53 protein-coding genes and 1 tRNA gene (2 of these 54 cut by a window edge) are annotated in these 56978 nt (G+C 66.4%); 19 read left to right on the forward strand and 35 right to left on the reverse strand.

What is annotated here, in order from left to right:
* Positions 1 to 149, forward strand: the final stretch of a protein-coding gene (locus EV560_RS24560) for an SDR family NAD(P)-dependent oxidoreductase (RefSeq protein WP_131858451.1). 640 nt of this gene lie to the left of the window's left edge; only the last 149 of its 789 coding nucleotides appear in the window; its start codon lies off the left edge, out of view; the stop codon is at positions 147 to 149.
* 7 nt (positions 150 to 156) lie between these two features.
* Here EV560_RS24560 and EV560_RS24565 read toward each other — a convergent pair whose 3' ends face one another.
* Positions 157 to 774 (reverse strand): hypothetical protein, encoded by a 618-nt coding sequence (locus EV560_RS24565; protein ID WP_131858452.1) that lies wholly within the window; start codon positions 772 to 774, stop codon positions 157 to 159.
* A gap of 36 nt (positions 775 to 810) precedes the next feature.
* Complete coding sequence (locus EV560_RS24570; RefSeq protein ID WP_131858453.1) at positions 811 to 2205, reverse strand: selenium-binding family protein; 1395 nt, start codon at positions 2203 to 2205, stop codon at positions 811 to 813.
* A gap of 329 nt (positions 2206 to 2534) precedes the next feature.
* On the opposite strand from EV560_RS24570, the gene EV560_RS24575 reads away from it, so the two are divergent.
* The 5 genes from EV560_RS24575 (at position 2535) to gpt (ending at position 12137) form a co-directional block, all read left to right on the forward strand.
* Complete coding sequence (locus tag EV560_RS24575; RefSeq protein ID WP_165923602.1) at positions 2535 to 7382, forward strand: autotransporter domain-containing protein; 4848 nt, start codon at positions 2535 to 2537, stop codon at positions 7380 to 7382.
* A 147-nt stretch (positions 7383 to 7529) separates the two neighbouring features.
* The gene (locus tag EV560_RS24580; protein WP_131858455.1) at positions 7530 to 8381 is read left to right on the forward strand and encodes an FkbM family methyltransferase; all 852 of its coding nucleotides are present in this window, start codon (positions 7530 to 7532) and stop codon (positions 8379 to 8381) included.
* 223 nt (positions 8382 to 8604) lie between these two features.
* On the forward strand, positions 8605 to 9369 hold the full coding sequence (locus tag EV560_RS24585; protein WP_131858456.1) for a competence/damage-inducible protein A: 765 nt from the start codon (positions 8605 to 8607) through the stop codon (positions 9367 to 9369).
* 322 nt (positions 9370 to 9691) lie between these two features.
* Positions 9692 to 11527 carry a methyl-accepting chemotaxis protein gene (locus EV560_RS24590; protein ID WP_131858457.1) on the forward strand — a complete coding sequence of 612 codons (1836 nt, stop codon included), beginning with the start codon at positions 9692 to 9694 and terminating at the stop codon, positions 11525 to 11527.
* A 100-nt stretch (positions 11528 to 11627) separates the two neighbouring features.
* On the forward strand, positions 11628 to 12137 hold the full coding sequence (gene gpt / locus EV560_RS24595) for a xanthine phosphoribosyltransferase (protein WP_131858458.1): 510 nt from the start codon (positions 11628 to 11630) through the stop codon (positions 12135 to 12137).
* 104 nt (positions 12138 to 12241) lie between these two features.
* Here gpt and EV560_RS24600 read toward each other — a convergent pair whose 3' ends face one another.
* From EV560_RS24600 to EV560_RS24615, 4 genes are all read right to left on the reverse strand, one after another.
* Positions 12242 to 13165: a DMT family transporter gene (locus tag EV560_RS24600; protein WP_165923603.1), complete on the reverse strand. Its 924-nt coding sequence runs from the start codon at positions 13163 to 13165 to the stop codon at positions 12242 to 12244.
* 297 nt (positions 13166 to 13462) lie between these two features.
* On the reverse strand, positions 13463 to 14581 hold the full coding sequence (locus EV560_RS24605) for a serine hydrolase domain-containing protein (protein ID WP_248312180.1): 1119 nt from the start codon (positions 14579 to 14581) through the stop codon (positions 13463 to 13465).
* A 355-nt stretch (positions 14582 to 14936) separates the two neighbouring features.
* Complete coding sequence (locus EV560_RS24610; RefSeq protein WP_131858461.1) at positions 14937 to 15695, reverse strand: AAA family ATPase; 759 nt, start codon at positions 15693 to 15695, stop codon at positions 14937 to 14939.
* A gap of 64 nt (positions 15696 to 15759) precedes the next feature.
* Positions 15760 to 16434, reverse strand: a complete 675-nt coding sequence (locus tag EV560_RS24615; protein ID WP_131858462.1) for an ankyrin repeat domain-containing protein — start codon at positions 16432 to 16434, stop codon at positions 15760 to 15762.
* A 177-nt stretch (positions 16435 to 16611) separates the two neighbouring features.
* On the opposite strand from EV560_RS24615, the gene EV560_RS24620 reads away from it, so the two are divergent.
* The 3 genes from EV560_RS24620 to EV560_RS24630 all read left to right on the forward strand — a co-directional run bounded on the left by EV560_RS24620 (position 16612) and on the right by EV560_RS24630 (position 21905).
* Positions 16612 to 17835, forward strand: a complete 1224-nt coding sequence (locus EV560_RS24620; protein ID WP_248312181.1) for a GGDEF domain-containing protein — start codon at positions 16612 to 16614, stop codon at positions 17833 to 17835.
* A gap of 192 nt (positions 17836 to 18027) precedes the next feature.
* A complete protein-coding gene (locus tag EV560_RS24625; protein WP_131858464.1) occupies positions 18028 to 18921 on the forward strand; it encodes a GGDEF domain-containing protein in 894 nt (297 codons plus the stop codon).
* 155 nt (positions 18922 to 19076) lie between these two features.
* Positions 19077 to 21905 (forward strand): phosphoenolpyruvate carboxylase, encoded by a 2829-nt coding sequence (locus EV560_RS24630; RefSeq protein WP_465247034.1) that lies wholly within the window; start codon positions 19077 to 19079, stop codon positions 21903 to 21905.
* Between the two features lie 116 nt (positions 21906 to 22021).
* Here EV560_RS24630 and EV560_RS24635 read toward each other — a convergent pair whose 3' ends face one another.
* A complete protein-coding gene (locus EV560_RS24635; RefSeq protein ID WP_131858465.1) occupies positions 22022 to 22312 on the reverse strand; it encodes a hypothetical protein in 291 nt (96 codons plus the stop codon).
* A gap of 233 nt (positions 22313 to 22545) precedes the next feature.
* Between EV560_RS24635 and EV560_RS24640 the strand changes: the two genes are divergently transcribed.
* On the forward strand, positions 22546 to 24111 hold the full coding sequence (locus EV560_RS24640; RefSeq protein ID WP_131858466.1) for an AMP-binding protein: 1566 nt from the start codon (positions 22546 to 22548) through the stop codon (positions 24109 to 24111).
* Positions 24112 to 24140: 29 nt separating this feature from the next.
* On the forward strand, positions 24141 to 24800 hold the full coding sequence (locus EV560_RS24645) for a DUF1190 domain-containing protein (RefSeq protein ID WP_165923604.1): 660 nt from the start codon (positions 24141 to 24143) through the stop codon (positions 24798 to 24800).
* A 33-nt stretch (positions 24801 to 24833) separates the two neighbouring features.
* On the opposite strand, the gene EV560_RS24650 is transcribed toward EV560_RS24645, so the two are convergent.
* The 15 genes from EV560_RS24650 to motA form a co-directional block, all read right to left on the reverse strand.
* A tRNA-Leu gene (locus EV560_RS24650) sits at positions 24834 to 24920 on the reverse strand.
* Positions 24921 to 25128: 208 nt separating this feature from the next.
* A complete protein-coding gene (locus EV560_RS24655; RefSeq protein ID WP_131858468.1) occupies positions 25129 to 26100 on the reverse strand; it encodes a Gfo/Idh/MocA family protein in 972 nt (323 codons plus the stop codon).
* 103 nt (positions 26101 to 26203) lie between these two features.
* A complete protein-coding gene (locus tag EV560_RS24660; RefSeq protein WP_131858469.1) occupies positions 26204 to 26785 on the reverse strand; it encodes a transglycosylase SLT domain-containing protein in 582 nt (193 codons plus the stop codon).
* The gene (locus EV560_RS24665; RefSeq protein ID WP_131858470.1) at positions 26733 to 28076 is read right to left on the reverse strand and encodes a flagellar hook-length control protein FliK; all 1344 of its coding nucleotides are present in this window, start codon (positions 28074 to 28076) and stop codon (positions 26733 to 26735) included. The genes EV560_RS24660 and EV560_RS24665 overlap by 53 nt, the downstream gene beginning before the upstream one ends.
* Positions 28073 to 29281 (reverse strand): chemotaxis protein, encoded by a 1209-nt coding sequence (locus EV560_RS24670; RefSeq protein WP_131858471.1) that lies wholly within the window; start codon positions 29279 to 29281, stop codon positions 28073 to 28075. Before EV560_RS24670 ends, EV560_RS24665 begins: the two co-directional genes overlap by 4 nt.
* Positions 29278 to 30576, reverse strand: a complete 1299-nt coding sequence (locus tag EV560_RS24675; protein ID WP_131858472.1) for a MotB family protein — start codon at positions 30574 to 30576, stop codon at positions 29278 to 29280. Before EV560_RS24675 ends, EV560_RS24670 begins: the two co-directional genes overlap by 4 nt.
* A gap of 44 nt (positions 30577 to 30620) precedes the next feature.
* Complete coding sequence (locus tag EV560_RS24680; RefSeq protein ID WP_131858473.1) at positions 30621 to 31319, reverse strand: hypothetical protein; 699 nt, start codon at positions 31317 to 31319, stop codon at positions 30621 to 30623.
* On the reverse strand, positions 31316 to 32944 hold the full coding sequence (fliF, locus tag EV560_RS24685) for a flagellar basal-body MS-ring/collar protein FliF (protein ID WP_131858474.1): 1629 nt from the start codon (positions 32942 to 32944) through the stop codon (positions 31316 to 31318). Before fliF ends, EV560_RS24680 begins: the two co-directional genes overlap by 4 nt.
* A gap of 182 nt (positions 32945 to 33126) precedes the next feature.
* On the reverse strand, positions 33127 to 34410 hold the full coding sequence (locus tag EV560_RS36725) for a flagellin N-terminal helical domain-containing protein (protein WP_165923606.1): 1284 nt from the start codon (positions 34408 to 34410) through the stop codon (positions 33127 to 33129).
* 284 nt (positions 34411 to 34694) lie between these two features.
* Positions 34695 to 35762 carry a flagellar biosynthesis protein FlhB gene (gene flhB / locus EV560_RS24695; RefSeq protein ID WP_131858476.1) on the reverse strand — a complete coding sequence of 356 codons (1068 nt, stop codon included), beginning with the start codon at positions 35760 to 35762 and terminating at the stop codon, positions 34695 to 34697.
* A gap of 14 nt (positions 35763 to 35776) precedes the next feature.
* Positions 35777 to 36832, reverse strand: a complete 1056-nt coding sequence (locus tag EV560_RS24700) for a flagellar motor switch protein FliG (RefSeq protein WP_131858477.1) — start codon at positions 36830 to 36832, stop codon at positions 35777 to 35779.
* A gap of 13 nt (positions 36833 to 36845) precedes the next feature.
* Complete coding sequence (fliN, locus tag EV560_RS24705) at positions 36846 to 37139, reverse strand: flagellar motor switch protein FliN (protein WP_248312191.1); 294 nt, start codon at positions 37137 to 37139, stop codon at positions 36846 to 36848.
* Positions 37140 to 37263: 124 nt separating this feature from the next.
* The gene (locus EV560_RS24710) at positions 37264 to 37578 is read right to left on the reverse strand and encodes a hypothetical protein (protein ID WP_131858478.1); all 315 of its coding nucleotides are present in this window, start codon (positions 37576 to 37578) and stop codon (positions 37264 to 37266) included.
* Positions 37559 to 38500, reverse strand: coding sequence for a flagellar motor switch protein FliM (locus tag EV560_RS24715; protein ID WP_131858479.1), 942 nt, complete (start codon positions 38498 to 38500; stop codon positions 37559 to 37561). Before EV560_RS24715 ends, EV560_RS24710 begins: the two co-directional genes overlap by 20 nt.
* Before the next feature lies 1 nt (position 38501).
* A complete protein-coding gene (gene motA, locus EV560_RS24720; RefSeq protein ID WP_131858480.1) occupies positions 38502 to 39401 on the reverse strand; it encodes a flagellar motor stator protein MotA in 900 nt (299 codons plus the stop codon).
* Between the two features lie 157 nt (positions 39402 to 39558).
* Between motA and EV560_RS24725 the strand changes: the two genes are divergently transcribed.
* The 3 genes from EV560_RS24725 to fliI are packed head-to-tail and all read left to right on the forward strand — an operon-like array spanning position 39559 to position 42723.
* On the forward strand, positions 39559 to 40629 hold the full coding sequence (locus EV560_RS24725) for a DUF1217 domain-containing protein (RefSeq protein WP_131858481.1): 1071 nt from the start codon (positions 39559 to 39561) through the stop codon (positions 40627 to 40629).
* Position 40630: 1 nt separating this feature from the next.
* Complete coding sequence (gene flgF / locus EV560_RS24730) at positions 40631 to 41356, forward strand: flagellar basal-body rod protein FlgF (protein ID WP_131858482.1); 726 nt, start codon at positions 40631 to 40633, stop codon at positions 41354 to 41356.
* 44 nt (positions 41357 to 41400) lie between these two features.
* Positions 41401 to 42723 (forward strand): flagellar protein export ATPase FliI, encoded by a 1323-nt coding sequence (gene fliI, locus EV560_RS24735; protein ID WP_131858483.1) that lies wholly within the window; start codon positions 41401 to 41403, stop codon positions 42721 to 42723.
* A 220-nt stretch (positions 42724 to 42943) separates the two neighbouring features.
* On the opposite strand, the gene EV560_RS24740 is transcribed toward fliI, so the two are convergent.
* The 13 genes from EV560_RS24740 to EV560_RS24800 all read right to left on the reverse strand — a co-directional run bounded on the left by EV560_RS24740 (position 42944) and on the right by EV560_RS24800 (position 53842).
* A complete protein-coding gene (locus EV560_RS24740; protein ID WP_131858484.1) occupies positions 42944 to 43402 on the reverse strand; it encodes a hypothetical protein in 459 nt (152 codons plus the stop codon).
* Positions 43399 to 43899 (reverse strand): hypothetical protein, encoded by a 501-nt coding sequence (locus EV560_RS24745; protein WP_131858485.1) that lies wholly within the window; start codon positions 43897 to 43899, stop codon positions 43399 to 43401. Before EV560_RS24745 ends, EV560_RS24740 begins: the two co-directional genes overlap by 4 nt.
* A gap of 6 nt (positions 43900 to 43905) precedes the next feature.
* Positions 43906 to 44562, reverse strand: coding sequence for a rod-binding protein (locus EV560_RS24750; protein ID WP_131858486.1), 657 nt, complete (start codon positions 44560 to 44562; stop codon positions 43906 to 43908).
* Between the two features lie 55 nt (positions 44563 to 44617).
* Entirely contained in the window at positions 44618 to 45019 is a 402-nt protein-coding gene (locus EV560_RS24755) for a hypothetical protein (protein ID WP_131858487.1), read from the reverse strand.
* 4 nt (positions 45020 to 45023) lie between these two features.
* A complete protein-coding gene (gene fliR, locus EV560_RS24760; protein WP_131858488.1) occupies positions 45024 to 45776 on the reverse strand; it encodes a flagellar biosynthesis protein FliR in 753 nt (250 codons plus the stop codon).
* 88 nt (positions 45777 to 45864) lie between these two features.
* Positions 45865 to 47958 carry a flagellar biosynthesis protein FlhA gene (gene flhA, locus EV560_RS24765; RefSeq protein ID WP_131858489.1) on the reverse strand — a complete coding sequence of 698 codons (2094 nt, stop codon included), beginning with the start codon at positions 47956 to 47958 and terminating at the stop codon, positions 45865 to 45867.
* A 420-nt stretch (positions 47959 to 48378) separates the two neighbouring features.
* Positions 48379 to 48645, reverse strand: a complete 267-nt coding sequence (fliQ, locus tag EV560_RS24770) for a flagellar biosynthesis protein FliQ (protein WP_131858490.1) — start codon at positions 48643 to 48645, stop codon at positions 48379 to 48381.
* A 13-nt stretch (positions 48646 to 48658) separates the two neighbouring features.
* Positions 48659 to 48952: a flagellar hook capping FlgD N-terminal domain-containing protein gene (locus tag EV560_RS24775; protein ID WP_131858491.1), complete on the reverse strand. Its 294-nt coding sequence runs from the start codon at positions 48950 to 48952 to the stop codon at positions 48659 to 48661.
* A gap of 11 nt (positions 48953 to 48963) precedes the next feature.
* A complete protein-coding gene (flbT, locus tag EV560_RS24780) occupies positions 48964 to 49431 on the reverse strand; it encodes a flagellar biosynthesis repressor FlbT (RefSeq protein WP_465247035.1) in 468 nt (155 codons plus the stop codon).
* On the reverse strand, positions 49428 to 49775 hold the full coding sequence (flaF, locus tag EV560_RS24785) for a flagellar biosynthesis regulator FlaF (protein ID WP_131858492.1): 348 nt from the start codon (positions 49773 to 49775) through the stop codon (positions 49428 to 49430). The genes flbT and flaF overlap by 4 nt, the downstream gene beginning before the upstream one ends.
* A 103-nt stretch (positions 49776 to 49878) precedes the next feature.
* Positions 49879 to 50946: a flagellar hook-associated family protein gene (locus tag EV560_RS24790; protein WP_131858493.1), complete on the reverse strand. Its 1068-nt coding sequence runs from the start codon at positions 50944 to 50946 to the stop codon at positions 49879 to 49881.
* Positions 50947 to 50950: 4 nt separating this feature from the next.
* Complete coding sequence (gene flgK / locus EV560_RS24795) at positions 50951 to 52438, reverse strand: flagellar hook-associated protein FlgK (protein ID WP_131858494.1); 1488 nt, start codon at positions 52436 to 52438, stop codon at positions 50951 to 50953.
* Between the two features lie 144 nt (positions 52439 to 52582).
* Positions 52583 to 53842 carry a flagellar hook protein FlgE gene (locus EV560_RS24800; protein WP_131858495.1) on the reverse strand — a complete coding sequence of 420 codons (1260 nt, stop codon included), beginning with the start codon at positions 53840 to 53842 and terminating at the stop codon, positions 52583 to 52585.
* A gap of 415 nt (positions 53843 to 54257) precedes the next feature.
* Between EV560_RS24800 and EV560_RS24805 the strand changes: the two genes are divergently transcribed.
* The 5 genes from EV560_RS24805 to flgG form a co-directional block, all read left to right on the forward strand.
* Positions 54258 to 54932, forward strand: a complete 675-nt coding sequence (locus EV560_RS24805; protein ID WP_131858496.1) for a response regulator transcription factor — start codon at positions 54258 to 54260, stop codon at positions 54930 to 54932.
* A gap of 485 nt (positions 54933 to 55417) precedes the next feature.
* Entirely contained in the window at positions 55418 to 55798 is a 381-nt protein-coding gene (gene flgB, locus EV560_RS24810) for a flagellar basal body rod protein FlgB (RefSeq protein WP_131858497.1), read from the forward strand.
* Between the two features lie 44 nt (positions 55799 to 55842).
* Positions 55843 to 56262 carry a flagellar basal body rod protein FlgC gene (gene flgC, locus EV560_RS24815; protein WP_131858498.1) on the forward strand — a complete coding sequence of 140 codons (420 nt, stop codon included), beginning with the start codon at positions 55843 to 55845 and terminating at the stop codon, positions 56260 to 56262.
* On the forward strand, positions 56262 to 56600 hold the full coding sequence (fliE, locus tag EV560_RS24820) for a flagellar hook-basal body complex protein FliE (RefSeq protein WP_131858499.1): 339 nt from the start codon (positions 56262 to 56264) through the stop codon (positions 56598 to 56600). The genes flgC and fliE overlap by 1 nt, the downstream gene beginning before the upstream one ends.
* A 10-nt stretch (positions 56601 to 56610) precedes the next feature.
* Positions 56611 to 56978, forward strand: partial view of a flagellar basal-body rod protein FlgG gene (gene flgG / locus EV560_RS24825; protein ID WP_131858500.1) — the 5' end (the start) only. It continues 421 nt past the right edge of the window; 368 of the gene's 789 nt are visible here — the first part of the coding sequence; its start codon is at positions 56611 to 56613; its stop codon lies off the right edge, out of view.

The raw sequence follows: 56978 nt of genomic DNA on the forward strand, positions 1-56978 counted from the left end.
CGCTCGTCGGCTTCGACCGGCGCGAGACCGTCACCATCCCGCCGCTGCAGGATCTCGGCCAGTGGATCGCCTTCGATCAGGCCCGGCAGGCGATGGTGCCGAATTTCCTGCAATCCGAGCCGGCCGAGCGCTATCGCAAGGCCGCCTGAGGCCGGTTCAGAGGATCAGGCTCAGCCCCGTCGCCGTCAGCGCGGCGATCCAGAGCGCGTCGAGATTGATCCAGCCGCGCCGGAGGATGCCGACGCCGAGCCATTCGAACACGGCCGCCGCGATTGCGGCCGTGACCGCCAGCATTGCCGCCATGTGCAGGCCGATGGCAGCGAGCGAGACCGGCAGCGAGCCGGCCGCGGTCAGCTCGCGCGCCGGGGTCGCCGCGAGGCAGAGCGGGATGATGACCGGCACGAGCATCAGCCCGGCGCCATGGCTCGTCGCCATCAGGAAGGACCAGAGGCCGAGGCCGGCGAGCCCGGTCTGCATGCCCACCCGCACGCGATGGCGGTGGCCATAGAGCATGTGCCAGGCGGCCCACAAGATCAGCAACGTGCCGGAGATCAGCCGGAGCAGATGCGGGTCGACCACCATGCCGAGGGCGACGACGAGCGCCACCACGACCGCGACCGAGAGGGCATGACCGAGCGCGATCGGCAGGAGCGACAGCCACATCGCGCGGCGGCTGTCGCGGTTGAGGCCAAGCGCGACGGCGAAGAGCCAGCCCATGGCCGGGTTGAGGCCATGGAAGGCGCCGAGCCCTGCGAGCACGAGCCAGGGCGACATCTCACGTGCGCCCCGCCCGGGCGCAGACGGAGCGCATCAGGGATAGCAATAGGAATCGGACGAGCAGTCGCCGCCCTCCAGCCTGACCTGATGCGGCCGATGCCCTTTCGGCCAGTCGACGAAGAACTTTTCGTCGAAGCGGATGCCGCCATTCTCACCGGCATTGAGCTTCACCATCCAGCCGTCGATCCCGTCAGGATAGAATTGCGGGTCGATCGCGCCATAGAGCGAGTTGGTGAAATAGATACGCTTGCCGTCGCGGCTGATCTCGACCATTTGCGGGCCGCCATTGAGCTTGCCGTTCTTGGAGCCGGGATGGCCGGCGCGCGAGACGATGCCGCCGATCCGCACGCGGCCGGTCTCGACCGGCTTGAACGGGTCGGAGACGTCGTACTGGATCATGTCGCCGGTGCCCCAGCAGGAGACATAGAGGAATCGGTCATCCATCGAGAGGTCGATATCGGTGACGAGCGGGGCGACGGCGCCAAAGCCCTTCAGGACCGGCGGCAGCAGCGCGGGATCGGCCGGCTCGGCCGGGATCTCGATCACCTTCTTGACCGCCCATTTGCCGTCGTCGCGATACCACGTCCAGATCGAGGCCGAGAGATCCTTCAGGCTGATGACGCAGCCGACGAAGCCATAGGCCTTGCGCGGATCGTGGGCGGGCCTGAGCTCGAAGACGAGCTGGTGCTCCTCGCCGAAATCGATCTCCTGCACATGCTTGCGCTTGTGCAGGTCCCAGAAATGCAGGCGCCTTCCGTATTTGCTGCCGAGCAGCACCTCGGGCACCAGCCCGTTCTCGAACGTGTCGGGCGTGCCCCATTCGCTGGTGATCATCGTGTCATGGCCGAGATGCCACCAGAAATCATAGGCGAGCTTCTGCGGGCCGCGCTCCATCTCCCATTGGCCCATCACGTCGAAGCTGACGGGATCGATCAGGAAGATGCCGCCCGGCTCCTTGCCCTCGGCATTCCCGAGCGCGTTGACGTAGATGCCCTCCGGCCCGCAATGGATCGTGTGCAGGCGGGAATAGCCGGCCCGCTCGGCGATCTCCTCGGGCTCGATCACCTTGACGATCTTCGGCTGACGCGGCTCGGGCCTGGTGTCGATGATGTGCAGCCGCGACGAACGCAGGCCGGGCACGATGAGATAGCGCCGTTCCATATGCGGATGCGGCGCGTTCGGGCACAGGCAGGAGGAGCAGGCGTTCCAGCCGAAATGATGCAGCTCGTCGCCAATATTCGGCATCTCGACCTGGCCGACGATGCGAGAATAGCTCGGGGAGCCCGGGTCGAGATCGACCACGGCGATGGTGTCGGGCTTTTGGCGCTCCGGATCGAACGCCGCGACATAGGCCAGGGTCTCGACCGGGGCCTTGGCCGCGAGCCGGGGCGAAGGATAGAACGAGGGATCAGGTCGCCAGCTTGCCATGATCAGTCTCCCGAGCACCCCCCAGCGCCCCGGACGAAATCTCACTCTATAGCCGCCGGGCGCGAATGTCCCGGGCCGGCGCGGGCGCGGAAGGATTAGTCGCCTGGCAGGAGAGGGGCATCGGCTGGGGCCGGACTGTCACGGTGCCGTCATATATCGCCGCCTCGCGTAACGTTCCGTTCGCGTTGTTGCGGTTCGATGATTGTCTGATTCGGCCGAATCTCGGCATGGTGCCGGCTCGATCGATTTGCATATGCCTAAGGAGACGACTTATGAATGCGCGCGCGGGCGGACGTGGTGCAGGCATAAGATATATCAGAAGGGGAGCCTTGCTCGCGAGCGTCAGCGCCGCGGCTCTCGCCTGCTGGCTGCCCTGCGCAGCGCTGGCGGCGGATTTCACGGCCGGAACCGACCAGCAGTTCCGGGACGCGATCGCGGCGGCCAATGCCAGCCCCGATGCCAGCTCGACGATACGGCTCACCGGCAGCTTCGCGATCTCGGGTGCGAGCATCACGGCGCTGACCAAGCCGATCACGATCGATACGCAGGGCTTCACCCTGTCGGGCACCGACGGCACGGGCGCCATCGGCCTCAACATCGTCGCGGCGGTCCCCGGAGGCAATCCGGTCACGTTTTTCGGCACGCTCCGGGGCGCCGACAGCGCCGCCGCAGTCGCGGCCCAGGTCGGCATGGGCAACCAACGGATCGGCCTCATCAATAACGGCACGATTGCCGGCGGTAATGGCACCAGCAACAACGTGCTCAACGGAGGCGGCGCGGGTATCCGGTTCAACAACCCGAATGCGCCGATCATCAACAACGGCACCATTCAGGGCGGCAACAGCATAGCCGGCTCGGGCGGCGCGGGTGTCGATCTTGCCGGCACCATCGTCCCTGCCACATTGGAAAACAACGGCACGATCCGCGGCGGAAATGGTCCGGCGAATGGCGCCAACAGCGCCGGGGTGGGTGTCATCTCCCGCATTGGCGTCAGTCAGATCACCAATAACGGCCCTGGCGTGATCGAAGGCGGAGCGGGTGCCTTTGCGATTACCAGCATCGGCAACACCGCCAATATCAACCTCATCAACAGCGGCATCATCCGGGCCGGGGCCGGGCAGGATACTGCGATCACGCTGGCTTCGACGGCGACGACCGGCGTGATCAATCTGGAGCTTCGGGACGGCTCGCAGATCTTCGGCAACGTGATCGGCAACGCGACCGCCCTTACCGACAGCCTGACGCTCTCGGGCACGGGCAGCAACAGCCTCGACATTTCGCAATACCGGAATTTCGACAGTTTCCAGAAGACGGGCACCGGCACCTGGACCCTGACCGGGGCCGGCGTCGGCGCGATGCCCTGGGTGGTCCAGCAGGGCACGCTCCTGGTGAACGGCACGACGACTGGTGACATTGGCGTCCTTCCGACCGGGACGATCGGCGGATCGGGAACCATCAACGGAAACGTTCAGCTCTCACCCGGTGCAGCCAGCCTGAATCCGGGCGGAGCCTTGTCGACGCCGGGTACGCTGACCATCAATGGCGCTCTGTTAATGGGTCCCGGCTCGAGCCTGAATTTCGAGGTCGGGCAAATCGGTACCGGCCCGCTCAACGACCTCCTCAACATCAACGGCGACTTGACCCCGACGCTCGGGGCAGTCGTCAACGTGGCGACGACGCCTGGTGGTACCAGCGATCCCGGCCTCTATCGGCTCATCAACTATACCGGTGCGTTCCTCGGCAGTTTGACGCTGGGTTCGGCCCCGTCGCCCGACTTCAGCCTGCAGACCGTGGTCCCGGGCCAGATCAACCTGATCAACACCGGCGGGCTGGTGCTGCGCTTCTGGGACGGCCCGGCCGGGCATGGCGACAACCTCATCGGTGGCGGTACAGGAATCTGGCAGGATTCGACCGGCAACAGCAACTGGACGCTCCCTGACGGGAGCGTGAACGCTCCCTATCCGACGGGCGCGTTTGCGGTGTTCCAGGGGACGCCGGGCACGGTCACGGTCGATACCACCGGCGGGCCGGTCGTCGCCGCCGGCATGCAGTTCCTCGTCGACAACTACATCATCCAGGGCGGCGACATCACCTTGCTCGGCCCGCAGGCAACGATCCGCGTCGGCGACGGCACCGCGGCGAGCTCGGGGTATTTCGCGAGGATCGCCTCGAACCTGACCGGCAACACCCAGCTGGTGAAGGCCGATCTTGGCTCGCTCATCCTCTCCGGCGAGAACACCTATACCGGCGGCACGCTGATCTCCGGCGGCACCTTGGTGATCGGCGATGGCGGTACGACCGGCTCGATCGTAGGCGACGTTACGAACAATAACGCGCTCGTCTTCAACCGCTCGAATGCCATGACCTTCGACGGGGTGATCTCGGGCAGCGGCTTCGTCGCACAGGCGGGCACCGGCACGACGACGCTCACCGGCGTCAACACCTATTCCGGCGGCACCGTGATCGGGCTGGGCACGTTGATCGGCTCTGCAACGAGCTTCGGCAGCGGCGGGATCGGCAATAACAGCGCGCTCGTCATCGACCAGCCCAGCGATGCCAGCTTCGCCAACGCGATCAGCGGCACCGGCTCCTTCACCAAGCGCGGCGCCGGCACGCTCGCGCTGACCGGAGCCAACACCTATGCCGGCGGCACGACGATCGAGGCCGGCACCCTGCAGCTCGGCGCTGGCGGCATGGCCGGCTCGATCACGGGCGACGTCGTGAATAACGGCACGCTCGCCTTCAACCGCTCGGATACCGTCACCTTCACCGGCGCGATCTCGGGCAGCGGCGCGCTGCGCCAGGACGGCTCCGGCACGGTGATCCTGACGGGCGCGAACAGCTATGGCGGCGGCACCACGATCGCGGCCGGCACCTTGCAGATCGGCAATGGCGGCACGGACGGCTCGATCAGCGGCGACGTGGTGAACAACGGCACGCTCGCCGTCAACCGCACGAATATCGTCTCGTTGTCCGGTGCGATCTCGGGCAGCGGCGCGTTGCAACAGATCGGCACGGGCACAACGGTGTTGACCGGTGCGAACACCTATACCGGTGGCACGACGATCGCTGCCGGCACCCTGCAGCTCGGCAATGGCGGTACCACCGGTTCGATCATCGGGGATGTGGTCAATAACGGCACGCTGGAAATCCAGCGGACGGGCGCGCTCACCCTTGCCGGTGCGATTTCCGGCACGGGCGGGGTGGCGCTGAACGGTGCCGTCACGCTGACACTCACCGGTGCCAATACCTATCGCGGCGGCACGCAGATCGTGAACGGCACGGTCATCGGCTCTGCGACGAGCTTTGGCAGCGGCTCGATCAGCAATTTTGGCAATCTGATCATCGACCAGCCGACCGACGCGACCTTGGTCAACGCGATCAATGGCAATGGCACCTTTACCAAGCGCGGCGCCGGCAATCTCAACTTCACCGGCGGCGGCGGACTCTTTGGCCCGACCACGGTCGAGGCCGGCAAGCTTTCGGTCAATAATGCGTTCACTTTCTCGCCGGTCACGGTGCTCAGCGGCGCAGCGCTTGGCGGCAACGGCACAGTCGGCACCACCACCGTCCAGTCCGGCGCGACCATCGCGCCCGGCAACTCGATCGGCACACTCAACGTCAACGGCAACCTGACGCTGGCGCCGGGCTCGACCTACGAGGTCGAGCTGGCCGGCAACGGCACCTCCGACCGGATCGCCGTGACCGGGATCGCCACGGCCAGCGGCAGTCAGGTCGGCGTCAGCGCGCTCGATCCACAGACGAGCTATATCAACGGCCAGCGCTACACGATCCTGACCGCGACCGGTGGTGTCGCCGGCAGCGCGCCCGGCGCCGTCTCGCGTTCGGCCTTCCTCGATCTCACGGTGGATAAGCAACCGAACCAGGTCGATCTCGTCATCGCGGTCAAGGGCACGCCCCCGGTGACGCCCCCCACCGATCCGGTGACGCCGACCGATCCCGGTACTCCGCCGGTCACGCCGCCGGTCACGCCGCCCGCTCCGCCGCCGCTCGTCTTCCAGACGGTGGCGCAGACCGGCAACCAGTACGCCACGGCGCTCGCCCTCAACAGCCTGCCGCAGGTTGGCGGGACGCTGGCGCTCTATAACAGCCTGCTGGTGCTGGACGCGCCGACGGCCCGCGCCGCCTTCGACGCGCTCTCGGGCGATGCGCATGCTTCTGCCAAGACGGCGCTGGTCGAGGAAAGCTGGCTGCTGCGCAACGCGATGAACGACCGGCTGCGCTCGGCCTTCGGTGGTGTCGGCGCGGCGCCGATGGCGACGATGAGCTACGGCTTCACCGCCGATCTTGCCCCCGCCGTGAAGGGGCCGATGCCGAGGCTGGCGCCGGCCGAGCGCTTCGCCGTCTGGGGCCAGGGCTATGGCGCCTGGGGCCGGACCGATACCGATCGCAACGCCGCCAAGCTCACCCGCTCGACCGGCGGCTTCCTTGTTGGTGCCGATGTCGCGGTGTTCGACACGATGCGCGTCGGCCTGCTCGCCGGCTATAGCCGCAGCGAGTTCGACGCCAAGGGCCGGCTCTCCTCGGGCGAGAGCGACAACTACCATCTCGGCCTCTATGGCGGCGGCCAGTGGGGTGCGCTCAGCCTGCGTACCGGTGCAAGCTACACCTGGCATGAGATCGACACCTCGCGCATCGTCGCCTTCCCGGGCTTCGGCAACAGCCTGAGGGCCGATTACAATGCCGGCACGGCGCAGGTCTTCGGCGAGCTCGGCTATCGCTTCGATGTCGGACAGGTCGCGCTCGAACCCTTCGCCGGCCTCGCCTATGTCAATCTGCACACCGACGGCTTCAACGAGATCGGCGGCGCCGCGGCACTCAACGGCCGCAGCGACGACACCAGCCTCGGTTACTCCACGCTCGGCCTGCGCGCCTCGACCTCCTTCGCGCTCTCGGGCATGGACCTCACCCTGCGCGGCGGCCTCGCCTGGCGTCACGCCTTCGGGCATGTCGATCCGGCCGCTACGCTCGCCTTCGCCGGCTCCGGCGCCTTCACCGTCGCCGGCCTGCCGATCGCCAGGGACGCCGCGCTCGTCGAAGCCGGGCTCGACCTTGCCATCAGCAAGAGTGCGACCTTGGGCGTCTCCTATACTGGCCAACTCGCCCAGGATGCCCAGGACCACGCGTTCAAGGCCAACCTCGCGTGGAAATTCTAGGGCGAGCCGCAGGCTGTCCAATCGCGGGGAGCGCCGAAGTCGCGCTCCGGGCCTGGCCATCATGGCGGTCCAGTCCGGATGCCAGGGCGGGGGCACACGCCATCAATGCACTGGCATCCGCGCGGTTTGACGTGTATCAGGCCGCCAATGGCAGTTAACGATCTTCAATCCGTCGAGGCGCAACCTTTCGGAAGCTTTGCTCCGCAAGGCCTCGCCGCCCGGATCATCCGCTGGACGCGCGGCGCCCCGAACAGCTTCTTCGGCCGCAGGCTTGCTTACGGCCTGCGTCGTATCGGCCTGCGCTCGCTCGACGGCAAGCCTGTCGATATCGAGGCTCTCGGCGCGCGCATGCGGCTCTTTCCCGAGGGCAATGTCTGCGAGAAGCGTGTGCTGTTCACGCCGCAATATTTCGATCCTGTCGAGCTTGGCGTGCTGGCCTCGCGGGTGCGTGACGGCTTCCGCTTCATCGATATCGGCGCGAATATCGGCGCCTATTCGCTGTTCGTCGCGGCCCAGGCCGGGCCGGGCGCGCGCATCCTCGCCGTCGAGCCGCAGCCCGACGTGTTCTCGCGCCTGACCTATAATATCGCGCAGAATCCGTTCGGCACGATCAAGGCAGTGGCCTGCGCCCTCGCCGACAAGCCGGGCGAACTCACCCTGTTCATCGACCTGGTCAATCGCGGCGAATCCAGCGTCCGCATCCTGAACTCGAGCACGAGCAGCACCATCAAGGTGCCGGCGACGACGCTGCTGGCGCTCGCCGAGGGCGAGGGCTACGACCGGCTCGACGCGATCAAGCTCGATGTCGAGGGCGCCGAGGACCTGATCCTCGAGCCCTTCCTGCGCGATGCGCCGGAATCGCTCTGGCCGAAGCTGATCCTGATCGAGGATTCGCGCCTGCGCTGGCAGAGCGACCTCACCCAGCTCCTGACCCAGCGCGGTTACGAGCTGTTGCTGCAGACCCGCATGAACCTCATCTTCGAACGCAAGACGGGCTGAGGCTTCAGGCCTCAGCACAGCTTCCGACGCATGGCGGGCGTGTCCTGCACGGCGTGCCGCCAGCTTGAGCGTTTTGCGGCAAACCCCTAGCTCTTAACCGCGGCCTTGGCAGCAGAGCTCGGGCCGTCTTTCGCCATCCCATCTATCGGCGGGCAGGGCCGGCGAGGGGAACTATCACGACGGCCGTCCGCGCAAGCTGCGGGGCGGCAACAAGGAGCCGGCCATGACCGCGACCGACGCATCCCTCAAGCATCCCACCGTCACCGCGGCCATCCTGGTGATTGGCGACGAGATTCTGTCCGGCCGGACCAAGGACAAGAATATCGGCTATATCGCCGAGTACCTGACCAATATCGGCATCGAGTTGCGCGAAGTCCGCGTCGTGCCCGACCTGATGGACGAGATCGTCTCGTCGCTGAACGCCCTGCGCGCCCGCTACACCTATGTCTTCACCACCGGCGGCATCGGCCCGACCCATGACGACATCACTGCCGATTCGGTCGCGGCCGCCTTCGGCGTCGCGATCGACCATGATCCGCGCGCGATCGAGATGCTGTCCGAGCGCTTCCCGGCCGATCAGCTCAACGAGGCGCGGCTGCGCATGGCCCGCATCCCGGCCGGGGCCGAGCTGATCGCCAATTCCGTCTCGAAGGCGCCGGGCTTCAATATCGGCAATGTCTTCGTCATGGCCGGCGTGCCGGCGATCATGCAGGCCATGCTCGATGTCGTCGGCCCGACATTGAAGACCGGCACCAAGATCCTCTCCGAGACGGTGCGCGCCGGTCTGCGCGAGGGCGATATCGGCACCCAGCTCGGTGAGATCGCCAAGGCACATCCCGCGGTCGCAATCGGCTCCTATCCATTCTGGTCGGAGACGGGGCCGGATACCAATGTCGTGGTGCGCTCGCGCAATCCCGAAAAGCTCGCTGAGGCGGTCGCCGCGGTGAAGTCGATGATCGAAGCAGAGCAGACACGTTTGCGGGGATAGAAGGCCTACGCCGCAACCTATGGGGGGTGGTTTCTTCGGTGCTATACTGCTTTTCGTGGCCGGCGGAGAGCTGCCGGTTCGCCTCTATACTGCCTTCCCCTGACACGCGGGTTTTCCTTTGCGGAAATATTTGAGCGTAGCTCGAATACATTAGAATTATTACTAATAAACGAATCATCAACCAAACGCATGCAACCTATTCTTGCGGGCGACATTGTCGCGCGTGTTCATTCCGGCATGCGCGGGGGCGCCTGTGCCGGCATGTCCGGCTGCGCCTGTCCGGGTTGCGGCCCGGCGGCGCTTCCGTTCTACAGGGGGCAGCATGGCACATCTTCTCGGCCTGTTTTCGAACAGGCATCTCGCCGCGCAGGTCGCGGCGATCAATCGCTCGCAGGCCGTGATCGAATTCGACCTCACCGGCAAGATCCTTAACGCGAACGAGAATTTCCTGGCCGTGCTGGGCTACACGCTCGATGAGATCAAGGGCCAGCATCACCGCATGTTCGTCGATCCGGCCGAGCGCGAGAGCGCGGCCTATCGCCAGTTCTGGGAAGCGCTGGGGCGCGGCGAGTACTCCTCCGGCCAGTACCTGCGCTTCGGAAAGGGCGGCAAGGAGGTCTGGATCCAGGCGAGCTACAACCCGATCCTCGGGGCGGGCGGCAGGCCGGTCGGCGTGATCAAATACGCTTTCGACATCACCGCGCAGAAGGAGCGCCTCGCCGATCTCGAGGGCCAGCAGGCCGCGATCAGCAAGGCGCAGGCGGTGATCGAGTTCGATCTCACCGGCAAGATCCTGACCGCCAACGACAATTTCCTGGCCGTGCTCGGCTATTCGCTGGACGAGATCAAGGGCCAGCACCATCGCATGTTCGTCGATCCGGCGGAGCGCGAGAGCGCGGCCTATCGCCAGTTCTGGGAACGGCTCGGTCGCGGCGAATACGATGCGGCGCAGTATCGCCGCATTGGCAAGGGCGGCAAGGAGATCTGGATCCAGGCCTCCTATAATCCGATCTTCGATTCGAAGGGGCGGCCCTACAAGGTGGTGAAATTCGCCACCGACATCACCGCGACCTTTCGTGGCAAGCAGCTCGAGGCGGCGGTCAGGGAGACCAGCGAGGTCATCGCCCGCGCCAAGGGCAAGGATCTGACCGGGCGCATTCCGCTCGGCGGCAAGAGCGGCGAGATCGCCCAGCTCTGCACCGGCGTCAACGACCTGCTCGACACGCTCGCCGAGGTCGTCGGCTCGGTGCGCGAGGTAGCGCAACAGATCGCGGCGGCATCCGGCAAGATCTCGGCCGACAGCGCCCAGCTCGCCGAGCGCACCGAAGCCAACGCGTCGAGCCTGCAGCAGACCGCGGCGACGACGGAGGAGCTCGCGGCCTCGGTCAAGCACAGCGCCGGCCATTCGCGCACGGCGGTCGAGCTCGGCCACGAGGCGCGCAGCGTCGCCGAGCGTGGCGGCGCTATTGTCGGCGAGGCGGTCGGCGCCATGGGGCGGATCGAGCAGGCCTCCTCCGGTATTTCCGAGATCATCGCGATGATCGACGAGATCGCCTTCCAGACCAATCTCCTGGCGCTCAACGCCGCGGTCGAGGCAGCACGGGCCGGCGATGCCGGGCGCGGCTTCGCCGTGGTCGCGACCGAGGTGAGGGCGCTCGCCGCCCGCTGCTCGGAATCGGCCAATGGCGTGAAGTCGTTGATCGCCAATTCGAGCGAGCAGATCCAGTCCGGCGTCACCCTGGTCAAGACTGCCGGCACGACGCTGCAGGAGATCGTCTCGGCGGCGAGCCGCGTCGCCGCCACTGTCAACGAGATCTCCGCCGCGACGACCGAGCAGGCCAACGGTATCGACGAGATGGCGCGCACCGTCGCGCATATGGACGAGATCACCCAGCAGAACTCGCTGCTGGCCGATGCCAGCGCCAAGGTGGCGCAGGAGCTCAGGCAGGATACCGAGCGGCTTTCGGCCATGGTCGCGGCCTTCAGGCTCGGCGGCGCCGGACAGGGTTCCGAGGTGCAGGTCTCGCGCCAGCTGCGCGAGACGGCGCCGCATCTCGCCGGATCCGCTGCGGTCCGTCCTCCCGTCATGGCCAGTGGCGCAGCAAGGCCGAGGCGCGTCGCCGGCAGTGGCGGCGGCGATGGCTGGGAAGAGTTCTAGCGCGTCCTTCTGGGGATGGAGCCGGCCGCGCTCTTGCCACGGCCGCGCTTATCGGCTTTGCGGAATGGTCGAGAGTTTTGACCAGCCGTGAGGGCGACTAATGGCCGAACCCAGCTCCAACAAGGCCTTCCCGGTCTCCTGGGACCAGTTTCACCGCGATGCGCGCGCGCTCGCCTGGCGGCTGGCCGAGAAGGGGCCGTTCGAGGCGATCGTCTGCATCACCCGCGGCGGGCTGGTGCCGGCCGCGATCATCTGCCGGGAGCTCGGCCTGCGCCTGATCGAGACGGTCTGCATCGCGAGCTATCACGACTACAAGAACCAGTCCGAGCTCGTCGTGCTGAAGGATGTCGCGCCCTCGATCAAGGCGATCGGCGACGGACAGGGCAAGGGCGTGCTCGTGGTCGACGACCTCACCGATACCGGCAAGACCGCCAAGGTGGTGCGCGAGATGCTTCCCAACGCGCATTTCGCGACGGTCTATGCCAAGCCCGCCGGCGTGCCGACGATCGACACTTTCGTCACCGAGGTCAGCCAGGACACCTGGATCTATTTCCCCTGGGACATGGGGCTCGCCTATGTCGAGCCGATCGCCAAGGACCATAAGGGCTAGGCGACGCTACCGTCGTTGCGAGCGCAGCGAAACAATCCAGGGGGACTGCGCGAGGCCCTGGGATTGCTTCGTCGCTTCGCTCCTCTCAATGACGGACGCTTGCTCTAAGCCACACTCTTCGACCTGAGCGCGATGACCATGCCGGTGATGGCGAGCGCCATGCCGGCGGTCTCGGTCAGGGAGGCCTTCTCGCCGAGCAGCAAGGTGCCGGAGATCGCGGTGACGACCGGCACCAGCGGCAGGAACAGCGCGGCGCGTCCGGCGCCGAGGATCGCCACCGCCTGGGTGTAGAGAAAGAGCGCGGCAGCGCCGACGATCACGCCCTGGTAGAGCGCCTGCAGCGCGATCGCCCCCCAGGCCACATGACCGAGATTGACCGGCATGGCGAGCGCCATGATCGGCAAGAGCGGCACCGAGAGCAGGCAGGTCGCCATCGTCACTTCGATCGCATCCGCGCCCCAGCGCCTGGCCAGCAGGCCGAAGATCGACCAGAGCAGCGCGATCAGGACGAAGAGCAGGTCGCCGATCCAGGCGCCTTCGCGCGTCGGGGTGTTGCCGAGCGCCTCCAGGGAGAACAGCCCGACGCCGAGCAGGATGACGCCAAGGCCCGCAAGACGGCCCGGACCCGGGCGCTCGGCGAGCACGAACCAGGCGAGCAGCGCGGTGCAGACCGGGATCAGCCCCGGCGAGATCACCGCGGAATGCAGCGCCGGCGCGAAATGTGCGCCGCCGACGAGAAGGGCGCTATAGCTCGGGCCGATCAGCGCGGTCAGGATCAGCGCCCGTTTCCAGCCGAGCCGCCCGACCGGGAAGGGTTTTAGCCGCTTCAGCGCGAAGGGCAGCAGTACCAGCGAGGCGGCGAGGAAGCGCAGGATGGTGACATCGGCGGCAGAAAGCCCATCGGCTACCGATTGCCGCGAGACCACCGACTGCACGCCCCAGATCAGCGAGGCCAGCGCCCCGCAGGCGAAGCCGAGCCAGAGGCGGCCGCCGGCGGGCTGGGGAATCGAGGGGGAGGTGGCGGTCACGGGGCGGTTCCGGCGGAAAGCCGGCTTATGCGGGCGGCGCCAGGTCCCGGCAAGGCTATGCGGGCCGTAAGGCTCCACGCTCCGCGCATGGGCGAGGACAGAGTTTCGGTACAGGCCAGACATCGATTGAAGCGGCGGGGGACGCCGCCACGCGTCATTGCGAGCGTAGCGAAGCAATCCAGGGGCAGCAGCGCTCTACGTCCCCCTGGATTGCTTCGTCGGCTCCGCCTCCTCGCAATGACGGCGGTGAGATCGCGGCCGAAGCGTCCAGCAGCCTCTACCTCACCCGTCAAAGCCTCAATCCAGCGCCGCCACCAGCCGCTCGCAGAAGCCCTGCGTCGCCTTGCCGTCGATCCAGCGGATCACGGCGAGGATGTCATGCGCCGGATCGACCCAGATCACGTTGCTGCCCGCGCCCAGCGCCGAGAAGGCCCTCGCCGGCAGCTTCGGATTGGCGGCCGGCCCGGTGTTCAGCCACCAGAGGAAGCCGTAATTCGCCAGGGTCGTCGAGGGCGTCAGCGACATCTCGACCCAGTCCGGCGAGAGCAGCTGCTTGCCGTCCCATTCGCCCCGGCGCGCCATCAGCAGGCCAAAGCGGGCATGGTCGCGCGCGCCGATGAAGAGCCCGCCGCCCCAATGCCCGCCGCCGGGCACCGATTGCATGCGCTTGCCGTCGATGTCGACGAAGGAATTCTGGTAGCCTTCCCAGCGCCAGTCCTGGCTGGCGCCGATCGGGTCCATGATGCGCTCGCGCAGCACCTCCGGCAGCGGCCGGCGGAAGAGCCTGAGCAGGGCATAACCCAACACGTTCACGCGCACGTCGTTATATTCGTAGAACGAGCCCGGCGCGTTCAGCTCGCGGCGCTGGCCCTTGCGGCTATTGTCGGCTCCGGGGCCGATCTGGCGGTTATGGTCGACCTGGTCGGACTTGCCGAAGATCTCGCCCTGCCATTCGCTCGACTGGTGCAGCAGATGGCGCCAGGTGACCTCAGCATTATGGGCGCCTTCGAAGACCGGCCCGTCGACGCTCCCCGCCACCGGCTCGTCGAGATCGCGCATCAGGCCATCCCCGAAGGCGACGCCCGCCAGCACCGAGAGATAGCTCTTGGCGATCGAGAAGGTCATGTCGGTGCGGTTGGTGTCGCCCCATTCGGCGACGATCTTGCCGCCCTTGAGCACGAGCCCGGCCGGCCCGCCGCGCTCCTTGACCGGCCCGACGACCTCGCTCCAGGGCCCGGTCTCGTTCCACTCGACATTCCCGACATAGGAACCGTCGGGATAGTAGAGGCTCCTGGGCCACGGCGACTCGCTGGCGATGGCGAAGTCGATGGCTTCCTGCAGCCGGGCGGGAGAGAAACCGGCGTCGGACGGGGCGAGGGTGGGCCAGGGCGCGGTGGCGGGGGGCGGCGTGGTCAAGATGGGAGGGTCCTTGGGCGTTGGCTGTGCAGGATGTGCTGATAGCACGGCGTTCGACTGATTGGGGAAGATTGGCCGTGTTCGAAGCCGCCGCGCGCCAGTGCGGGCGTGGGGGGCATGGCCGAGGGGCGCGACCATCCCTTCTCCCCCTGCAGGAGAAGGTGGCCGCGCAGCGGCCGGATGAGGAGGCGCGCTGTCGCTTCCGGTCAGCGGCGGTTGAGACGGAGCGCGGCAAGTGTCGCGCGACCCCTCACCCCAACCCTCTCCCGCAGGGGGAGAGGGAGCAGGTCGTGGCCTTCATCCGGTCCCGGCGATACCCGCACGCTCTTGCACACCATGGCCAAGGCGCCGCTCCTCACTCCTCCAGCATCGTCTCCACGAAGGTCCCAGGATCCACGCAGAACTCCCGGATGATGCGGAAATGCTGGGTCTGCTCGATCGTCACGGGCTCGAGTCCGTATTTGCCGAGGCCGAGCAGGCGGGCGCCGGGATAGGCCATCAGCATCGGCGCATGCGTCGCCATGATCACCTGGCATTGGCCGAGCCGGTCCATCCGGCGCAGCAGCTTGAGGAACTCGATCTGGCGGGAAGGAGAGAGCGCCGATTCCGGCTCGTCGAAGATGAAGATGCCGCGGCGCTGGCAGCGCTCCTCGAAAAAGCGCAAAAAGCCCTCGCCATGCGAATGGGAGAGGAAATCGGGCGGCCGATAGCCGAAGTCGGTCGCGGCCTCGTCGAGGTAACGAGCGACGGAGAAGAAGGATTCGGCGCGGAAAAACCAGCCGTCGGTCACCTTCGGCAGCCAGCTTGCCTTGAGCGCGCCGGATAGCTGCCCGCCCATCGTTTCGCTGGCCTGCGAATGGTCGACCGGCCGGTAGCCCTTGCCGCCGCCGGCCTCGTCATAGCCGGCGAGCGCGGCGATGCCTTCGAGCAGGGTCGATTTGCCGGTGCCGTTCTCGCCGACAATGATGGTGATGGCACGGTCGAAATCGAGCTCGAAGCCGTCGCCCAGGAAGGGCAGGCAGAACGGATAGGCCTCGGCATCCGGCACCAGCGCGGGGTCGAGCCAGATGCGCCTGAGATAGGGGGCGGGCAGGCGGGACGGTCGGCTTCGCATGGCAGGCCTTGGGCGGTGGGCGGTGCAACCTGGAGTACGAGTTACAGCCTCGTCCGTCACGCCCTTATTCGAGCAGGGCTGCGATCGCGCCATAGCCGCGCGCCTTCGCATGCTGGAGCGGCGTGACGCCCTGCCGGTCGGCGATGCGGCGATCGGCGCCGGCGGTGACCAGGGCCCGCACGGTCTCGACATGCCGTGGGCCGCCATCGCCCAGCACGACCGCCTCCATCAGCGCGGTCCAGCCGAGATTGTTGACATGGTCGAGCGGGGCGCCAGCCCTGATCAACTCGCGCACGACGCCGTCATGGCCGAGATGGGCGGCCGCGATCAGCGCGGTGCCGTCATAGCGGCTGGTCACCAGGGCTGCCGAGGCGCCCGACGCTATCAGGGCCTTGAGCATCGGCTCGTCGTCACGCACGGAAGCGATGGTGACGGCATCATAGCGCTGGTCGTCGAGGAGCCCGGGCTGCGCGCCGGCGGCGATCAATAGCCGGGCGGCCTCGGCATGGCCGCGAAAGGTTGCGACATGGAGCGGCGTGCGGCCATTGCCGTCCCGCGCATCGAGCTCTGCCCTGGCCGTCACCAGCCGGCGGATTTCGGCGCCGTCGCCGGCGGCCGCTGCGGCGTGAAGCCCGCGATAGGCCGCAATCTCGGCCGCGCCGGGCGCAGTCTGAGCCGGGGCCTGTGCGCTCGACAGGGCGAGCGCGAGCGCCGCCGCGAGCGAGAGACGTCTCGCCATCACCTTCCTCCCGCCGCCCGTTCCGGGCTTGTCCTGCGCAGGTTCGGCCAGCTCGGCGCGTTCGGCAAGAGCCGGACCGGCGTTGCCGAGGGGTGAAGGCATTAACCAGCCCTTTACCCGCGCTTGCTCAGCTGCCGCAAGACGAACGCTCTTCTCCGCGAGGCCGGGACCATGGAGATGTCCGTACCCGCAGCGCTCCATGAGCGCGACCGCCTCGATGCGCTGGCTCGCTACGATATTCTCGACACGCCGGACGAAGAGGCCTTCGACCGGATCACGCGCCTGGTGCGGCGCGTGCTGAAGGTGCCGATGTCGACGGTGACCTTCCTCGATGGTCACCGGCAATGGTTCAAGTCGCGCCAGGGCGTCGCGGCCTGCGAGAGCGAGCGCCGCATCGCGCTGTGCGACATCACCATTCGCGAGAGCGCCCCGCTGATCGTGCCCGATACGCTTGCCGATGCGCGCTTCGCGAGCAATCCGCTGGTGCTGGGCCCGCCACATCTGCGCTTCTATGCCGGCGTGCCGCTGCGCAGCTCCGAGGGGCAGAATATCGGCACGCTCTGTGCCATGGACACGGTTCCGCGCCAGCTCGATTCCGACGCGATCGCGACCCTGTCCGACCTCGCCCTGATCGTGATGAACGAGCTCGAGCTGCGGCTGCTCGCTTCGACCGACGGGCTGACGGGCGCGCTCTCGCGCCGCGCTTTCCGCGAGGAGGCTACGCGCGCGCTCGCGCTCGCGCAGCGCCACCGCCATGAGGCGAGCTGCATCGCCTTCGACCTCGATCATTTCAAGGGGATCAACGATACGCATGGCCATGCCACAGGCGATGCCGTGCTGGCTGGCAGCGCCGCGGCCTGCCGCGCGCTGCTGCGCCAGACCGATCTGTTCGGGCGGGTCGGCGGCGAGGAGTTCGTCGTGCTGCTGCCGCATACCGGCAAACAGGCGGCGCTCGCAGTCGCGGAAAAGCTGCGGGCCGGCATTGCCGCGCAACGCTTCAGCTGCGCCGAGGAGCCCTTCGCCGTCACGGCCAGTTTCGGCGTCGCGACCATCGGCCATGCCGCTGGGGATATCGACGCGGTGCTGGGTGCGGCCGATGCGGCGCTCTATGCCGCGAAGGCGGGCGGCCGCAATCGCTGCGTCACCAGCCCGGCGGGAAACATCGCCGATCCCGCATTCGGACGTCGTGTGCTGAAGGCGGGGCAGATCGTCTTCAATAGCGGTCGCTCGGTGATCGATTGCACCGTCCGGCGCCTCTCCGAGCAGGGCGCGAATATTGCGGTCATCAGCACGGCCGGCGTGCCGGAGCGCTTCAAGCTCGCCATCGAGGCCGATGCCTTCTCGCGCTTCTGCGAGGTGGCGCGCAAAGCCGGAAGCGAGATCGACGTGCGGTTCGCCTAGCTTCTTGTTTTCGCATCGGCTTTTCTAAAATCGCAAGCCAGTTTCGGGCCGACGCGCTCGTCCGCGGCCGGCGCGGCTCCGGTGACGTCGCGGCCTTTGCCGGGGCCCGATCGCTAAAATGCGCGGCAATTCCGATACCCGTCCTAAAACCGGGCCTAGGTAGGAGACGGGCCCGGAAACACGGATGAAAACATGCCTAACCTGCTGATATCCCCGCTGAATCTGCTCCGTTCATCGCTGCTGTCTCAGGCTTTTGCCTCCTGCTTCGTCGCTACACATGTTCCGATCGTCTTCTTTCTCGCCTATGTCGCTGCCGGTGGAGAGATCAGCAGCCAGGCCGTGCTGATCGTCATTCTGCTCGCCACCATTCTCGGCACCGCGATCTCCTTCCTCCTGATGCGGCACCTGCTGGCGCCGCTGAGCCATGTCGTCACCGAGCTCAGGGCCTACCGCACCGAGGCCAGGCGGCCGGAATTCGAGATCGTCCGCAATGACGAGATCGGCAAGTTGATGGCGGAGGTCGGCAGCCTGATCGGCTCGCTCGAGGACAAGCTTTCCCGGCTCAGGCGCCAGGCCCATACGGACGCGTTGACCGGGCTCGGCAATCGCCGCTGGCTCTCCGAGGTCGTCAACGCGGAAATCGCCAAGTCGCGGCGCAGCAAGCAGCCGCTTTCGGTGATCGCCTTCGATCTCGATCACTTCAAGAAGGTCAATGACGAGTTCGGCCATGATGTCGGCGACGAGGTTCTCGTGGCCGTGGCCGCGGTGGCGCGCGAGACGCTGCGCTCCTACGACCTGATCGCCCGCCTCGGCGGCGAGGAATTCTGCGCGTTCCTGCCTGGCTGTGACATCGCCAGCGCCGCCGCGACGGCCGAGCGCATGCGCGAGGCGATCGCGGCCGTGCGGCTCGACAAGATGGGTGGGCGCGGCTTCACCTCGAGCTTCGGCGTGCATGAGGCGGATCTGCAGAGGCAGCGCTTCCGCGACATGCTGAAATGCGCCGATGAACATCTCTACGCGGCCAAGAATATGGGCCGCAATCGCGTTAGCCTCCAGCCCATGCCGGAAGCAGTCGGCCCGGCCTGAGGCGCGCAGGCGGCGGCGATGGAAACAGTCCATTGCCGCCTCTGCAATTGTCGGCAGGTCCGAAACTTGCTTGCCTCTCTCCCTATTCGAAGAGAGCATGATGTCCTCCGAAAACCGCTTCGCAATTTTCGGCATCAGGCTTCGGGAGAGCGGCGATGGCGGAACTCAGCATGGTGGGGCCGGCGGTCTTGAGCGCGGCCGATCTGGCGGTGGAGCTGACGGCGTCGATCGCTCAGGCCAGGCGGGACGCGCGCGAGGATCCGTTCGGCAATCCCGTGCTGCGCGTGACGCTCTCGCTGACCCGGCGGATGGATCGCGGCGAGATCACGCTCGACAGCGCTGCCGCGCTGATCCGGCATCTTGGGCGCGAGGCGATCGCCGAGCGGGCCCAGCGCGTCGCCCGCTATGTCGGCTATGAGCCCGGCGGCGAGGCCGCTTTCGCTGATGTGGCGGAGCGATTGGCAGGTGATGTCGAGACTGCGGCCGAGCCGTTCGAGGCCTATGGGGCGAGCCTGGCAAGACCGCGTTTCGCAGCTGTGTTCACAGCCCACCCGACCTTCGGCATGAGCCGCAAGGTCGCGCATGCGCTGGCCGATCTCGCCTCTGGCGGGAAGCGGGACGAGGTGTTTTCGGCTGAGGACCTGTCGTTCCGGCCGGATGCGACGATCACCTTGCAGGATGAGTTCGAGCAGGCGCGCTTTTCCGTGCGCCATGCGCGCGATGCGATCGACCGGTTCAACGCCGCGCTGCTCGCGGAGGCACGGGCGCGCTGGCCGGAGCGCTGGCGCGAGCTGGCGCCGCGGCCGATCATCCTCGCCTCGTGGGTCGGCTGCGATACGGATGGGCGCACCGATATCGGCTGGTGGGATACGCTGCGCTACCGGCTGGAATCGAAGCGTGGCCAGTTTTTCCGCATGCTGGAGAAGCTGCCGGAGACGAGTGCGACGACGGAGGTGAGGGCGCTGGTCGGCGCCGCCCTGGCCGCGGTCGAGCGGCAGCTTGCTCTGGCGCCGCCGATCTCGTCGCAGCCGAAGCTGGAGGCGCTGCGGGCTTTCGCGCTGGCGCTGATCGGCGAGCGCGAGGCGGCGCTGCCGGAGGCCTCGAGGCTGCTCGCGGCGCTCGACAGGGCGATCGAAGCGGCCGAGGACGAAGAGACGGTGATGGCGCTCGCTCTGGCGCGGGCCGGGGTGGTGGCGCATGGCGTCTCGATCGCGCTGCCGCATTTCCGATTGAACGCCTCGCAGCTCCACAATGCGATGCGCGGCACGATCCATCTCGACGAGGAACCGAGCCTGCCGGCGCAACGGCGTGCCTTCCTGAGCGCGATCAATGCCGAGCTGGCCAAGGTGGAGCCGACGGCGGTCGATTTCGGGGCGCTCGCGGTCGAGCGTGCCTCGGCGACGCGGATGATGATGACGATCACGCAGATCGTGAAGCATGTCGACGGCACGCGGCCGGTGCGCTTCCTCGTGGCCGAGACAGAGACGGGCTACACGCTGCTTTCGGCGCTCTGGCTGGCAAAGCGCTTCGGCATCGCCGAGCGGATCGAGATCTCGCCGCTGTTCGAGACTTCGGATGCGCTGGAACAGGGGCCGCGCATCATAGACGAAGCCCTGCGCAGCCCGCATTGGCGAGCCTATCTGAAGCGGCATGGCAGGCTCTGCATCCAGTTCGGCTATTCGGATTCGGGCCGCTATATCGGCCAGGTCGCGGCGACCTTCTGGGTCGAGCGGCTGAGGAGCCGGATCGGCGAATTGCTGGCGCGCTACGGGCTCACCGATATCGAGCTCGTCATCTTCGATACCCATGGCGAGTCGCCGGGCCGTGGCGCGCATCCCGACAGCCTCGCCGACCGCTTCGCCTATCTCGACCCTGCCTGGTCGCGCCGGGCCTTTGCGAAGGCGGGCATCGCGACGGTCGAGGAGACCAGCTTCCAGGGCAGCGACGGCTATATGCTGTTCGGCACGACCCAGCTCGCAGGCGCGACGGTGGCGCGCATCGCCGAAAGCGTCTTCGGCCTGCGTGAGGAGAGCGCCGAGGACCCGGTCTATGCCGAGCCGGATTTCGCCACCGAATTCTTCCAGACCGTCCGCGACGAGATGAACCAGCTCGTCGACGATCCCGGCTATGCGGCGCTGATCGGCACGTTCGGCCCCTCGCTGCTCGACAAGACCGGCTCGCGCCCGGCGGCGCGGCAGAGCGATGCCGGTGGGCCGGCGCGGATCCGACATCCGCGCGAGCTGCGCGCCATCCCCAACAACGCGATCCTGCAGCAGCTCGGCTGGATGGCGAACAGCATCCACGGGATCGGCCAAGCCGCTTCGCGCTCGCCGGACCTGTTCGGTGCGATGCGCGAGAAGTCGGAGCGCTTCGGCCGGGCCTATCGCCTCGCGAATTACGCGATGGCGCATAGCGACCTCGACGTGCTGCGCGCCTATCTCGATACGCTCGATCCTGGCAGCTGGTTCGACCGCGCGCGGCGCACCGAGCGGGAGGGGCGGCGCGACGAATTGCTCGCGGTGGCCGAGGCCTTGGCCGGGCTCGACCTGGCGCCGGCGCTGCGGCGGCTGTTCTGGCGCTTCGCCGCAGACCGGCTGAAGCTGAAGGAAGCGGGCGGCGAGGCCCCGCACATGAAGGGCAGGCTGGTTGCGCTACATGCGTTGCGGCTGGCGCTGCTGCACAAGATCTGGCTCTCCGCGACGCATATCCCGGATTTCAGACCGCATCTCGGCGTCACCCGCGAGGGGTTGATCGAGCGCATCTTGCGGCTCGATATTCCCGGGACCATAACGCTGCTCGGCGAGATCTTCCCGCTCAATCCCGATCCGACGACCGGGCTTGATTTCGGCGAGCCGCCGGGGCCGCGCGAAGGCGGCGCCTATGAGACGCTGCATCGCGATCTGGTCGCGCCGATGCGCCGGAGCTTTGAGCTCCTGCGCGAGATCTCAGGCGTGATTCAGCATGAGATCGGCGCGTTCGGTTAAGAGCATTTTCGAGCGAAGTGGTTACCGGTTCGCGTGAAGAAAATGCGTCAAAACAAAGGGATAGAGCATTTTCGCGATTCGAGGAAACGCGGAAATTCTCTAAGAGCCCGCTGCGCTCATGCGGCCCGGTCGAGCGCGACCACGACATGGGTATATTCGGGTTCCTGCGGGACGAGATTGGTGCGGGTCTCGTCGAGCCAGCTCGCCAGCTTGACCACCTGGCCGGTGCCCGGGTTCTCGTCCGCATCCTCGGTCGGCTCGATGATGGTGAGCCCGCCGGCATCGATGAAGAAAGTGTGCTCGCCGAACATCTGGCTGAGCTGGCCGATCACGGGGTGATTCTCCGGCACCGCCTGAGCGTTCAGCTGATGCAGGGCGCTGTCGATGCGTGCTTCCGTCAACTTCATGATCCGTCCTTTCGCGAGGCGTTGTGACGTGTTGGCGGGCGAGAGAAGCGTCTGCCAACACGTCACAGACTAAGGGCAGAATTCGATGAGGAGCTGTCGCTGGTCTGGCGGTTCGGTGAAACCAATGCGACGGAAATATGGGCCGGGCGCGCGATAATGGGCGCGGCTCCATTGAAACCGATCCGCATCCCTCTAGGTTGAACCTCGAGGATGAAACAGCCGGGAGAAGCTGCATGGCGGCCACGGAATTCGACGCGCGCGGCGCACGCATCACCCTGTTCCGTGCGCTGCTGCAGACGGTGGCGCGCCACGGCAAGGACCGCATCGCGCTGGAGGATCCGCAGCGCCAACCGATCAGTTATGGCAGGCTGGTGCTCGGCGCGCTCGTGCTCGGCCGCAAGCTCGCCAGCAAGACGGCGCCGCGCGACCGCGTCGGGCTGATGCTGCCCAATGTCCAGGGCATGGCGGTGGCCCTGTTCGGGCTCTCCGCCTATGGCCGCGTGCCGGCGCTGCTCAATTTCACGGCGGGACTGAAGAACCTGAAGGCGGCGGCCGAGCTTGCCGATCTCGCGACGATCGTGACCTCGCGCCGCTTCGTCGAGCAGGCCAAGCTCGACGACGAGATCGCCGCTCTCGGCGAGGGGCGGCAGATCGTCTACCTGGAGGAAACGCGGGAAGAGATCACCAGCCTGGACAAGCTCCGGGGCGCGCTGGCGAGCCTCGCGCCCGGCCTTGCATTGCGGACCTATGAAGCGCGGCCGGACGATCCGGCGGTGGTGCTCTTCACCTCCGGCACCGAGGGCAAGCCGAAAGGCGTGGTGCTAAGCCACGCCAACCTGGTCTCGAACGCGCGCCAGGTCTTCGCCCTGGCAGACGGCATCCTGTCCGAGCGCGACATCTTCATGAATCCGCTGCCGGCCTTCCATTCCTTCGGATTGACCGCGGGCCTATTGGTGCCGCTGTTCCACGGCATGAAGGTCGTGCTCTATCCAAGCCCGCTGCATTACAAGCAGGTGCCGAAGCTGATCGGCGATACCGGCTGCACCTTCCTGCTCTCGACCGACACGTTCCTTCAGGGCTATGCGCGTGCTGCAGATCCGGGCGACCTGAAATCAGTGCGCTATGTCGTCGCCGGGGCCGAGCGGGTGAAGCCGCAGACGCGGGAGATGTGGGAGCCCTATGGCACCACGATCCTCGAAGGCTATGGCTGCACCGAATGTTCGCCGGTCATGGCCTGCAACACGCCGACGGGGACGCGCGCCGGCAGCGTCGGGCGGCTCTTGCCGGGCATCGAAGCGAAGCTCGAGCCGGTCGAAGGCATCACCGAGGGCGGCCGGCTCAGCGTCCGTGGCCCGAATGTCATGGCCGGCTATCTCAGCAGCGAGGCGGCGGGCGAGATCGTTCCGCCGGTCGGCGGCTGGCATGATACCGGCGATATCGTTGTGATCGATGACGGCTTCATCACGATCAAGGGCCGGGCGAAGCGTTTCGCCAAGCTCGGCGGCGAGATGGTGTCGCTGGCGGCGGTCGAGTCGATGATCACCGGGCTCTGGCCCGGCTTCAACCATGTCGTGGTAGGCCTGCCGGACGCGCGCAAGGGCGAGCAGCTCGTGCTCGTCACCGAGATGCCCAATGCCGACAAGCGCGCCCTGCAGGAGACGGCGAAGGCGCAGGGCTTTCCCGAGCTCTGGGTGCCGCGCGCGATCCTGGTGACGAGCGCGATCCCCGTGCTCGGCAGCGGCAAGATCGATTATGGCGGCACGCGCGAGCTCGCGCTCAACATGCGCCCGTTGTTATGACGCCACAATTCGGGAGCAATGCCCGCTCCATGATCATGACTGCTGCTTCGACCTTCGCCGCCACCTTGCGCGTCGCTGCGCTGCTGCCGGCTCTCTCCCTCACTGCGCCATCCGATCTCGCCGCGCAGGCGAGCGGCACGGTCTATGAGCGCCGCGACGAATGTATCGAGGTCGGCAAGCTCACGGCGGCGCAATGCGATTTCGCCTATCGCAACGCCCGCGCCGAATTCGAGCAGAAGGCGCCGCGCTATGTCTCGCGCGCCCTTTGCGAGCGCAGCCACAAGCGCTGCGGCGCGCAGGTGAGCTCGACCGGCGGCTGGGAATCCTTCGGCCGCGGCGGCGCGACCTATGTGCCGCGCTTCACCGGCGTGCGCGTGACGGGCGAGGGCACGGCAAGCCGGGCCTATCCCGTCGTCGAGGGCGCGACCAAGATCGCCTTCGCCGGCCGACAGGTGCTCTCGCTCGACGACAAGGTCGCGGGCCGGCGCGGCACGGTCGGCGTCGTCGCGGTCAGGGGCAATCACGGCCAGACGCTGCAGCACAATACCGGCCCCTATATGAAGCGCGGCGACCGTGACGACACGGTGCGCGTGCCGATGGAGACCAAGAGCATCGGCTCGGATGTGCCGCCGGGGCTTTATGTCGATCCCGATGGAGTCGAGTGGTACAAGCCGGCGCGGCGGCACTAAGGGCGTTTAGGCAGACGATCGATCTGCCGGGAATGGTGCGGACGGCGGGACTCGAACCCGCAAGCCTTTGAGGGCGCAAGATTTTAAGTCTCGTGCGTCTACCAGTTTCGCCACGTCCGCATTCCAGCCGGAGCCGAATGGCCGGCTCCGATCCCGGGCAGCGGCCCGCTTGTGGAAGTGGACCGAGCCTGTCCGCAGGCGTAGCGAGCGCGAGCCCTGCGCGCAACTAGAACATTTCAGCGTTTCCTCGAAACGCGAAAATGCTCTATCTACTTGTTCTGTCGCATTTTCTTCACGCGAACCGGTGCCCACTTCGCTCGAAAATGCTTTAGCTCGCGAGGATGGCCTCGACAATTTCCTGCACGTTCAGCGCCTCCTCCAGCGTCGCGAGCTGATGCGCCTGCCCGCGCGTCAGCTTCGCCACGCCGTCGAGCTGGCGCTTGAGTGCGAGCGGGCGCGCTTCGGCCTGTGGCAAGGCATCGGCAGCGCGCTGCCAGGAGCCGTCGGGCAGGCGGCGCTCGGCGAGCGACCAGTCGCAGAGGCGGACGGCGCCCTTGTCGCCCTCCAGCAGCCAGATGTTGTGGTCGTCCTTCGCCGTGGTGCCGACACTGCCCTTCAGCGTGACGGGCAGGCCGCCGGCCATCAGCGTCGCCTCGATGCGGCGTTCGGACTTGTCGGTCTCGGGATAGGCGACGCTCGCCCTCAGGTCCTGCAGCGGCCCGCCGAGGCGGCGGCTGAGGAAGAGGAAATGCGAGACGACCTCGCGGGTGAAGCCGCCCTGGGCGCGGCGGTCGAGCCAACCTGCGGCATCGGCCTGCCAGGAGCGCGGCCAATTCGCGAACGCGACCTCGATCTCGATGCGCTGCGGCGTGCCGATCTCACCCTCGGCGATCCAGCGCTTGAGCTGGTCGACGGCGAGGGAGGAGGCGAAGGGGAAGTTGACCGCGCCCTTGCCCCCGGCTTCCGTGACGAAGGCGCGGGCATCGGCGACATCGACCGCGAGCGGCTTCTCGCAGAAGATCGCCTTGCCGGCGGCGAGCGCGGCGCGGGCATGACCGAGATGCGAGGCGGGCGGGGAGGCGATGTAGACGCAGTCGCTGGCGGCCATGATGGCGGCGGCATCGGGAAGGCGCGGCACATCGGGGAAGCTCGCGGCGATGCGCTCCAGAGCGGCCGGCGCCGGGTCCCAGATCCCGGCGACGCGCCAGAGATCGGGCGTCTGCTGCAGGATAGCGCCGAGCAGGCGTTCGCCCATGATGCCTGCGCCGATGATTCCAATCGAAACTCTGCTGTCGGTCATGGCTAGGCTCACTCTTCGGCGCTTGGCTGGCCGGGGCGAGATGCCGCCGGCGGATCGGCCGGAGTGGTAGTGGAAGCAGTGACGCTACGCCAGCGAGCGGCGCTCAGAGCGCCGCGTATTTCGCGCCGCAGAAGGTTTTGGCGTTGCCGGTCCATTGGCCGAACCCGGTCGCGACCATGTTGCGGATCACGGTGCAGACATATCGCTGCTGGGCCGGGTTGTTGTTCGGGCCGGCATGATAGCGCGCGACCGCCATGGTCCAGGTGTCGTGACGCGCCTTCAGGCGCTTCAGGAACTTGGCCGAATACTCGACGTTCTGGGCAGGGTCGAACATCGCATCCAGGCTGGGGAACTGGTCGCGGTGATAGTAGTGGTTGATCTGCATGCAGCCGATATCGATCAGCTTCTGCCCGCGGGCGCGGGCCGCGTTGAACTCGGCCAGCGCTTCCTCCTTGCTCTTCCCGAAGAAGGGGCGGCCATGGATGTTCAGCGCATAGGGCTGGAGCGAATCGCGCCGGCCGCTCTCGGTCAGGCCGACCGAATAGAGCACGCCGAGCGGGATGTCATAGGCCTTGGAGGCGCGCATCATATGCGCTTCGCAGACCGTCTGCGCCGCTGCCGGCGCCGTCAGGCTAAAGATAGAGATGAGGATCGCCGCCAGGGCGGCGGGTCTCTGCGACGTCATGCGTATCGTCCTTGTTGGGCGCATCCTGGGTCCAGCTCTGGCGACGGGCCTCATGGCCTTGCTCGCCCTGCCGGAACTCGTTGAAGCCGCGGCCGCCGCCATCGCGGCCATCCGGCGTCTGCTGAGGCTGGGCGCTGTCCTGGCGGTGAGCGGCTCGTTGCCAATCGCCCGGCATGGAATCGACATGGACGGTCTCGACCGTGACGGCATCGGCCGAATAGCCGCTCGCCCGGATGACCTCGCGCAGCGCTTCCTTGTCCTGGCTGAGCATGGTCGCCGTCTCGGCGCGGCTGGCTTCGATACGCATCTCCATGCCGCCCTGCGACAGGCGCATCTTGATCGTGATCGTGCCGAGCTCGACCGGGCGCAGCTCGAGATGAAGCAGCTTGGTCGGCGAGGCGATCTCGCTCGACTTGACCGAGTCGAGCTCGGGGATCGCATCGGCGGCGCGCGAGGAGGCGACGAGCTCGGCGGCCGCCTGCCGGATTGGCTCGACGACTTGCTGGAACGGGGAGAGCCGGGTGACCGGCGGCAAATGCGTTTCCTGATGGGTGACGGCGATGGTGAGCGGGCTGCTGCCGCTTTCGCCGCCGTGCGCCGACTGAGCCTTCTCACCGTCTTCGGTTTGCGACTGCGCCGCGACGGCACCGGCTTCGGTCGTTGCCGGGGCCTTCGACGCGCCGGGGTCCTTGAGCGCGTCGGCGAACTGCGTCAGCAGCGAAAGATCGGGAGTCGGCGCCTTGTCCTGGCCGGGCATGGCGATGCCCGCTTCCGCCCGTGCATGCTGGCCGAACCTGCCGACATGGCTCGCGCCGGTGCCCTTTGGGGCGCTGCCGGTCAGAGCCTCGGCGAGCGCTGCCTCGGGCAGTGAGCCACGGAGGCCGCGGTCGGGGCGCGCTTCGCCCGGTTTGCCCGTGACGGCCGGCTTGCCGTCCGGCATCTGGAACGGACCAAGGAGCAGCCGTGCGGCGGTCGAATCCGCGGTTTGGGCCGGACCGGACGGCAAGGCGGGCTCGCTGCCTGGTGCGTCGGTCCTGAGCGTCTCCGCGAGGGCGGCGAGCGGCGCGTCGTTGGCCTTGCCCTGCTTGTCCGCCTGCTCCGCTTTTTCGGGCTTTTCCGGAGTATCAGCCTTGGCATGGGATTTCTTCGGGTCGAGGCCTTTCAGAAGGGCGCCGAAGGCGGAGCCGTGCTCGTCGCGGCCGGGGCGCTTGAGCTGGTCCTTTCCGGTTGCACCGGCGATGGTCTTGGCCGAGCGCGGATCGGGCCCGAGCGGCGTGTCGAGACGGTTCATCGCGCCTTCTCTCCCTTGATCTGGACCTTGAGGAGGTTCTCGGCCTCGCCGAGGCCGCGTTCGGCCGCGGTCACGAGCGGCTTTTGTCCTGCGTCAAAACTCGGCGGCGGCGCGTCCTCTTTCGGGGTCTGCGTGGTCGGGGCCGGCCAATCGGTGATGCGGGTCGCGACGCGCAGAGCCGTATCCAGGATCGGCTTGTCGGCAGCGGGCAGCTTGGCGGCGTCGATCGCCTTCAGGCTGCCGAGCGCGGTCTCTTCGCGATCGCTGGCGACGCGCGAGGCGGCGAGATAGAGCGCGGCGCGGCTCGCGGCCTCCTGGTCGGCGCCGGAGAGCTTTACCGCCTCCTCGGCGGCGCGGCGCGCCTGCTCGAAGCGGCCCCGGATCAGGGCGTTGCGCGCGACGATCAGGAAGACCGAGCGCTGCTGCTCGCCGTCGAAGGCGCGCATGGTCGCGACGAGCTGGGGAAACTTGGCCGGGTCGCGGCCGACATCGAAGCGCACCAGCGCGGCGGCGAAGGACTGTCGGAAGCTCTCGGCATAGACCGAGTTCTCGAAGCGGCGCAGATATTGCGAGGTCGCCCGCTCCAGCCGCTCGAGATCGCTGATCTCGCCGGCGATGAAGATGGCCCGGCGCAGCGAGGCTTCCTCGACGAGCGTGCCCGGCGCGAGCAGCCGGGCCTGATCGAGCAATTGCAGCGCGCGCTTCTGGTCGGTGCGGGCAACGAGATTGGCCTGTACGAGCGCGAGCTGGCCGCCGAGCGCATCGCTGAGACTGGCCGGATCGAGCGGCATCAGCAGGGCGCGGGCCTTGTCGCTGTCACCAAGGACATAGGCGAGCGCGCCCTGAGCCAGGCCTTGCGGCAGGCCGACGGGCTCGCCCTGTTTCAGCAGCTCGTTGAGGATACCGGGCTGGCCACCGCTGAGCACATAGAGCACGGCGGCGCGGGTATTGCGCGGGTCGTTCCAGGTGACGGGGGAGGCGCCGGCGAGCGGGGCCTCGATCTCACGCAGCAGGTTGCGCTGAGCGGCATGGGCGGCGCGGTTGCCTTGCGCCGCCTGGTTTTGCAGCGATTGCAGCGTGCGCACGAGCTGGAAGGGCTGCGGCTGCGCTGCGGCCGCAGCCGGCGCCTCGCTGGTCTCGGCCAGGGCCGGTGCCGCCGACAGGCAGAGCACGGATGCCAGCAGGACAGTGAGGCTTGGCCTCATGTCCGCTTCTCTCGGACGAGGATTTCGATGCGGCGGTTCTCTGCGGCGGCGGGATCGGCGACCCGCAGCTTGCGGCTGGCATAGCCCTCGACATGCTCGATACGGGCCTCGTCGATGCCGCCGCGGATCAGCAGATCCTGGGCGGTATGGGCGCGGGCGGTCGAGAGCCGCCAGTTGTCGCCACCGCCGGAGCGATAAGGCCGGGCGTCGGTATGGCCGCGAATGATGATCGAGCCCTCGCGCTTGTTCAGCACGGTGGCGACGCGCTGCATGATACTGACGGTCTCGCTGGCCGGTTCGGCCGAGCCGATGGCGAACATGCCGAAATTGGCATTGTCGGTCAGGCTGATCAGCACGCCCTCGTCGGTGCTGCGGACCTCGACCTGCGGCGCATCCTGGCGCTTGCCGTCGCCCTTGCCGCTGGTGATCGCGCTCGCAATGGCGGCGGCGACGGCTTCGTCGGCCTTTTGCTGGGCCAGCGTCATGGCGGAGGCGGGCAGCTTTTCGCCCGGACGCGGCGTCATCGGCTGGCCCGTCCCGGTGCGCGCCGAGGCGGCGTTCTGGGCCTCAGCCCTGCGCTCGGCGGCGGAGGGCTGTTCCGCTGCGGGCTGGGCCGGCGCGGCCGCCTCGGATGCCGGCGGCTTGGCGGCAGTGGAGGCGACGACGGGCACTGTCGGGGCGACGACGGGCTTTGCCGCATTGTCGCTCGAAGGCGCGGCGGGATCGGGCTTGCCGGGTTGCTCGCCCTGGGGCACCTGGCGCCAGAAATTCGGATCGAACGGGTCGCGCAAGGCTTCGCCACCCTGCATGCCGGGCTTGCCGGTGGTGCCCAGCGTGATGGCAGAGGCGCGCTCCGCGCCGGGATTGGGTCGCGCGGCCGAGGCTTCGGCGAGGATGGCGTAGGGGTCTTCGAAAGGCGCGGAGGCCTGGGCGCTTTCCTGCAGCCTGGCGCTGGGATGGCGCTCGGGCGCCTTGCTCGTGGTGCCGGCGGACTTGCCGTCATGGCGGCTGGCATCGTCGACATCGCCGGGGTCGGTCGGCTGGGGATCGCGCACGCCCTTGCGGTCCTGGGTCACGTCGGAGAGGCGGATCGGGTTGAAATATTGCGCGACCGTGGTGCGGGTCTCGCGCGTGGTCGAGTTCACCAGCCAAAGCACGAGGAACAGCGCCATCATCGCCGTCATGAAATCGGCATGCGCGATCTTCCAGACGCCGCCCTTGGGGATGTCCGCGGTCCGGCTGCGCGAGCGCCGGATGATGATGAGGTCGGGACCGGTCTTTTCCATCTCGGGCATCAGGTCGAACTCAATCCGGAATCAATCAGGCAGGGATGTCGGGGTTACGCGTCGTCGTCGTGCGGGCCGGCAGAGACCACGGCCGGCCGGCGGCGCCGGTCGGGGCCCTGGCCTTCGAGCCGGGCGATCCAGGCCCCGATACGGGTCTCGATCATCGTCTCGCCGACGAGGATGGTGACCTCCGCCGCGTCGTTCTCCTCGAAGCTCACCGCGCGCTCGGGCGGGAACACGCGACGCAGCGTCTCGACCAGCATTTGGGGGCCGGCGACCCGGACGAGCGCGCCGTCAGTGCCGCTGAGCAGCGGCGTGATCTGCTCGATCAGGGCGCGGCTTGCGGCGGCGCGCAGCTCCGTTGCGAGGAAGGGGCGCAGCAGCCGGCCGACCGTGTCGGCGATCCGCTCGCCGACGTCATCGAGCGCCTGCGGAACCTGGGCGGCCAGTACGGTGGCGACCTCGTCGGCCCAGGCCTGGCGAGCGCTTTCGAGCGCGGCGGCGTGCTCGGACTGCAGGCGTGCGAGCTGTTCCTCGGCCGCGAGCTGCGCCTCGACCCGCCCGGCTGCGCGGCCATTCTCGAAGATCTGCTCCAGATCCGGCGCCGGCTCGCGCGGCGGGGCCTTGGTCAGGAAGGAGGGGAGCTCGATCGGCGCGATCGCAGGAGCGGGTGCATCTGGGGTGATCTCGACAATGTCGAGCTCGGAAATATCGAAGCTCGGGATGAATTCGGCGGCGGACCGGTGTTTCATGCGGGTTCTCCCTCATGGATCCAGCGCTTGAGGATGGCGGCGGCCTGGGCCTCGTCGAAATCGATCAGCTGTTCGAGCTTCCTGGTCGGCGAGCGCTGGGCGGCGGCGGTGAGGTCCTCGATCAGGTTCAGCGGCGGGCCGGCATCGGCGAGCTGCGGCGGGGCGCTGGCGGTGATCGCCGGCGTCTCCGTCGCAGTGATCGCCGCCACATCGGTCTGCGGGCGCTTCAGGATGGCGTTGACGGCGGGGCGCAGGCCGAACCAGATGATCAGCGCGGCCAGGACGAGAATGGTGACGGCGTTGATCAAGGTGCCGGACTGGCGCATCAGCGCCTCGCCGATACCGATTGGCGGCTCGGGCTCGAGGGTGCGGCTGCCCTGCAGGAAGTCGACGGCGAGCACCTTGATGTTGTCGCCGCGGGTATTGTTGGCGCCGGCGGCCGAGCTGACGACCTGCTTGACGTCCTCGAGGCGCCGCTCGATCGCATCCGGGCTCGGATCGGGGCCGAGGGATTCGATCAGGCGCGGCCGGTTGATCAGCACCGCGATCGACAGCTTGGCGATGGCATAGCCGTCGCTGACCGTGTTCACCTTGCGCGAGGAGATCTCGTAATTGGTCAGCTCCTCGCGGCGCTGCTTCTCCTCGCTCGAGCGCTGGCCGCCATCGGCGCGCACGGCACGCTCGGGCAGGTTCTGCTCGACCGTGGTCGGCTCCTGCGTGGCGGAGTTCTGCGAGACGTCGTTCTCGCGGACGACGCGCACCGAGCGCTCGACCTTCGAATCCGGGTTGAAGATGGTCTCGCTGGTTTCCTTGCGATCGGTGTTCAGGTCGGTCGCGACGCTGATCTCGAAATTGGCGAGGCCGAGATAGGGCGTCAGCGCCTTGCGGACATTGTCCTGGATCTCCTGGTTGACCGTCTGCTGCAGGCCGTTGAGCTTGGCCGTGCCGCCGTTCTGGCCGGGCTCGCCGCCGGTGGCGAGCAGGGTGCCGTCGGTGTTGAGCACGGTGACCTTCTCGGCCGCGAGGCCGGGCACGGCGGAGGCGACGAGATGGCGGATCGCCTGGGCGATATTGCCGGCGCCCGAGGTCTCGGTGCGGACGACGACGCTGGCCGAGGCCGGCTGCTGGTCGCGGCGGAAGGAGCCCTTGTCGGCGAGGACGAGATGGACGCTCGCCGCCTTGACGCCGCGCATCAGCTGGATGGTGCGGGCGAGCTCGCCCTCCAGCGCGCGGACGCGGGTGATCTCCTGCATGAAGGAGGTCAGGCCGAGCGAGCCGAGCTTGTCGAAGAGCTCGTAGCCGGCGCTCGAGCTGCGCGGCAGGCCCTTCTCGGCGAGCAGCATGCGTGCCTGGGCCGCCTGCGACGGCTTCACCAGGATCTGGGTGCCTTCGGCATTGACGTCGAAGCGGATGCCGGATTCCTGCAACGCCGCGCCGATGCGGTTGACGTCCTCGCGCTGCAGGCCGCCGTAGAGCACCGACATCTCGGGGCGGCTGAGATAGTAGGCGCTGACGGCGATCGTCGCGAGGACGAAGAGGCCGATGCCTGCCAGCGCCGCGAGGCGCTTGTAGCCGAGCTGCTGGAGGTTGAGCCAAATCTCTTCAGCGTATTGCCGACCCGGCATGGCCATTCCTTCTGGAACTGGAAAAGCGAGAGCTTGGCGTGGCCCGAATGCCGGGAGCCGTTCTTCGACGCCACGCTATGCCCGGACTGTCGGCTGCGAGCCTTGCGCGGGTCTTGCGCTGCAAAAGAAAAGGCCACGCTCCGAAGAGCGTGGCCCGTTGTCGCGAGGCGTGGAGCCCGAGATCAGCCGCGGAAGAGCGACAGGATGCTCTGGCTGTTGCCGTTGGCGATCGAGAGCGCCTGGATGCCGAGCTGCTGCTGGACCTGCAGAGCCTGGAGGCGGGTCGATTCGGCGTTCATGTCGGCGTCGACCAGCTGGCCGATACCGCGGTCGATCGAGTCGACCATCTTCTTCACGAAGTCCTGCTGACGATCGATGCGGTTCTTGATGGCGCCGAGATTGGTGGCGGCGTCAGCAAGTTCGGCCGAAGCATCGTCGACGGCCAGGATGTAGGTCTCCAGCGCCTGCAGGTCGTCCGGGCTGTCGGTCAGGCTGGAGATGTCGATCGAGGAGATGCTGAACTCGCTCCAGGCGCCGTCGCGAAAGACGTCGTGGCTCTTGTCCAGGATACCCTTGGCGGTCTTGGCGGTGCCGGCATCGGCAGCCGTGCCGATGGCGGTGGTCTCGACCAGGCCGCCGTCGCTGGCGGTCATGGTGATCGCCGCGTCGGCGCGGTTGGCGAACACGACGGTGTCGCCGTCGACGCCGACCGTCAGCCCGTCAATGCCGAGCTTGTTGATCTGGTTGGCGATATCCTTGACCGTGCTGCCCTGGCTGATGTCGAACTTGTAGTTCGTCGCGGTGCCGCCGGTCGGGGTGACCGTCATCGTGATCGTGCTCGTCGTCGCCGGAGCCGTACCAACGGTCGTGGCGTCGAACGTGTAGACGCCGGCCGTATCGACATAGGCGGCGGCAGTATAGGTCGCGTCGTAGGTGCTGTCGTAGAGCTTGATGTCGTCGAGCTTGACGTCGACGGTGTCGATGGAGACGACGCCGCCGGCGCGGGAGAAGGACGAAACGACGCTCTTCGTCGCGTTGTAGTTGGCATCGTCAGAGTTGACCGAGAGCCAGTTCTCCGAGTTGAACACCGAGCTGTCGGCAGCGCTCTTCAGATCGTCGAGCATGTTGTCGACGTCCGACTGGATCTTGGCGCGGTCGACACCAGGAGTACGGGCCGTGGTCAGCTTGGCCTTGAGGTCGGCCATGATGTCCGTGGTCGAGGTCAGGCCGGTATACATCGTGTCGATGGTCGCAGCGCCGAGGCCGAGCGAGTCCTGCACGGCGCCGAGCGCCTTGTTGTCCGAACGCATGGTGGTGGCGATCGACCAGTAGGCAGCGTTATCCGAGGCGGTCGCAACGCGCTGACCGGTCGAGATGCGGCTCTGGGTGGTGGCAAGGTTCTTGTTGGTCGCAGACAGCGTCTGCAACGCGGTCATGGCCTGGGAGTTGGTCAGAAGGCTGGTCATTGGGATGTTCCTCATTCGGAATTGAAGGGGAACATTCCGGGTTTTCACCGGGATGGCAGGGCGGCATCATGCCTTTGACGGTGGGGCTCGCCCAACAGGTCAACCTGCCATGTGACGATCATTGCCGGACAAAGCTTGCGCGAGGCTTACCAGGTCGCGAAGGATTTTCGAGGCTCAGCGAAAAGTTCCAAAAAATCGCGCAAGTCATTGTAAAATATCTAAAAATGAAAGCGGCGCCTTCGGTCAAGGCCGGGGCGCCGCGACAGATCGAAGGGCACAGGCGCTCAGGCGACCTTGCGGGCGTAGACCATGCAGAGCAGCTCGGCCACGACCTTGTAGAATTCCGGCGGGATCATCTGGTCGATCTGAACGGCGGCGTGGAGCGAGCGGGCGAGCGCGCGATCCTCGATCACCGGGATATCGTTGGCCTCGGCGATCTCGCGGATCTTGAGCGCGATCAGGTCGGTGCCCTTGGCCAGGACCAGCGGCGCGCCGCCTTCCTCCTGCACATAGCGCAGCGCGATGGCATAGTGCGTCGGGTTGGCGACGACCATGGTGGCGCGCGGGACATTGGCCATCATGCGGTTGCGGGCGCGGTCGCGGGCAAGCGAGAGGCGGCGCGCCTTCAGGATGGGATCGCCCTCGGCCTGCTTGTGCTCGTCCTTGATCTCCTGCTTGGTCATGCGCAGCGAGCGGCGCCAGGACTGGCGCGTCCAGACCAGGTCGACCGTGACGATGACGATCGTCGCGACGCAGGCCGCCGACAGCAGGCGGATGGCGATGCTGAGGATCATCTCCGGAATTGTGCTTGGATCCTGCAACATGGCCGTCATCACCGTGTTCTTGTCTGACTTGAGGATCAACCAGGTCACCACCGCGATCGCGATGAACTTGGCCAGCGACTTGGCGAACTCCATGAAGCCCTGAAGGCCGAAGATGCGTTTCCAGCCCGCCGCGGGAGAGATCCGCGAGAACTGCGGCGTGATGCGCTCCAGCGCCAGCTGCGGCGGATGCTGCAGGAAAGAGGCGCAGAGTCCGAAAACCATGAAGAGCAGCAGCAGCGGACCGATGAAGGCGGCGGCCTGAAGCGCGGCATGAACGAGCAAGGTCGAGGTGTTCTTGCTCGTCGAGATGTCGAAGCCGGCCGGGTCGCTCAGGAAGGCCGAGAGGAACTGCGTGGCTTCCCCGGCGCTGGAGCGGACCAGGAAGACCAGGCCGATCAGCGTCGCGGCGATCGAGGCGAAGATCGGCGCTTCCTTGGAGGAGGGCGTGTTGCCACGCTCCTCCGCATCCCTGACCCTCTTCTCGGTCGGTTCTTCGGTCTTGCTTTCCTGGTCCTGTTCGTCAGACAAGCTCTGCTACCACCCTATTGGAAATAGGCGGTGTCTTCGCCGTCGGAGTTGAGCTCGACCTCGCCGCGGCTGGCCATGTCCAACGCCATGTCGGTGATGAAGCGACGCGCCTCGATGACGTCGCGCTGCAGCGCCGGCTCGCCGCCGTCGAGATCCTGCTGCACGATGCGGCGGGCGCGGGCCGCGAGCGAGGACAGGATCTGCTCCCTGAACTGCGGCTCGGTACCCTTGAGCGCCATGACGAGGCGATCCGTCGGCACCTGATCGAAGATCGCCATGCGCGAGCGGATCGGCAGCTTGACGATGTCCTCGAAGGTGAAAAGCAGGCCCTTGAGCATCTCGGCGGATTCGGGACGGACCCGCTGCAGGCTGTCGAGCGCCTCCTCCATGTCCTGGCTCTCCATCTTGTTGAGGATGTCGGCCATGCGGGCATGCGTGTCGGCGCCCTTGTTGCGAGCGAGGTTGAGGGTGAAATCCTCGTGCAGCGCCTTCTCGACGATGGCGTTCGACTGCTCCGCGACCGATTTGAGGTTGAGCATGCGGCGCATCAGGTTGTGGCGCATCTCGGCCGGCCATTGCGTCATGACCCTGGAGGCGCAGGCCGGCTTCAGCTTCGACAGCACGAAGGCCGCGGTCTGCGGATGCTCCTTGGCGAGATAGGTCGCGAGCGCGCTTTCCGACATGGCGGAGACGCGGTCCCAGACCGAGCGATAGGTCGCCTCGGCCGACTCGCCGATGATCTCGGTGATCTCCTCGGCCGGGATCATGCCGGTCAGCAGCTTCTCCACCTCCTCCGGCGAGCCGAACAGGTGCATGCCCTTCGAGAAATTATCGCTGAACTCGTCGACGAGGGCGGCGACCTCCTCGACCGGGACCGAGCCGAGCTCGGAGGCGCGCCGCATCAGCACCCGGACCTCGGCGGCGTCGAAATGCTTGATCATCCGGCCGGCGAGCGGCTTGCCCATGGCCAGGATCAGCGCCGCCGCCTTTTCGGGGCCGCGCAATTGCAGCGGCTTGGCGGGGACGGCTGGCGCCGTGGCCGCGCCGGAATGCTTCGCAATCGCGGTCATCGCGTGGTCCGCCTTACTCAACGAACTTCGACTGGAGCCCGACGATCTCGGTCAGCGAGACGCCGAAGCGGCTGTTGTCGTCCTCGACGATCACGACTTCGCCGCGCGCGACGATGCGGCCGTTGACGACGACGTCGACCGGCTCGCCGACGCGATGGTCGAGCTGCACGACCGCGCCGCGGCGCAGCTTCATCAGATTGGCGACCTGCATGCTGGCGCTGCCGAGCACGACCTGGATCGTGACCGGGATCCGCATCACCGCATCGAGATTGAGCGGCTCCGAATGGGTTTCCGTCGTGGCGGCCATGTCGGTGGCGGCCTCGCCGAGCAGGGCGGCCTCGGACATGCTCGCGCTCGCCAGGTCGGACATGGTGACGGGCTGGGGCTTCTTCATTCCTGGGTCTCCTGGACTTTATCGAATGAGCGATCGCTCAGGCGGCGTTGCTGCGCCTGGCCGCGGCGGGAGCGGGTTCGAGGCGGGCGGCCAAAGCCTTCAGATCGACGATGACGCGCCGGCCGGCATCGATGCGCAGGCCGAGCTCCTCGACGACCTCGCGGCCGCTGGCATGGAGCTCATGGATGGTGCGCTGGATGGTATCGAGGGCGGCCTCGGTCTGGCTGAAGACGCGCTCGAACTCGAGATGGTAGGCGCGCAGGCGCTTCAGCTCCCGGTGCATCCGCAGGACCTGCAGACTCGTCAGCACCAGGGCGACGAAAAGAATGGTTTCACCGAGATAGTAGGTCATCGAGAAACTCCTGCTCGTAATTGGCGCTGTCTTCGATCTTCAGGACATAGGAGCCGTCGCGCTGTCCGAGCCGGCACCAGAAGACCGTTTCGTCATTGCACTGGAGCTGGACCAGCGAGCGAGGTGAGGCCTGGAGCTCGAGCACCTGGCCGATCTTCAGCGCGCTGATCTCGCCGAGGGAGATGGGGCGCTCCTCGAGGATGGCGGAGAGCTTGACCTCGGTCCGCTGCACCTTGCTCTGGATCTGCTTGCTCCAGCGCGGATCCCGGACGGCCGAACCCGAAAGCACGCGCGACAGGTTCTGGCGGAACGGGTTCAGGGCGGTCTGCGGGATGACGATGAACATCCCGCCGCAATTATCGAGGCCCTGGATCAGGAACTGCGCCTTGACGGCGAGGTTGCTGCGGCTGCCGATCGCCGCGAAATCCATGCGGGTCTCGATGCGCTCGAAATGGAAGGAGGTGTCGCAGACCGGGGCGAAGGCGGTCTTGAGGTTCCTGGCCACGAGCTCGAACACGGCCTGCGCGACCTGCATCTCGATATTGGTGTAGGGCCGCTCGTCATCCGGGAAATCCGGCTCGTATTTATAGGCCGGCTCGCTGCCATCGGCACCGAACAGGACTTCGAGCAGGGTGAAGACGACGTCGCGGTCGAAGCCGATGAGGATGCGCGAGTCCCATTCCGGGGAATGGAAGATGCCGGCGATGGCGTTGTAGCTATGCCCGCCCAGCGCTTCGCCGATACGCTGGCTCTGCACGCCGGCGAAGGAGAAATAGGCCGGCGAGGAGGACATCTGGCGCACGGTATCGGCGCAGCTGGTCGAGAGCCGATCGAAGATCAGCTGCAGCATCGGCAGCCGGTCGATCGAGATGCCGGTCGACTCGAGGAGCTTGTCCTCGCGGATCACTTGCGTCGCGCTCATCTCAGGCGGCTTCCTTCTGGGCGCGATCATTGGCCGGAGCGCGCTGGGCCGCGCCGCCGATCGTCTTCTCCTCGACCTCGTCGATGGAGGGGCGCTCGCTCGCCGAGATGACCTTGCGGCCGTATTCGAGCGCCACCTGCGGGGCTGCGCCGTTGATGAAGGCGAGCAGCGTCTGCTTGACCACGACGTAGACGACGAGCTGCTTCTCGCGGGTCGTCTTGATCTTGTAGGCAATCGGGCCGATCACCGCGTAGGAGAAGAAGATGCCGGCGAAGGTGCCCACCAGGGCGGCGCCGATGAAGCCGCCGAGCAGGGCAGGCGACTGGTCGATAGCGCCCATGGCCTTGATGACGCCGAGCACGGCAGCGACGATGCCAAGGGCCGGCAGGCCTTCCGAGACCATGTTGAGCGCGTAATAGGGCTTGAGGCTGTCCTGGTGCATGCTGGAGATTTCCTCGTCCAGCAGCGCCTCGATCTCGTGCGCCTGCGCCTTGCCGACGATGACCAGGCGGAAATAGTCGCAAATGAAGGTCAGGAGCCTCTTGTCGGCGAGGATGCTCGGGAAATTCGCGAGCAGCGCCGAGTCCTGCGGCGCCTCGATATGCTGCTCGACCTCGGCCCGGCCCTTGCCGCGCAGCTCGCGCATCAGCCCGTAGAGCACGCCGAGCAGATCGAAATAAAGCGCCTGCTTGGGCACCGCGTTGCGCAGGGCTTCGCCGGTTGCGAAGGCGCTGTCCTTCACGACCTTCATCGGATTGGCGATGATATAGGTGCCGATCGCCGTGCCCAGGATGATGACCAGTTCCCAGGGCTGCCACAGGACCGCGATATGGCCGCCCATTGCGGCAAAGCCGCCGATCAGCGAACCAACCGCGATCAGCAATCCGACCAATACGCTCAAGGCGCAGCTCCTTTCCGCAAGTTACGGAAGAAGCAGTAGGAAGGCTGGCTTGCGCGGGGCTGAAACGGCGTGAGGGCGCCGCGAGTCAGGCCCGCACAAGCCTGGCTGCCGACGATGCCGCCCAGGCCATATGGCCTTAGCCTCTCATGGGTGCCGCATGATCTCGACGACCCTTGCTTATCAGGCGGTGACCCGAAACCTGACGCAGTCGCTGGAACGCACGGCTGAAAAGCCGGATGTCGCGACCGAGACCGCCTATTTCGAGAAGAATATCGGCAAGGTCAAAACGCTCGACGATTTCATGGCCGACGACCGGCTCTATCGCTATGCGGTCGATGCCTACGGGCTCGGCGACATGGCCTATGCCAAGGCCTTCATGCGGCGCGTACTGGAGGAGGGCGGCAACTCGCCCGACAGTTTCGCCAGCCGCCTGTCGGATCCGCGCTACCGCGTTTTCGCGGCGGCCTTCGACTTCTCCGGCACGGAGAAGCAGACGCAGCTCTTCACGGACAACATCAGGACGGTGAACACCGTCACCTTCTTCGTGCACAATGAGGGGCTGTTCAATTACGCGATGAAGGCGTTCGGGCTCGAATCCATCAAGGACAAGTCCGACGAGATCATGTCGGCGATGCATGCCGGCAAGTTGACCGGAAGCTTCGGCGACAAGGAGATCGACGCCAAGTTCCGCGATTTCCTGAAAGTCTACGATTTCGCGAAGAACGGCACGCGCACCACCTTCGATCCGAAGCTGCTGCAGGAGACGACCGACCGCTACCAGGCCGCCGTCCGGGCCGAGCAGATGCAGCCGACCGTCGACCGCTATGTCCGCCAGCAATTCGAGGAGAACGAGGGCGCCAGCAACGAGAATGTGCGCCTCGCCCTCTATTTCAGCCGCAAGGCGCCCAGCCTGAAGAACGCCTTCCAGGTGCTGGCGGACCCGGCCTTGATCCAGGTGGTGCAGACCGCGCTCGGCATCCCCAAAGAAACCTCGGGGATGGATATCGACAGGCAGGCGGACCTGATCTCGAAGAAGCTCGATTTCGCGAAGCTGCAGAATCCGGAGGAACTGCAAAAGTTCCTGACCCGCTTCACCGCCATGGCCGATGCCCAGGCCGGACCGCCCATGTCGGCCGCGCTGACCATCCTAGTCGGTCCGCCGGCATCGGCGGCGATGACGACCGACCTGCTGATGAGCATCCAATCGCTGCGCCTCGGAGGCATGTGACATGCAACCCGCCATCTATGTCGGCCTCTCGGCCCAGCTCGTGCTCGAGAAACGGCTGGAGACGGTCGCGCGCAACGTGGCCAACATGAATACGGCCGGTTATCGCGCTGAAGAGGTGAAGTTCGACACGTTCATCTCGAAGAAGGGCGCCGACCCGGTGAACTACGCCTCGACCGGCGAGACCTTCACCAGCCGCACCTCCGGCGGGCTCGACAAGACCGGCAATCCGCTCGATGTCGCGGTGGAGGGGCAGGGATTTCTCGGCATCCAGACGCCGGCCGGCACGGTCTATACCCGCGACGGACGGATGAAGATGACGCCGCAGGGGCAGTTGACCACCTTGCTGGATCATCCGGTGCTCGATGCCGGCGGTGCGCCGCTTCAGCTCGATCCCGAGGCCGGGCCGCCCACCATCGCACGCGACGGCATGATCTGGCAGGGAAACCAGCAGGTCGGCGCGATCGGCCTGTTCTCGATCGATCCCAACGCCAAGCTGCAGCGCTACGAGAATTCCGGCGTGATCCCGGACCGCCCGGCGACCGCCATCCTCGACTTCGTCACCGAAGGCGTGCGCCAGGGCTTCGTCGAGGGCTCGAACGTCAATCCGATCCGCGAGATGACCAAGCTGATCATGGTGACCCGTGCCTTCGACAGCGCCGCGACTGCGATCGACAAGGGCGAGAAGGCGGTTGACGGCGCGATTCAAGCGCTCGGCCCAACCAGTTGATCCAAGAGTCTTTTCAATCCATCCGACATGGAGGGCTGGCCGCGATGAACGCGCTGACGCAACTCGACCACGCCCTCGCCGGCGGGCCGCAGCCGCACGACCTGGTGCGCGTCAGCGGCGCCGTCTCGGAGGTCACCCCGGCTTCGCTGCGCGTTGCCGGGCTGTCGCGCTTCGTCAAGCTCGGCGAGCGCATCGCGCTCTCCGCCAACGGGCGGGAAGAATATGGCGAGGCGATCCGGATCGACCGCGAGGGCGTGTTGGTCAAGCCGTTCGCGACCAGCACCGGCGTCGGCCTCGGCGCCCGCGCCAGCCTTGCCGGAGCCATGGAGCTGCGGCCCTCGCAGGCCTGGAAGGGGCGCGTCATCAACGCCTTCGGCGAGCCGATCGACGATTGCGGTCCGATCATCGCCGGCGAGAAGGCCGTGCGCGTCGATGCGCAGCCGCCCGAGGCGATGAAGCGCGGGCGCGTCAACCGGCCGGTCAAGACCGGCGTCAAGGTCATCGACCTGTTCACCCCGCTTTGCGCCGGCCAGCGCATCGGCATCTTCGCCGGTTCCGGCGTCGGCAAGTCGACCTTGCTCTCGATGCTGGCGCGGGCCCCGGGCTTCAGCACGATCGTGATCGGTCTCGTCGGCGAGCGCGGGCGCGAGGTGAGGGAGTTCCTCGACGATACGCTGGGCGGCATGCGCGGAAATGCGGTCGCGGTCGTCTCGACCAGCGACGAGAGCGCGATGATGCGCCGGCTCGCACCCAATACCGCCATGGCCATCGCCGAATATTTTCGCGATCAGGGCGAGGACGTGCTGCTGATCATCGACTCGGTGACGCGTCTCGCCCATGCCGCGCGCGATGTCGCTCTCGCCGCCGGCGAGCCGGCGGTGGCGCGCGGCTATACGCCGAGCGTGTTCAGCACCTTGCCGAAGCTGCTCGAGCGGGCCGGGCCCGGCGTCGAAGGCTCGGGCGCGATCACCGGCGTGTTCTCGGTGCTGATCGATGGCGACGACCATAACGACCCGGTCGCCGACAGCATCCGCGGCACGCTCGACGGCCATCTCGTGCTCGACCGCGCCATTGCCGACCAAGGCCGCTATCCGGCGGTGAACGTGCTCGGCTCGGTCTCGCGCCTGGCGCACCATGTCTGGACGCCGGAGCAGCGCAACCTGGCGACGCGGATCAAGGGCCTTATCGCCCGGTTCGAGGATACGCGCGACCTGCGCCTGATGGGCGGCTACCAGGCCGGCGCCGATGCCGAGCTCGACAAGGCGATCGCGATGGTGCCGAAGATCTACGAGGCGCTGCGTCAGGATGTCGGCGCACCGCTCAGCACCGACGTGTTCCAGGATCTCGCTGCCGCGCTGCAGAGCTGAAGGCGGCGCAAAAACTCCACCGTCATCCCGGGCAAGCAAAGCGCAGACCCGGGATCCCATCGAACGAGCGACGTCCCGTCATGCTCGCCCTTGTGGGCGAGCATCCACGTCTTGAACACCGCCCGGCGTCAAGGAAGACGTGGATGGTCGGCACAAGGCCGACCATGACGGTGAGAGAGAACACGTGTAGAGAAAAGGAAGGCCGAGGGAGGGCGTGATCTCAGCTGCGCAGCTGATCCTTGCGGATGTAGTTGAAGTCCTTGACCAGGACGTCCTTGATCAGATCGCCGCCGAAGCGGGCATTGACGTTGGCCTTCACGGTCTTCAGCAGCGCGTCGATATCGACCCGCTCCAGCTTCGCGAAATCGATCTTGCTGTTCGAATAGATGGCGCGGATCGCTTCGTCGTTGATGAAGGCGTGCGGGCGCACGGTCACCTGCCGCAGCGTGTGGGCATCGGCCGTGAAGACGAATTGCGCCACGACGTAACCCTGGACGATGCCATTGGCGAGGATCGGCACGCTGATCGCGCTCGTCTCCTCGTAGTCCAGCCCTTCGAGGAAGGGCGTCTCGGCGGGGGCGGGCGGCGCTCCGCCACGCCAGAGCACGGCGAGATGGCTCGATGCCAGCGTCACCCCGCAGATCCAGAGGCCGAGCAGCAGCAGCCGCGGCATCGTCATCGTGCGGTGACCCTGGCGATCTGCGGTGCGAGCTGGGCCGACATCCCGGCGGAATAGGTGCCGTCGGATTCGGCATCGATCAGCGTCGCAGCCATGGCGGAGGCGATCTCGCGCACGGCGTCGAGATGCATGGTGATGGCGAGGCGGTTATGTTCCAGCTTCAGACGCAGCGAGGAAAGGCGCGCCAGCAGCCGCTCGTCGGCCGTATCCTCGCGCGCGGCACGCATCGCCCGGCTGAGATCGAGCAGCAGGCGGCTCTTGATCTCGTTCAGCCGGTTGAAATCGGCGGTCTTGAGCGCGCGCAGCTGCGAGGTCTCATCGTCGAGCGCGTGTTCCAGGCGCTCGAGCACCGCCCAAAGGGCGAGGGCCGCGCCGGCGAGCGGCTGGCGCTCGCCGAGGATCTCGCCCTCCAGCACGACGGGCTCGGCGATGGCGGGCGCGTAGAGCAGTACGGCCTGGCTGGTTTCAAGGGGGGCGGCGATGGCGGGCAAGGTCATGTCGGATCAGGCCTGACGAATGATCGAGGTGCGGACGGTGCCCTTGTGGGCAGGCTTCGTGGCGTTGAGGAATTGCTGCTCGATGACGAGCGGGATGCGCTGATCGCGCCCGTTCGCGCCGGAGGCGGCATTGCTGCGGTCGAGCAGGCGCTCGCCCAGGCCGGCGGTGACGGTGGCGTTCGGGTCGGCCGGCGCACCGGCATTGCGGGCGGCCATCGCTGCCGCGATCTTGTCACGGATGCCGAGCCCGCCCGATTTGGCGAGCTCGCCGGCGATCTGCTCGGAGAGCATCGAGCGCCAGACGCCGCCGGCCATGCCGTCGCCGAACGTGTTGGTGGTCGCCTCGGGCATCATCTGCTCGATGAAGGTCGAGATCACCTGGGCCTCGAATCTCTGCAGCGTCTTCTTGGTCTTTTGCGCCTCCGGCGTCGCCTCGGCATCGCCGGGCTTGGCGGGAGCGAGGGCGGCGAGTTTCTCGCGCGCGCCGGCGAGCCCGGCGCCGGACCTGCCGGGGGCGGCTTCATCGATGGCCGAGGCGAACAGGGTTCCGCTCGCGCCGGGCACGCTCAACCGCGCGAGCCGATCGAAGGCGACCTGCTGGCGCATCGGATCGGCGGCGCGCGTCACGTCGAGAACGATGTCCGACGGAGGGGATATGGCCATGACCACCTTCCAATGATGATTCAACGATCTCGGCTTGCAGCTTGCGCCGTCAGGCTTATTCGAGGCTTGCCGCGCGCTTGCCCTCGTCGGCCTCAATGATGTCGAGCAGGGTCTTGTCCTGCTCGATGCGCGCGAGGCCGCGCCGCACCTGGTCGGCGAGCTTGGCGGCGCGCTTCTCGCGGCCGGTCTCGCGCGCAACCTCCCTGGCCTGGGCCGCAGCCTGCCCGTCGAGCGCGACGATCTCGACGGAGATGCGGTGCAGGCGCCTGGCGGTCACGTCGGTGAAGAGACTGTTGATCAGCCCCTCACCATTGAGGGCGGCAACGAGCGCGTGGGATTCCTCGCGCGCCTCGGCGGCCTGGCGGAGCAGCCCCTGGTGGCGCCATTCGGCGAGGCTGCGCATGCGCGCCTGAATCGCCTGCATCCGTTCGAGCGATTTCAGCCGCCTGTCCGCCATGGCTTCAGCCGTTCCGGAGCCAGGACGAGAAGGCGAGGCTGAAGAGCCTGAGCGATTCCGGGCCGGAGAAATAGAGGATGAAAAGGCCGCCGGTGATCACGAAGGGCAGCGAGATGAAATAGACCGGTATCGAGGGCGTCAGCTTGTTCATCAGGCCGATCGCGAGATTGACCACGACTCCGTAGATCATGAAGGGAGCGCCGATCCGCAGCGCCAGGAAGAAGGTGTCGGAGATGCGGTCGGCGAGCTGGATCAGGCTGGCCTGGGCGCTGAAGGCCGAGGCCGGGGCGATGCGCGTATAGGAGCCTGCTAGCGCCCGGATGACCTCGGCATGCTGGTTGGTGACGAACATCAGCGTCGTCGCGGTGATGGTGATCAGCGTCACGAAGGGAGCCGACGCCTCGGCCTCGTCGATCGGCAGGCCGGGCAACTGGCCGAGGCCGGTGGCCGTCGCCATCGCGGTCGCGATGGTCTGGAGCGCGAGATAGAAGAAGCGCGCCATCAGCCCGATCAGGGCGCCGGTCAAGGTCTCGGTGACGATGGCCTTGAGCAGGGCGGCCGGGTGCGGCTCGGGAATGGCGGCGGCGACAGTCGGCAGCACGGCAGGCGTCAGCGCCAACGTGACGCCCATGGCGATGAAGAGACGCAGCCGCATCGGCACGCGCGGGCTCGAGAAGCCCGGCATCGCCATCAGGCAGCCGCCGATGCGGCAGAAGATGATGAAGGTGTGGAGCAGCGTCTCCGGCGTGATCGGCATCAGAGCGGCCAACCCATCGGTCGAGCCCTCATCCAGAGGAGGCCCGAAGGGCCGTCCCGAAGGGCCGGGGGAATGTTCGTTCGGCCGCTCAAGAGATCGTACCCAGGGCCTTCACCTCGAGCCCGCGGCCGATCTCGACATGCGAGAGCACGGGCAGGGCCGGGAAGATGCGCTCGATGATCATGCGGACATAGGGGCGGGCATCCGGGCTGGTGACGAGGACGAAGCTCTGCTCCTGGTCGAGTCGGGAGCGGATCGCGCCCGAGGCCTCGGTGGCGAATTCCTCGATCAGGCGCGGGTCGATGTCGAACTCGACCACCTCGCCCTTCGCGTCGCGGCGCAGGCTCTCGTGGAAGGCGAGATCCCAGCGATTGCCGAGCCTGAGCATTTTCAGCACGCCGCCCTCGGCGAGGTCGCCGCAGATCTGCTGGGCCATGCGCATGCGGACATGCTCGACGATCTGCTCGGCGCGGCGGACATGCGGCGCGATCTCGGCGACGACCTCGAGGATGAGGTGGAGATTGCGGATCGAGACGCGCTCGGAAAGCAGGAGCCTGAGCACGGCCTGCAGGCTCGAGAGCGACATATGCGCCGGGCAGATCTCCTCGAGCAGCTTCTTGTATTCGGGGCCGAGCCGGTCGAGCAGGGCGCGCATGTCCTTGTAGGACAGGAGCTGGCCGAGATTCTTGCGGATCGTCTCGCTGAGATGGGTCAGGAGCACCGACATGCGGTCGACCGGGTGCAGGCCCTCGCGCTTGACCTCGTTGACATAGCTCTCCGAGACCCACATCGCCTTGACGCCGAAGGCGGGCTCACGGACCTCCTCGCCCGGCAGGTCGGGCATGCGGCCTTCGCCGACGACGACGAGCATCGAGCCGGGACGCATCTCGCCGGAGGCGACGACGGTGCCGTGGATGCGGAACTCATAGGCCTTGGGCGGCAGGGTGAGGCTGTCCGAGAGCTTGATCTCGGGCACGACGAAACCGTATTCGACCGCGAATTTCTTGCGCATCTTGCCGACGCGATGGGCGAGCTCGCCATGAACGCTCAGCATCTCGGTGGCGAGCTGCTTGCCGAGGCGGAGCTCGATCTCGCAGATCTTCAGCGAATCCTTGATCGTCTCCTGGCTGTCCTGCGCCGCCTGCTCGGCCTCCATGGCGCGGATCTCCTCGGCCGCGGCCTCGCGCTCGGCGATGCGCTTGGGGATGGTGTAGCCGACGAAGGCCATCAGTCCCGCCAGCATGGCGAAGGGAAAGAAGGGCAGGCCAGGCACCAGCGCCAGGATGATCAGCAGGAAGGAGGCGACGAAGAGCGCGCGCGGATAATGCCCGAGCTGGCCGAGGATCGCCTGCTCGGCAGTGCCGCGCGTGCCGCCCTTGGAGACGAGCAGGCCGGCGGCGAGCGAAACGATCAGCGCCGGGATCTGGGTGACGAGGCCGTCGCCGACCGCGAGCTTGACGAAGATATCGGCGGAATCGGCCAGCGACAGGCCGTGGCGCGTCGCGCCGATGATGATGCCGCCGAGGATGTTGACGGCGGTGATGATCAGGCCGGCGATGGCGTCGCCGCGGACGAATTTCGATGCGCCGTCCATGGCGCCGAAGAAGGAGCTTTCCTCCTCCAGCTCGTGGCGGCGGCGCTGGGCCTCCTTGGCGTCGATCAGGCCGGCCGAGAGATCGGCGTCGATCGCCATCTGCTTGCCAGGGATGGCGTCGAGGGTGAAGCGGGCGCCGACCTCGGCGATACGGGTCGCGCCCTTGGTGATGACGATGAAATTGACCGTGATCAGGATGATGAAGACGATCAGCCCGATGACGAAATCGCCGCCGATGACGAAGCGTGAGAAGCCGTCGATGATGTAGCCGGCGGCGTGCGAGCCCTCATAGCCATGCGAGAGGATGACGCGGGTCGTCGCGATGTTCAGCGACAGGCGCAGCATCGTCGCAATCAGCAGGACGGTCGGGAAGGAGGAGAATTCCAGTGGCTTCTGGATCCAGAGCGCCACCATCAGGATCAGGACCGAAAGCGCTATCGAAAGCGCGAGGCCAAGGTCGATGACAAAGGCCGGGATCGGCAGGAACAGGACGGTGAGGATGCCGGTGATGCCGACGGCGAAGCCAATATCGCGCCCGCTATTCTGCAGTCCGGCGGCCTGGCCGGAGAGAGCGTCCTGATTTGCCATGCTTGAGCTGATCCCGATCTACGCACGCATCTGCGGCACGCGGGGCGATCCTGGAGGGGCAAGCCTGCGCGGGGCTGGAGGGGCGAGGGGGCTCCTTCTCCCTTGCACCTTCCTTCTCCCCTTGCGGGAGAAGGTGCCCCGTAAGGGGCAGATGAGGGGGCGCGCTACCCTGCATCGTTGAGCTTATTCGAAGGTTTGCGCGGCAATCGTCACGCGACCCCTCATCCGTCTCGGCTCCGCCGAGCCACCTTCTCCCGCACCAAAGTCGGGTGTTCCCGACTTTGGCACCTCTACCTGCCCATCTCGGGCAAGCCCGGAGATGGGTGGAGAAGGGAATGCCGGCGCGCTCTATCTATTTGTTATAACGCATTTTCTTCACGCGAACCGGTGCCCACTTCGCTCGAAAATGCCTGAGCGGCGCTAAAACCCCTTCTCGATGCGGCCGTAGACGCGCTCGGTGAAGGAGAAGACCTGGGCGCCGGTGAAGGTGCCGGTCGTCGCCATCACCACGAGGATGACGACGATCTTGGGCACGAAGGTCAGGGTCGATTCCTGGATCTGGGTCAGGGCCTGCATCAGCGCGATCACGATGCCGATCAGCATCGCGGCCGCGACCGCAGGCCCGGCACCGACAAGGATCGCCCAGACCGCATCGCGCATGATGTCGAGCGCGTCAGCCTCGTTCATCTGTCGTCGTCCTTCAGGCCGCGTCGCTCGGCGCCTCCGGCTGCTCGGGCGCAGCCGGCTTCAGTGCCGCGATGATCTCGTCGAGCTTCGTATTGGTGCGCACGGCCTGCTCGACCTGCGAGAGCGTCGCAAATTGCTGGACATATTGCGACGGATCGGTCGGGTTGGTCGGGTCCTGGTTCCTGGCCTGCGCGATCAGCAGCTTCAGGAAGGTGTCGTAATCGACATTGCCGATCGGGTTGGATGAGTTGTTGCTGTTGTTGTTCTGTGCTGCCGGCGGCGCGCCGGTGCTGCTGCTCACGTCCATGGCGGGTCTCCTCAGGCGACTTGCGAGTGGAATTGATGATGGGCGGCCTCCGGGGCCGGAACGACCGCCTGTTCCTCGGCGGCGATGATCGCGGCCTCCGCGACGAAGAGCAGGCGCAGCTGCTTCAGCGCCTCGAAATAGCGCCCGCCTTCGACCAGCGCGTCGATCTGTTCGAGCCCGGCCAGGATGGCGCGGTCCTCGAAGATGCGGGCGGTCGACATCAGCATGCGGTCGAACATCGCCTTGGCGATTTCGCCGTTCTGCGGCTCGATCAGCATGGTCTGGACAACGAAGTAGAGTTGGCGCAGCGGCGTCGTCGTCTGGTCGGCCTGGATGACATGGCTCTCCAGCAGGAAGGTCGCATCGTTCAGCAGCTCGAAGGAGACCTTGCGGTCGACCTTGAGGATGGCGCCGTTGATGTAGATCTTCTCATTGGCGCGCAGCGACAGGCGCATGCTCTTCTTCATCATCGCCGTCACGCCAGGCTGTCGCGGATCATCGTGTTGATCTCGATCAGCGAGTCGAAATCCTCGGACTCGCCGAGCCGCAGCTTGTCGCCCTGCTTGAGGGCGAAGACGCCGATCGAGATCAGCGAGGCGCGCAGGCTCGCGGGCAGGGCGTTCTCGGCGCTGCCGAGATCCTCGATCAGGATCGCCCAGAGGTCGCGCTGGAAGGTCACGGCCTCGATCGTCTCGGGCGAGGCCGCGCCGGTCGGGCGTGCCTTCTCGAGCAGCGTGACGGCCCGGTCGATGGCTCGCCATTCATTGGCTCGCGCAAGCGTGGCGCTGCCTTCGGCGATATCGACATAGGAGCTGTGATACATGGATCGTCTCCGGTTATTTCAGGCGAAGGGCTGGAACGCCGCCCGGACGCAGTCGCCCGGAAACGGCCCATCTCGTCATGTCGGCGGGGCTGTTGGCGCCTAATCAGCGCATCCAGTTGAGGATGCTGAGCTGCTGCATGCGCGCGGTGAGAGCGAGCGCGGTATCGAGCTGCGTCTGCATCTGGGTCACGCGGGCCGAGGCTGCGATGCTGTCGACGCCCTCGTAGTTGGTGATCTGCTTCGACATGATGTCGCGCTGGATGGTGAGGCGATTGGTCGAGGCGGAGATGCGCTCCTCCGAGGTGCCGAGCCCGGCCTTGGTCGCGACCAGGCCCTGGATGGCGCTCGTGACCGTGTCGATCGCCTCGCTGAGGACCGCCCTGAACGCATTCATGTTCAGGTTCTTCGAGCCGAGATCGAAGGTCATGGTGTAGACCTTGGCGAGATCGCGGAAGGGCTGCTCGCCGGCATTGGTCGAGACCTCGACCACCTCGGTCGTCGAGATCCGGGTGGAGACGTTCTGGCTCGCGGCGGTCGACCAGTTCTGCCAGCCCTGCGTCGCCGGCGGCGGGCCGGCGGCATTGGCGAACTCGTCGGAGAAGGCGCCCTGCAGGAAGGCCGTCATGTCGGCCGCGGTGATGTTGACAGCAGCCGGGTCGTCCTGGGTGATGCCGAAGGTTGCGAAGAACGCATCGTCGATCGCCTGCTTGCTGGCGGAGGTCGGCGCGAAGTAATCGGAGACCGGCTTGTTCTGGGTGTCGATGCCGGCGAAGATGAACTGTCCGCCGGCCGAGTTATTGAGCGAACCGACCAGGCCCTGCAGGTTGTTCTTCGCTTGCGAATAGAGGACCTCGGGTCCGCTCTCGCCGTCACGCACGCCGATCAGCGAGCTCAGGAAGTCCTGAGCGGTCTCGAGCAGGCCGTCCAGGGCCTTCTGCGTCACGTCCACGCGCCCGGCGACGATGCCGTTGGTGGTGATGATGCTCTCGATCTGATTGTGCTGGTTACGCAGGCCGACGGCCTGGCCGGTGCGCACGCCGATGCTGAGCCCGATATCGGCATAGCGGCCGGTCACCATCTCCTTGTTGGCATCGGCGAGACCGGACTGGGAGCGCATCAGGCTGCCGCGCAGCGCGCTCGACATCGAGAGCGATGAAACATAGGTGGTCATGGTCTTACCTCACAGCCGAGAGCAGTGAATTGATCATGTTGTCGATGGTCGTGAGGATCATCGAGGAGGCGTTGTAGGAACGCTCCAGCTCCATCATCAGCGCCATCTCGTCATTGACGTTGACGCCGGTGGCGTTCGAGAGCGCCTCGGTGGTGCGGTCGAGCAGGGCGGTCTCGTAGCCGAGCGCCTCATCGGAAATCTGGCGGCGTCCTTCGAGCCAGCCGACCGAGGAGCTCGCAAAGCCGGCGAGGCTGTTGGTCGGGTCGGCCTGCGTCGCCGCGTCGAAGGTGCGCTCGGTGCCGAGCTTGGCGAGCAGCTCCTGGATGCGGTCGGTGAAGCCGGCCGCGCCCGACGGGTTGTAGTTGAAATCGGGGTTGGACGGGTCGGAGATGCCGCCGTCGCGCAGCCGGTCGAGATCCCCGCCCTGGGCGGGGTCGGCATTGGGATTGACCCTGATCGTGCTGGCGAGGCCGGGGACGGCGACGCCGGTCGGCGGGATGGCGAGCGGCGGGGCGCCGGTGCCGTAGATGAACAGGCCGGCGGCGTCGGGCGCCGTCGGCGGCGTGCCCTGGTCGCTCTCGGAGAAGACCTCGACGAGGCCGCGGGCGATCTCGTCGAGCTGGCGCTGATAGGTCACGGCGACATCGTCGCGGATGACCGAGGCGCCGTAGATCTGGCCCGACTTGATCGGCATGACCGCATTGGCGCCGGTGACGGCGACGCCGTCGATATAGACCGCGTTGCCGGTCGAGCCGGCAGGCAGCGAGAAGCTCGGCGCCATGGTGACGCTGCGCGGCACGGTCTCGAACAGGGTCACGCCGCTATCGGTATAGATGACCATGTCGTTATTGGCGCGCGTCTGCACGCTGATGCCCATCTCCTGCGAGAGATCGCTCAGGATGCGGTCGCGCGTGTCGAGCTGGTCGGTGATGTCGGCGCCCGATTGCGAGCCCTTGACGATGCTGCGGTTGACGGTCTCGAACTCGGAGAGAAGCTTGTTCACGCGCGAGACGCCGTTGGCCATGTCGGCATCGGCCTGCTCGCGCACGTCGCTGACGGTCTGGCTCGCGGCGTTGAGGGAGCGGGCGAGCTCGCCGGACTTGCTCAACACGGCCTGGGCCAGGATCGGGTCGTCCGGGGTGACGCTGTATTCCTGCAGCGCGTTGCTGAGCTCGCCGAGCTTGGCCGCGAGCGACTGATCGAGCTCGGGATCGTTCACGGTCGCTTCGAGCTGGGTCAGGCTGTCGACGATCGACTGCTGGGCCGCGGTCGAGGAGGTCGAGGCGAGCTTGCCGGCGAAGAGTACGGCATCCATGGCTCGGCCGATCGAGGCGATGCGGACCGCGCCGTTGAAGGTCGTGACCTGGAGTGCGGTCTTGCGATGATAGTTCGCATCGCTGGCGCCGGCGACGTTGCGCGACAGGATCGCCGTGTGCATCGACGTTGCCGAGAGCGACGACTGGGCCACGTTCAGGGCTGATGAAAGGCTCATGGTCTGGTCCCTGTGGTCGCTGCTTCAGGCTTCGGCGTCCCTCCCGTCCGGCCATTCCGGCCGGACGGGAAGAATTCATCCAAGGTTCAATGGGTTGAGCAGGGTCTCACCGCAGAAGAGGCACGCCAGTTCTGCGGACATCACTCAGCGCTTCAGGTTGACCAGCACGTCGAGCAGTTCGGAGCCGGTCTGGAAGACCTTCGAGCTGGCGGTGTAGCTGCGCTGGGATTCGATCATCGAGGTCAGCTCGTTGGCGAGGTCGACATTGGACTGCTCGAGCGCCTTGGAGCGCAGCGAGCCGAACTGGCCGTTCTCGGGGAAGCCGACGATGACGTCGCCCGACATCGCGCTGACCGAATAGACGTTGCCCGATTCCGGCGTCAGCTGGTCGGGGCTCGGCACGGTCGCGAGCGGGATCTTGTAGGTGGCGAGGCGCGCGCCATTCTCGAACACGGCGTAGACCGTGCCGTCCGAGGCGATCTCGACATCGTCCACCGCGCTCGGCGCGTTGCCGTCGACCTCGAGCTGCAGGCTGGTGTCGGTGCCGGTCTGCGAGACCTGGCTGAAGTCGAGCACCATGGTCTGGCCATTGGGGATCGGGACGTTCGCGGTCGCCGGGGCGGTGGTGAGCTGGCCGGTGCCGTTGAAGGCGAGCGGAATGGTCGCAAGCGCCGGGCCCGGCACATAGGGGAAGCCGCCCGACGCGCTGGCCTGGGACTTGTCGTAGACCACCGCCTGCCAGGTATCGGGACCGGTGCCGGTCTTCGCCACGTAGACGTCGAGGAAGACCTTGTTGCCGAGGTTGTCGTAGCTGACGATCGAGGACTTGCTGGAATAGGTGCTGCCCGCGACGTTGCCGGAGGGCAGGTTCGCCGCGGCGATGACCGGTGAGTTGGCGTCGAGGTTGCCCGACAGCCAGCCATTCTCGGTCGGCGTCGATTCATAGGCGACATTGGCCAGGTTGACGCGCTGGAGGCCGTCAAGGCTGTTCGAGATCACGTTCGGATCGCCATTGGTGAGCGGGTAGCCCATCAGGTAGAAGCCGGCCGAATTGATCAGGTCCATGTCGCCGTTCGGCACGAAGGCGCCGGCGCGGGTCATGTAGGGCGTGCCGCCGGCGTCCGAAACGATGAAGAAGCCCTTGCCGTTGATGGCGAGGTCGGTCGTGTTGGTCGCGCCCATGATCACGCCGTCTTCCGAGATGGCGTAGCGGGTATGGGTGTCGACGCCGCCGGAATTATATTCGCTTCTGTTGCCCTCTGAAATGAAGGACGAGAATTCCGTCGAGGCGCGCTTGTAGCCGACAGTATTGACATTGGCGATGTTGTCGCCGGCCGCGCTCAACTTGCTCGCCTGCGCTGCCATGCCGGACACGCCGGTTCGCATGATGCCGAAGATACCCAAGGCCGTTCTCCGAAGTGAAATCTGTAGCTTGACTTCACATCCATAGGCTTGCGCGGAGCTGTCGGGTTCAATGTTTACAATTTACAAGAAAAGCATCACGAAAATTGGCCTTTTGTGGGTCGTTTTGCGAGGGGCTTTGCCACCCCCTTATATATTTAGAATCCAGGCGGGGTTGCGCGGCGCGTTTGGCGTGCTAATCTTCGCCGGATCGAGGGCGTTGGCGCCTTGTCGGTAAAAAATCAGTTAAAACGAAATAATAAATCCGACTTCGGATCTTTAAACACGTTTTTCTACGTCTTTTCCCTTACATAACGTTACGCCAATCTTCGATTGACGGCCGGTATGGCGCTCCACTAGCGTCAAAATCGTCAGCTCAGAACGAGTGATGATGGATTTACGCGCCAGGAGGTGCAGCGTGTACGTTGTGGTCGATGATCGCGCACTGGTGACAGAAGGGTACCAGTCGCTTTTCACTGGTGAAGGTGTCCCTGCTATCGGCTTCACCCCGACAAAATTCGAAGAATGGGTTGAAGATACCCCGTCTGAAGATCTCAAGTCAGTCGAAGCATTTCTCATCGGCGATTGCGAGGAACGCTCGCGCTTCCCGATGATGATCCGCCGCCGCAGCCAGGCGCCGGTGATCGCCATGAACGAAATGGTTTCTCTCGAGAAGACGCTGGAACTCTTCGCAGCCGGCGTCGACGATGTCGTTCGCAAGCCCGTCCATGTCCGTGAGATCCTGGCCCGCGTCAACGCGATGCAGCGGCGCACCGAAAAGCGTCGTTCGGGCGATGAAGAAGTGGCTCATGCCGGCGTGCGCGTCTATTTCGACGGGCGTGATCCGGAAGTGGCCGGCGAAGTCCTCGCTCTGCCGCGCCGCGAGCGCCGCATCCTCGAGTTCATGATGCGCAATCGCGGCAAGTGGGTGACGAAGACGCAGGTCTTCAACGCGGTCTACGGCCTGTTCGACGCCGAGGTCGACGAGGCCGTCGTCGAGAGCCATGTCAGCAAATTGCGCAAGAAATTGCGTGCCCGCCTGGGTTACGACCCGGTCGAGTCGAAGCGTTACCTCGGTTACGCGATCTCCTGAAAATCCAGCTGCTCGATAAGCCCTCATGCCGAGGAGCCGCCCCGGCGGCATCTCGAAGCATGGTCCAGATGCTTCCGGACTCTCCTGGAGCATCCTTCGGGACGCACTCTGCGAGCGCATCTCAGGATGAGGGCCGCCTTAACGATTACCACGCTCTGAAAGGCCTGCCGCAAGCTTAACGGGGGCGGTCGCCTGACGCGTCTGTCCGTGCTGCCGATGCCGATGTGCCTCGCGCACATCGTGCCTCTGCACGCGGGCGGCTGCGCCAGGCGACTTGCGTTGGCGAGGCATCGGAGCGCAGCTGCACTAGGTATTATACTGTGAGGCGAGGCGATATTATTGTCGCGGCTCAGTATCCAGCCGATGGCCGGCGCTGCGTAAAATGCGCGACAATTAATAGCGCTATTTGTATCGATAATTCTCGACAACAGCTTCAGGCAAGTAACGTCGCACATATTCGCAGTGTCATCACTGTGGAGGCTCAAGTGGAGCCGATTTATCTCTTCGATGTCGCAGCCCAGCAGTCACGCTGGTTGGCCGTGCGCCAGAACGCGGTGTCACAGAATATCGCCAATGCGAATACGCCGCGTTACGGCTCGGTCGATGTCGAGCCGTTCGAGGCGATCGTCAAGAAGACGAGCCTGACCATGGCGGCGACGTCGCCCGGTCACATGTCGCTCAGCCCCTCCGAAGCCATGGTCGCGAAGGCCAAGCGCTCGGAGAGCTGGTCGACAGTCCATTCCGGCAACTCGGTCAGCATCGAGCAGGAAATGCTCAAGGCCGGCGATGTCAGCCGCAGCTATTCGCTCAACACCAACCTCGTGAAGAGCTTCCACCGGATGCTGATGACGGTCACCAAGGGCTGATCGGCTTTCGCGCGGGCTTTTCCTTGCAAGGGCAAGTATAGACAATGATCGATCCGATAGATGCTTCGCTGCGCATTGCCGGCGCCGGGCTCCAGGCCCAGTCGACCCGCGTGCGCATCGTCTCGGAAAACCTCGCCAATGCGCAGTCGACCGGCCGCACGCCGGGCTCGGATCCCTATCGGCGCAAGACGGTGACCTTCGAGAATGCGATGAACAGCGCGCTCGGCGCCTCGCTGGTCAAGGTCAAGGGCGTCGGCGTCGACAAGTCGCCGTTCCGCACCGAGTTCGAGCCGGGCAATCCGGCCGCGGACGACAAGGGCTTCGTCAAGCTGCCCAACGTCTCGATGCTGCTCGAAATGGCCGACATGCGCGAGGCCAACCGCTCCTACGAGGCCAACCTGCAAATGATCAAGCAGGCGCGCTCGATGCAATCCATGACCATTGATCTGTTGAGGAATGGCTGATGCTGAACGCAATCTCCGCCCTTGCCCCCGTCGCGAGCCAGGTCGCGCAAGGCGTCGCCGGCCTCGGCGCCGCCACGATGGGCGCAGCGCCCGCCGCACAGGCCGCTGGCGCGGCGCCCGGCGCCGATTTCGGCTCCGTCTTCGCCAACGTCTCGCAAAGCTTCGTCGACAGCCTGCACCAGGGCGAGGCCGCGGCGATAAACGGCGTGCAAGGCAAGGCCGCCGTCCAGGATGTCGTGCAGGCCGTGATGTCGGCCGAGCAGTCGCTCAATCTCGCCATGGCGATGCGTGACAAGGTCGTCTCGGCCTATCAGCAATTCGCCCAGATGGCGATCTGAGGACGGCCTGATGAAAGTCCTCGCCATCGCCGCGACCGGCATGAGCGCTCAGCAGCTCAATGTCGAAGTCATCGCGAACAATATCGCCAATATCAACACGACCTCGTTCAAGCGGGCGCGGCCGGAATTCACCGACCTGCTCTACCAGACCGAGCGCAGCCGGGGCGTACCCAATCGCGGCGGCGACGGCGCGGTGCCGGAGGGCGCCTCGCTCGGCCTCGGCGTGCGCGCGGCGGCGATCCGCAACCTGCATATCCAGGGCGCGCTGACCAACACCGCCAACAAGCTCGATCTCGCGATCGACGGGCGCGGTTGGTTCAAGATCACCGCGCCGGAAGGCGAGACGCTCTATGCGCGCGCCGGCACGTTCAACACCAA

Source organism: Allobosea sp. BK604 (assembly GCF_004341515.1).
Lineage (GTDB): Bacteria > Pseudomonadota > Alphaproteobacteria > Rhizobiales > Beijerinckiaceae > Allobosea.

Coding starts and splice junctions, on each gene's coding strand:
- fliF (WP_131858474.1), bottom strand. CDS start 32,944: ATGCCGGGTCGGCAATACGCTGAAGAGATTTGGCTCAACCTCCAGCAG.
- EV560_RS24790 (WP_131858493.1), bottom strand. CDS start 50,946: ATGACCACCTATGTTTCATCGCTCTCGATGTCGAGCGCGCTGCGCGGC.
- EV560_RS24645 (WP_165923604.1), top strand. CDS start 24,141: ATGATCATGACTGCTGCTTCGACCTTCGCCGCCACCTTGCGCGTCGCT.
- flgF (WP_131858482.1), top strand. CDS start 40,631: ATGCAACCCGCCATCTATGTCGGCCTCTCGGCCCAGCTCGTGCTCGAG.
- fliE (WP_131858499.1), top strand. CDS start 56,262: ATGCTGAACGCAATCTCCGCCCTTGCCCCCGTCGCGAGCCAGGTCGCG.
- EV560_RS24565 (WP_131858452.1), bottom strand. CDS start 774: ATGTCGCCCTGGCTCGTGCTCGCAGGGCTCGGCGCCTTCCATGGCCTC.
- EV560_RS24580 (WP_131858455.1), top strand. CDS start 7,530: ATGGCAGTTAACGATCTTCAATCCGTCGAGGCGCAACCTTTCGGAAGC.
- fliQ (WP_131858490.1), bottom strand. CDS start 48,645: ATGAACGAGGCTGACGCGCTCGACATCATGCGCGATGCGGTCTGGGCG.
- EV560_RS24570 (WP_131858453.1), bottom strand. CDS start 2,205: ATGGCAAGCTGGCGACCTGATCCCTCGTTCTATCCTTCGCCCCGGCTC.
- fliN (WP_248312191.1), bottom strand. CDS start 37,139: ATGGCCGCCACGACGGAAACCCATTCGGAGCCGCTCAATCTCGATGCG.
- EV560_RS24640 (WP_131858466.1), top strand. CDS start 22,546: ATGGCGGCCACGGAATTCGACGCGCGCGGCGCACGCATCACCCTGTTC.
- EV560_RS24655 (WP_131858468.1), bottom strand. CDS start 26,100: ATGACCGACAGCAGAGTTTCGATTGGAATCATCGGCGCAGGCATCATG.
- EV560_RS24610 (WP_131858461.1), bottom strand. CDS start 15,695: ATGCGAAGCCGACCGTCCCGCCTGCCCGCCCCCTATCTCAGGCGCATC.
- EV560_RS24750 (WP_131858486.1), bottom strand. CDS start 44,562: ATGGCCATATCCCCTCCGTCGGACATCGTTCTCGACGTGACGCGCGCC.
- EV560_RS24625 (WP_131858464.1), top strand. CDS start 18,028: ATGCCTAACCTGCTGATATCCCCGCTGAATCTGCTCCGTTCATCGCTG.
- EV560_RS24680 (WP_131858473.1), bottom strand. CDS start 31,319: ATGAAACACCGGTCCGCCGCCGAATTCATCCCGAGCTTCGATATTTCC.
- flaF (WP_131858492.1), bottom strand. CDS start 49,775: ATGTATCACAGCTCCTATGTCGATATCGCCGAAGGCAGCGCCACGCTT.
- EV560_RS24740 (WP_131858484.1), bottom strand. CDS start 43,402: ATGACGATGCCGCGGCTGCTGCTGCTCGGCCTCTGGATCTGCGGGGTG.
- EV560_RS24710 (WP_131858478.1), bottom strand. CDS start 37,578: ATGACCTACTATCTCGGTGAAACCATTCTTTTCGTCGCCCTGGTGCTG.
- EV560_RS24700 (WP_131858477.1), bottom strand. CDS start 36,832: ATGACCGCGATTGCGAAGCATTCCGGCGCGGCCACGGCGCCAGCCGTC.
- EV560_RS24630 (WP_465247034.1), top strand. CDS start 19,077: ATGGCGGAACTCAGCATGGTGGGGCCGGCGGTCTTGAGCGCGGCCGAT.
- EV560_RS24745 (WP_131858485.1), bottom strand. CDS start 43,899: ATGACCTTGCCCGCCATCGCCGCCCCCCTTGAAACCAGCCAGGCCGTA.
- EV560_RS24590 (WP_131858457.1), top strand. CDS start 9,692: ATGGCACATCTTCTCGGCCTGTTTTCGAACAGGCATCTCGCCGCGCAG.
- EV560_RS24635 (WP_131858465.1), bottom strand. CDS start 22,312: ATGAAGTTGACGGAAGCACGCATCGACAGCGCCCTGCATCAGCTGAAC.
- EV560_RS24725 (WP_131858481.1), top strand. CDS start 39,559: ATGATCTCGACGACCCTTGCTTATCAGGCGGTGACCCGAAACCTGACG.
- gpt (WP_131858458.1), top strand. CDS start 11,628: ATGGCCGAACCCAGCTCCAACAAGGCCTTCCCGGTCTCCTGGGACCAG.
- EV560_RS24665 (WP_131858470.1), bottom strand. CDS start 28,076: ATGAACCGTCTCGACACGCCGCTCGGGCCCGATCCGCGCTCGGCCAAG.
- flgK (WP_131858494.1), bottom strand. CDS start 52,438: ATGAGCCTTTCATCAGCCCTGAACGTGGCCCAGTCGTCGCTCTCGGCA.
- EV560_RS24660 (WP_131858469.1), bottom strand. CDS start 26,785: ATGACGTCGCAGAGACCCGCCGCCCTGGCGGCGATCCTCATCTCTATC.
- EV560_RS24585 (WP_131858456.1), top strand. CDS start 8,605: ATGACCGCGACCGACGCATCCCTCAAGCATCCCACCGTCACCGCGGCC.
- EV560_RS24675 (WP_131858472.1), bottom strand. CDS start 30,576: ATGCCCGAGATGGAAAAGACCGGTCCCGACCTCATCATCATCCGGCGC.
- flgC (WP_131858498.1), top strand. CDS start 55,843: ATGATCGATCCGATAGATGCTTCGCTGCGCATTGCCGGCGCCGGGCTC.
- EV560_RS24755 (WP_131858487.1), bottom strand. CDS start 45,019: ATGGCGGACAGGCGGCTGAAATCGCTCGAACGGATGCAGGCGATTCAG.
- fliI (WP_131858483.1), top strand. CDS start 41,401: ATGAACGCGCTGACGCAACTCGACCACGCCCTCGCCGGCGGGCCGCAG.
- EV560_RS36725 (WP_165923606.1), bottom strand. CDS start 34,410: ATGACCAGCCTTCTGACCAACTCCCAGGCCATGACCGCGTTGCAGACG.
- flhA (WP_131858489.1), bottom strand. CDS start 47,958: ATGGCAAATCAGGACGCTCTCTCCGGCCAGGCCGCCGGACTGCAGAAT.
- EV560_RS24670 (WP_131858471.1), bottom strand. CDS start 29,281: ATGAGGCCAAGCCTCACTGTCCTGCTGGCATCCGTGCTCTGCCTGTCG.
- fliR (WP_131858488.1), bottom strand. CDS start 45,776: ATGCCGATCACGCCGGAGACGCTGCTCCACACCTTCATCATCTTCTGC.
- EV560_RS24775 (WP_131858491.1), bottom strand. CDS start 48,952: ATGGACGTGAGCAGCAGCACCGGCGCGCCGCCGGCAGCACAGAACAAC.
- EV560_RS24715 (WP_131858479.1), bottom strand. CDS start 38,500: ATGAGCGCGACGCAAGTGATCCGCGAGGACAAGCTCCTCGAGTCGACC.
- EV560_RS24620 (WP_248312181.1), top strand. CDS start 16,612: ATGTCCGTACCCGCAGCGCTCCATGAGCGCGACCGCCTCGATGCGCTG.
- EV560_RS24615 (WP_131858462.1), bottom strand. CDS start 16,434: ATGGCGAGACGTCTCTCGCTCGCGGCGGCGCTCGCGCTCGCCCTGTCG.